Annotated in this window: 49 protein-coding genes (2 of these 49 cut by a window edge); 29 read left to right on the top strand and 20 right to left on the bottom strand. The window is 60.4% G+C overall.

Features of this window, described 5'->3' with window-relative positions; genetic code table 11:
• The 7 genes from J4D99_RS04070 to amaB form a co-directional block, all read left to right on the top strand.
• A protein-coding gene (locus tag J4D99_RS04070) for a hypothetical protein (protein ID WP_208130429.1) crosses the window boundary here: on the top strand, positions 1–416 show its 3' portion. It extends 160 nt beyond the left edge of the window; 416 of the gene's 576 nt are visible here — the last part of the coding sequence; its start codon lies off the left edge, out of view; its stop codon occupies positions 414–416.
• A 139-nt stretch (positions 417–555) separates the two neighbouring features.
• Positions 556–1,731 carry an amidohydrolase gene (locus tag J4D99_RS04065; RefSeq protein WP_208130428.1) on the top strand — a complete coding sequence of 392 codons (1,176 nt, stop codon included), beginning with the start codon at positions 556–558 and terminating at the stop codon, positions 1,729–1,731.
• 39 nt (positions 1,732–1,770) lie between these two features.
• Entirely contained in the window at positions 1,771–2,616 is an 846-nt protein-coding gene (locus J4D99_RS04060; RefSeq protein ID WP_208130427.1) for a hypothetical protein, read from the top strand.
• A gap of 217 nt (positions 2,617–2,833) precedes the next feature.
• Positions 2,834–3,280 (top strand): Hsp20/alpha crystallin family protein, encoded by a 447-nt coding sequence (locus tag J4D99_RS04055; protein ID WP_208130426.1) that lies wholly within the window; start codon positions 2,834–2,836, stop codon positions 3,278–3,280.
• Positions 3,281–3,503: 223 nt separating this feature from the next.
• Positions 3,504–5,018, top strand: coding sequence for a S1C family serine protease (locus J4D99_RS04050; RefSeq protein WP_236018517.1), 1,515 nt, complete (start codon positions 3,504–3,506; stop codon positions 5,016–5,018).
• Between the two features lie 152 nt (positions 5,019–5,170).
• Positions 5,171–5,590, top strand: a complete 420-nt coding sequence (locus tag J4D99_RS04045; RefSeq protein ID WP_208130425.1) for a hypothetical protein — start codon at positions 5,171–5,173, stop codon at positions 5,588–5,590.
• 55 nt (positions 5,591–5,645) lie between these two features.
• On the top strand, positions 5,646–7,247 hold the full coding sequence (gene amaB / locus J4D99_RS04040) for an L-piperidine-6-carboxylate dehydrogenase (RefSeq protein WP_208130424.1): 1,602 nt from the start codon (positions 5,646–5,648) through the stop codon (positions 7,245–7,247).
• A 169-nt stretch (positions 7,248–7,416) separates the two neighbouring features.
• On the opposite strand, the gene J4D99_RS04035 is transcribed toward amaB, so the two are convergent.
• Complete coding sequence (locus J4D99_RS04035) at positions 7,417–7,713, bottom strand: hypothetical protein (protein ID WP_208130423.1); 297 nt, start codon at positions 7,711–7,713, stop codon at positions 7,417–7,419.
• Between the two features lie 139 nt (positions 7,714–7,852).
• Here J4D99_RS04035 and J4D99_RS04030 point away from each other — a divergent pair, with 139 nt between their 5' ends.
• Entirely contained in the window at positions 7,853–9,022 is a 1,170-nt protein-coding gene (locus J4D99_RS04030) for a hypothetical protein (RefSeq protein WP_208130422.1), read from the top strand.
• 3 nt (positions 9,023–9,025) lie between these two features.
• Here J4D99_RS04030 and J4D99_RS04025 read toward each other — a convergent pair whose 3' ends face one another.
• The 5 genes from J4D99_RS04025 to J4D99_RS04005 form a co-directional block, all read right to left on the bottom strand.
• On the bottom strand, positions 9,026–9,760 hold the full coding sequence (locus J4D99_RS04025) for a glycosyltransferase family 2 protein (protein WP_208130421.1): 735 nt from the start codon (positions 9,758–9,760) through the stop codon (positions 9,026–9,028).
• Positions 9,757–10,827, bottom strand: coding sequence for an NAD-dependent epimerase/dehydratase family protein (locus J4D99_RS04020; protein WP_208130420.1), 1,071 nt, complete (start codon positions 10,825–10,827; stop codon positions 9,757–9,759). The genes J4D99_RS04025 and J4D99_RS04020 overlap by 4 nt, the downstream gene beginning before the upstream one ends.
• Positions 10,828–10,897: 70 nt before the next feature.
• Positions 10,898–11,965, bottom strand: coding sequence for an NAD-dependent epimerase/dehydratase family protein (locus tag J4D99_RS04015; protein WP_208130419.1), 1,068 nt, complete (start codon positions 11,963–11,965; stop codon positions 10,898–10,900).
• 135 nt (positions 11,966–12,100) lie between these two features.
• Positions 12,101–12,712 (bottom strand): DUF4252 domain-containing protein, encoded by a 612-nt coding sequence (locus J4D99_RS04010; RefSeq protein WP_208130418.1) that lies wholly within the window; start codon positions 12,710–12,712, stop codon positions 12,101–12,103.
• Between the two features lie 10 nt (positions 12,713–12,722).
• Positions 12,723–12,959: a hypothetical protein gene (locus J4D99_RS04005; RefSeq protein ID WP_208130417.1), complete on the bottom strand. Its 237-nt coding sequence runs from the start codon at positions 12,957–12,959 to the stop codon at positions 12,723–12,725.
• A 136-nt stretch (positions 12,960–13,095) separates the two neighbouring features.
• On the opposite strand from J4D99_RS04005, the gene J4D99_RS04000 reads away from it, so the two are divergent.
• The 8 genes from J4D99_RS04000 (at position 13,096) to prfB (ending at position 21,627) form a co-directional block, all read left to right on the top strand.
• Entirely contained in the window at positions 13,096–13,680 is a 585-nt protein-coding gene (locus J4D99_RS04000; RefSeq protein WP_208130542.1) for an NUDIX domain-containing protein, read from the top strand.
• Between the two features lie 60 nt (positions 13,681–13,740).
• Positions 13,741–14,514, top strand: coding sequence for a lysophospholipid acyltransferase family protein (locus J4D99_RS03995; RefSeq protein ID WP_208130416.1), 774 nt, complete (start codon positions 13,741–13,743; stop codon positions 14,512–14,514).
• A gap of 93 nt (positions 14,515–14,607) precedes the next feature.
• On the top strand, positions 14,608–14,895 hold the full coding sequence (gene gatC / locus J4D99_RS03990) for an Asp-tRNA(Asn)/Glu-tRNA(Gln) amidotransferase subunit GatC (protein ID WP_208130415.1): 288 nt from the start codon (positions 14,608–14,610) through the stop codon (positions 14,893–14,895).
• 153 nt (positions 14,896–15,048) lie between these two features.
• Positions 15,049–17,802: a tetratricopeptide repeat protein gene (locus J4D99_RS03985; RefSeq protein ID WP_208130414.1), complete on the top strand. Its 2,754-nt coding sequence runs from the start codon at positions 15,049–15,051 to the stop codon at positions 17,800–17,802.
• A gap of 23 nt (positions 17,803–17,825) precedes the next feature.
• On the top strand, positions 17,826–18,566 hold the full coding sequence (locus J4D99_RS03980; RefSeq protein WP_208130413.1) for an ABC transporter ATP-binding protein: 741 nt from the start codon (positions 17,826–17,828) through the stop codon (positions 18,564–18,566).
• A 127-nt stretch (positions 18,567–18,693) separates the two neighbouring features.
• Positions 18,694–19,245 (top strand): cob(I)yrinic acid a,c-diamide adenosyltransferase, encoded by a 552-nt coding sequence (locus tag J4D99_RS03975; protein WP_208130412.1) that lies wholly within the window; start codon positions 18,694–18,696, stop codon positions 19,243–19,245.
• A gap of 128 nt (positions 19,246–19,373) precedes the next feature.
• Positions 19,374–20,438 (top strand): branched-chain amino acid aminotransferase, encoded by a 1,065-nt coding sequence (locus J4D99_RS03970; protein WP_208130411.1) that lies wholly within the window; start codon positions 19,374–19,376, stop codon positions 20,436–20,438.
• Between the two features lie 111 nt (positions 20,439–20,549).
• Positions 20,550–21,627 (top strand): peptide chain release factor 2 gene (gene prfB / locus J4D99_RS03965; RefSeq protein WP_208130410.1). Its coding sequence is split into 2 segments (ribosomal slippage): positions 20,550–20,609 and positions 20,611–21,627, totalling 1,077 coding nucleotides; the frame shifts between segments, so codons are not numbered across the junction.
• Between the two features lie 86 nt (positions 21,628–21,713).
• On the opposite strand, the gene J4D99_RS03960 is transcribed toward prfB, so the two are convergent.
• On the bottom strand, positions 21,714–23,282 hold the full coding sequence (locus J4D99_RS03960; RefSeq protein ID WP_208130409.1) for a SusD/RagB family nutrient-binding outer membrane lipoprotein: 1,569 nt from the start codon (positions 23,280–23,282) through the stop codon (positions 21,714–21,716).
• A gap of 10 nt (positions 23,283–23,292) precedes the next feature.
• Positions 23,293–26,625: a SusC/RagA family TonB-linked outer membrane protein gene (locus tag J4D99_RS03955; RefSeq protein ID WP_236018516.1), complete on the bottom strand. Its 3,333-nt coding sequence runs from the start codon at positions 26,623–26,625 to the stop codon at positions 23,293–23,295.
• Positions 26,626–27,027: 402 nt separating this feature from the next.
• Between J4D99_RS03955 and J4D99_RS03950 the strand changes: the two genes are divergently transcribed.
• Together J4D99_RS03950 and J4D99_RS03945 are read left to right on the top strand one after the other, a co-directional pair.
• Entirely contained in the window at positions 27,028–30,243 is a 3,216-nt protein-coding gene (locus J4D99_RS03950; protein WP_309509599.1) for a SusC/RagA family TonB-linked outer membrane protein, read from the top strand.
• Between the two features lie 21 nt (positions 30,244–30,264).
• Positions 30,265–31,638, top strand: coding sequence for a RagB/SusD family nutrient uptake outer membrane protein (locus J4D99_RS03945; protein WP_208130406.1), 1,374 nt, complete (start codon positions 30,265–30,267; stop codon positions 31,636–31,638).
• Between the two features lie 66 nt (positions 31,639–31,704).
• Here J4D99_RS03945 and hslU read toward each other — a convergent pair whose 3' ends face one another.
• From hslU to lon, 3 genes are all read right to left on the bottom strand, one after another.
• Positions 31,705–33,135, bottom strand: a complete 1,431-nt coding sequence (gene hslU, locus J4D99_RS03940) for an ATP-dependent protease ATPase subunit HslU (protein ID WP_208130405.1) — start codon at positions 33,133–33,135, stop codon at positions 31,705–31,707.
• A gap of 186 nt (positions 33,136–33,321) precedes the next feature.
• The gene (porQ, locus tag J4D99_RS03935; RefSeq protein WP_208130404.1) at positions 33,322–34,353 is read right to left on the bottom strand and encodes a type IX secretion system protein PorQ; all 1,032 of its coding nucleotides are present in this window, start codon (positions 34,351–34,353) and stop codon (positions 33,322–33,324) included.
• 120 nt (positions 34,354–34,473) lie between these two features.
• On the bottom strand, positions 34,474–36,981 hold the full coding sequence (gene lon, locus J4D99_RS03930; RefSeq protein ID WP_208130403.1) for an endopeptidase La: 2,508 nt from the start codon (positions 36,979–36,981) through the stop codon (positions 34,474–34,476).
• Between the two features lie 236 nt (positions 36,982–37,217).
• On the opposite strand from lon, the gene J4D99_RS03925 reads away from it, so the two are divergent.
• Both J4D99_RS03925 and J4D99_RS03920 read left to right on the top strand, forming a co-directional pair.
• A complete protein-coding gene (locus J4D99_RS03925) occupies positions 37,218–39,299 on the top strand; it encodes an OmpA family protein (RefSeq protein WP_208130402.1) in 2,082 nt (693 codons plus the stop codon).
• A 33-nt stretch (positions 39,300–39,332) separates the two neighbouring features.
• A complete protein-coding gene (locus tag J4D99_RS03920; protein WP_208130401.1) occupies positions 39,333–40,592 on the top strand; it encodes an acyltransferase family protein in 1,260 nt (419 codons plus the stop codon).
• A gap of 13 nt (positions 40,593–40,605) precedes the next feature.
• Here the strand turns inward: J4D99_RS03920 and J4D99_RS03915 are convergent, their stop codons facing one another.
• Both J4D99_RS03915 and polX read right to left on the bottom strand, forming a co-directional pair.
• Complete coding sequence (locus J4D99_RS03915) at positions 40,606–41,574, bottom strand: glycosyltransferase family 9 protein (protein WP_208130400.1); 969 nt, start codon at positions 41,572–41,574, stop codon at positions 40,606–40,608.
• Positions 41,575–41,695: 121 nt separating this feature from the next.
• Positions 41,696–43,417: a DNA polymerase/3'-5' exonuclease PolX gene (gene polX / locus J4D99_RS03910; protein WP_208130399.1), complete on the bottom strand. Its 1,722-nt coding sequence runs from the start codon at positions 43,415–43,417 to the stop codon at positions 41,696–41,698.
• Positions 43,418–43,576: 159 nt separating this feature from the next.
• Here polX and J4D99_RS03905 point away from each other — a divergent pair, with 159 nt between their 5' ends.
• The 4 genes from J4D99_RS03905 (at position 43,577) to rnhB (ending at position 46,993) form a co-directional block, all read left to right on the top strand.
• Positions 43,577–44,023, top strand: coding sequence for a hypothetical protein (locus tag J4D99_RS03905; RefSeq protein WP_208130398.1), 447 nt, complete (start codon positions 43,577–43,579; stop codon positions 44,021–44,023).
• Between the two features lie 45 nt (positions 44,024–44,068).
• Positions 44,069–44,479 (top strand): EVE domain-containing protein, encoded by a 411-nt coding sequence (locus tag J4D99_RS03900; protein WP_208130397.1) that lies wholly within the window; start codon positions 44,069–44,071, stop codon positions 44,477–44,479.
• Between the two features lie 206 nt (positions 44,480–44,685).
• The gene (locus J4D99_RS03895; protein ID WP_208130396.1) at positions 44,686–46,305 is read left to right on the top strand and encodes a hypothetical protein; all 1,620 of its coding nucleotides are present in this window, start codon (positions 44,686–44,688) and stop codon (positions 46,303–46,305) included.
• A gap of 76 nt (positions 46,306–46,381) precedes the next feature.
• Positions 46,382–46,993 (top strand): ribonuclease HII, encoded by a 612-nt coding sequence (gene rnhB, locus J4D99_RS03890; RefSeq protein ID WP_208130395.1) that lies wholly within the window; start codon positions 46,382–46,384, stop codon positions 46,991–46,993.
• Positions 46,994–47,088: 95 nt separating this feature from the next.
• Here the strand turns inward: rnhB and J4D99_RS03885 are convergent, their stop codons facing one another.
• The 3 genes from J4D99_RS03885 to J4D99_RS03875 form a co-directional block, all read right to left on the bottom strand.
• Positions 47,089–47,547, bottom strand: a complete 459-nt coding sequence (locus tag J4D99_RS03885) for a response regulator (RefSeq protein ID WP_208130394.1) — start codon at positions 47,545–47,547, stop codon at positions 47,089–47,091.
• A gap of 77 nt (positions 47,548–47,624) precedes the next feature.
• Positions 47,625–49,184 (bottom strand): sensor histidine kinase, encoded by a 1,560-nt coding sequence (locus J4D99_RS03880; protein WP_213019497.1) that lies wholly within the window; start codon positions 49,182–49,184, stop codon positions 47,625–47,627.
• A gap of 15 nt (positions 49,185–49,199) precedes the next feature.
• Positions 49,200–49,571: a CZB domain-containing protein gene (locus J4D99_RS03875; protein WP_208130393.1), complete on the bottom strand. Its 372-nt coding sequence runs from the start codon at positions 49,569–49,571 to the stop codon at positions 49,200–49,202.
• 117 nt (positions 49,572–49,688) lie between these two features.
• Here J4D99_RS03875 and gcvT point away from each other — a divergent pair, with 117 nt between their 5' ends.
• Both gcvT and J4D99_RS03865 read left to right on the top strand, forming a co-directional pair.
• A complete protein-coding gene (gcvT, locus tag J4D99_RS03870) occupies positions 49,689–50,801 on the top strand; it encodes a glycine cleavage system aminomethyltransferase GcvT (protein ID WP_208130392.1) in 1,113 nt (370 codons plus the stop codon).
• Between the two features lie 138 nt (positions 50,802–50,939).
• Positions 50,940–51,659 (top strand): 2-phosphosulfolactate phosphatase, encoded by a 720-nt coding sequence (locus tag J4D99_RS03865; protein ID WP_309509598.1) that lies wholly within the window; start codon positions 50,940–50,942, stop codon positions 51,657–51,659.
• Positions 51,660–51,947: 288 nt separating this feature from the next.
• Here J4D99_RS03865 and J4D99_RS03860 read toward each other — a convergent pair whose 3' ends face one another.
• The 3 genes from J4D99_RS03860 to J4D99_RS03850 form a co-directional block, all read right to left on the bottom strand.
• On the bottom strand, positions 51,948–52,433 hold the full coding sequence (locus tag J4D99_RS03860) for a hypothetical protein (RefSeq protein WP_208130391.1): 486 nt from the start codon (positions 52,431–52,433) through the stop codon (positions 51,948–51,950).
• A 20-nt stretch (positions 52,434–52,453) separates the two neighbouring features.
• Positions 52,454–53,827: an MBL fold metallo-hydrolase gene (locus J4D99_RS03855; protein ID WP_213019496.1), complete on the bottom strand. Its 1,374-nt coding sequence runs from the start codon at positions 53,825–53,827 to the stop codon at positions 52,454–52,456.
• A gap of 183 nt (positions 53,828–54,010) precedes the next feature.
• Positions 54,011–54,445 (bottom strand): DUF4890 domain-containing protein, encoded by a 435-nt coding sequence (locus J4D99_RS03850; protein WP_208130390.1) that lies wholly within the window; start codon positions 54,443–54,445, stop codon positions 54,011–54,013.
• Between the two features lie 254 nt (positions 54,446–54,699).
• Between J4D99_RS03850 and J4D99_RS03845 the strand changes: the two genes are divergently transcribed.
• From J4D99_RS03845 to J4D99_RS03835, 3 genes are all read left to right on the top strand, one after another.
• Complete coding sequence (locus J4D99_RS03845; protein WP_208130389.1) at positions 54,700–55,611, top strand: LysR substrate-binding domain-containing protein; 912 nt, start codon at positions 54,700–54,702, stop codon at positions 55,609–55,611.
• A gap of 84 nt (positions 55,612–55,695) precedes the next feature.
• Entirely contained in the window at positions 55,696–56,715 is a 1,020-nt protein-coding gene (locus J4D99_RS03840) for a YeiH family protein (protein ID WP_208130388.1), read from the top strand.
• Between the two features lie 69 nt (positions 56,716–56,784).
• Positions 56,785–57,051 carry a DUF202 domain-containing protein gene (locus tag J4D99_RS03835; protein ID WP_208130387.1) on the top strand — a complete coding sequence of 89 codons (267 nt, stop codon included), beginning with the start codon at positions 56,785–56,787 and terminating at the stop codon, positions 57,049–57,051.
• On the opposite strand, the gene J4D99_RS03830 is transcribed toward J4D99_RS03835, so the two are convergent.
• Positions 57,048–57,182, bottom strand: partial view of a hypothetical protein gene (locus J4D99_RS03830; RefSeq protein ID WP_208130386.1) — the 3' end only. It continues 243 nt past the right edge of the window; 135 of the gene's 378 nt are visible here — the last part of the coding sequence; the start codon falls outside the window, past its right edge; it ends in the stop codon at positions 57,048–57,050. The two genes, J4D99_RS03835 and J4D99_RS03830, sit on opposite strands and share 4 nt — an antisense overlap.

Below are 57,182 nucleotides of genomic sequence, written 5' to 3'. Positions count from 1 at the left end.
CCACTTTCGCCGCGCCCACGGCGGCTAGCCCGGCCATGCCCGCCGCTAGCCCCAAGCCGGCCGCTCCGGCCACCAAGCTGGCGGCGCCTGCGCCCACAGCCCACGTTACGGCGCAGGTAGAGCAGCGCCTGCGCGACCAGGCCTTTACTAACCAGAATGTGAAGTACGCCAGCGGCTTCCGGGTGCGGGCTTACCTGGGGCTGGAGCGCGACCAGGTGATGAACATCCGCCGCCAAATCATCAGCCGCTACCCCGACGAGACGGACTACATCACCTTCAAGCAGCCGGTGTACCGGCTCTACATCGGCGACTATACCAATAAGCTCGACGCCGCCCGGGGCCTGGCCCGGGTGCGGCAGTTTGTGCCCCGCGCCGAGCTCGAGCCTATGCAGGTGCTCCTGAATAAGGTGCCGTAAGTCTGAGCCACGGATTCGACGGATTTTGCGATTGGTCGGATTTCGTGGACGAGGCTTGCTGTCCACTGAGGATGCTGGACCGATTGGCCCTAGTGTCCAGCTACAAAATCCGTAAAATCCGATAAATCCGCCCGAATCCGTGGTTCAGACAATAAAAACCCGCGCCGCCGCGCTAGCCCCCGAGCTATCGGCCATTCGCCGCCACCTGCACGCCCACCCCGAGCTTTCATTCAAAGAAACTGAAACTTCGGCCTTTGTGACCCGGCAGCTGCGAGACCTGGGGCTAGCCCCCTACGCAGTGGCCGGCACCGGCGTGGTGGCGCTTATCGAGGGCCAGCCGGGTGGCCCGGTGGTGGCGTTGCGCGCCGACATGGACGCGCTGCCTATTCAAGAGCTAAGCGACATTGAGTATAAGTCGTTGAACCCCGGCGTGATGCACGCCTGCGGCCACGATGTGCACACCACCTGCCTGCTAGGGGCAGCGCGCCTGCTCACCGAGCAGCGAGCCCACTTCAAAGGCACCGTGAAGCTGATTTTTCAGCCCGGTGAGGAGCTGCTGCCCGGCGGCGCCTCGCTGATGATAAAAGACGGTGTGCTTGAAAATCCCGCCCCGGCTGAAGTGCTGGGCCAGCACGTGTTTCCGCGCCTGCCGGTGGGGCATATTGGCGTGCGCTCGGGCCGCTACATGGCCAGCACCGATGAGCTGTATCTGCGCATCAAGGGCAAAGGCGGCCACGGCGCCATGCCCGAGCTCAACCTCGACCCGGTGCTGGTGGCGGCCCACCTTATCGTGGCCGCCCAGCAGATAGTGAGCCGCCGCGCCAACCCCAAAATGCCTTCGGTGCTGAGCTTTGGTAAGGTTATCGCCAACGGTGCCACCAACGTCATCCCCGACGAAGTCTACATCGAAGGCACCTTCCGCACCCTCGATGAGGCGTGGCGCGACGAGGCGCACCAGCACCTGCGGCAGCTCTGCGAGGGGCTAGCGGCCAGCATGGGCGCGGTGTGCGAGCTCGAAATTCGGCGCGGCTACCCCTGCCTCGACAATAACCCCGCCGTGACAGCCCGCGTGCGCGCCGCCGCCGAGCAGTACCTGGGCGCCGAAAACGTGATTGAGCTCGACCAGTGGCTGGCCGCCGAAGACTTTGCTTACTTCTCGCAGGCCGCACCGGCCTGCTTCTACCGGCTGGGCACCCGGGCCGCCGATGGCCGCTTTGCGGCCTCGGTGCATACGCCCATTTTTGATATCGACGAGCAGGCCCTGAGCATTGGCGCGGGCCTGATGGCCTGGCTCACGCTGCAGGAGCTGGCCTAGTAATTTTATTTACAAGTAACTTATTGTGTCTGACTTATTATGCGAAAAAATATATTGCTAGCTATGCTGCTGGCCGGTGCGGGCCAGGCGGCGGCACAGGGCACAGAGCACCTCCGGCACCCGGTGGCGCTGGCTCCGGAGTTGCAGGCCGCCGTGGTGCTGTCCGAAGGCAACTACGCTTACTTTAGCGTGGGCGGCCGGCGCGAAACCGAAGATTTTGCCGGCCGCCGCCTCGCGCTAGGGCTCGATTATCTGAACCTGACGGTGGGCTATGAGCACAACTGGAATCCTCAATGGAGTTGGGGCGCCACGCTGCGATACGCCCGGGAGCCTGCCACTTTTTACAACCGCAGTGCCGTGGTGCCGGGGCTGCTGCTGCGCCACCGCGCGGCGCTAGGGCCGGTACAGTTTGGCCAGCGGCTAGGGCTGGAATATGCCTTTGGAGACGAGCCTTACAATGCCTCGCCCTTTCCGACCACTTCCGTGTATAGCCGCACGCTGTTGCGCCTGCGCCTCGATGTGGAGAAGGTTATCCGGCTGGGCAGCCAGCCCAATGGTCTTGCGCTGCGCCCGCGCGTAAGCTTCGAGCCGGCGCTGTTCCTGCGCCTGCAAAAAGCCGAGCTTGACGCCGACAAGCGTACGGTGGACTTTACCAGCCTGCGCGGCGAAATAGGGGTGCAGGCCGGCCCGCGGATTACGCTCACGCCCTGGGTGGGCATCCAAACCAACTATAGCAGCCTCGTCGTTCAGCTTGATAAGAATGGCGTGCCCACTTCCAATGGCAAGCTCAATACTAGTACGCCCGTTGTGGGCCTCGACCTGCGCTACACCTTTCTAAGCAACCAACCTTCGGCTGATTGGCAGCAACTGCCGACCCAGAATTAAGGATTTCGGACATTTTGGCGTATTTAGCTAGGGTCTTAAAATCCACTTTTTAAGCTCATAAGTGATTTTTTGGTTTCTAAGTGGGCTGGTGGTTGACGAAGTGCTTAAGGCAATAGTGACTTTTTGGCGCTAAGATACTCCGGCATAAAATTTAAGGAAGAGGGATAGCGCTGCCGGTTTGGCGGCTTGCTGTCAACCTTAACATCTTCCTTTAACCATGTCTGCTCTGTTGTATAACACCCATCCCGCCGTTCGTCCTACCCGCGCTTTCAACTCCATGCTGAGCGAGCTGCTGCGCGATGCCCAGCCGACTACGCCCCAGCCTTCTACTTCCTTCGTGCCCGCCGCCGACATCTTCGAAACGGCGCAAGGCTTTGAACTGCACCTAGCCCTACCGGGCGTGGCCAAAGATGCCGTGAGCATCGATTTTCAGGACAATCAGCTGGTGGTGAAGGGCAACCGCCCGGCCCCGGCTACCGAGGGCGAAGACGCTCCTAAGCTGCGCCGCGTTGAAACCCGCTTCGGCGAGTTTACCCGCAGCTTCCGCCTACCCGAAACGGTGAACGTACGCGCCATCACGGCCGAGCTCACCGACGGCCTGCTGCGCGTGACACTGCCTTTTGACACGGAGAAAGTAACCAAGCAGCACATCGAAGTGCGCTAGGCTACTGGCCAGAAAGGCACCCGGCAAGGGTGCCTTTTTTGGTCTGACCTTCGCGCAAAGTGGCTAGCACGCAACCCTTACGCACTAGCCAGGCTCTTTTTTGCGTTTGAATGGTCAAAAGTTAAACTCTTTGTTATTTTCGCGGGTACTTAAATAGGAGCCGCCCGCTTTGCCTGGCTCCGCTAGCTGTTACTTTCTTCTTTTTCTTTTAAACTTAACCCCAATGCAAGCTAAACAAATGATGCTCGGCCTCTTGACTTCTGCCGTACTCGGTGGGGGCGTGGCCGTGGGGGGATACAAGCTGCTGGAATCCGAGCCGGGCAACGTGGCTCAAGCGACGGTGGCTTCTGACCCCCAGGTGCGGTATACGTCGGCCATGCGCAGCAGCACTTACGCTGCGCCCGAAGGTTTAAACTTCGTGGCAGCGGCTGCCGCTACTACGCCGGCCGTAGTGCACGTAATGACCGAATACAAGGCCGAGCCGGTGAGCCAGCAGAGCCGCATGATGCAGATGGACCCCTTCCTGCGCCAGTTTTTCGGCGACCAGTTTGAGGGCCGCCAGCGCGAGTCGCAGGGTGGGGGCGAAGGCTCCGGCTCGGGCGTAATCATTGCTGCTAATGGTTACATCGTAACCAACAACCACGTAATTGATAAGGCCTCGAAAATCACGGTGGTGCTCGACGACAAGCGTAAGTTTGACGCCGAGCTGGTAGGCGCCGACCCAAGCACCGACCTGGCCGTGCTTAAGGTAAAGGCTGATAACCTGCCGTTTGTGAAATACGGCAACTCCGACGATGTGAAGGTAGGCCAGTGGGTGCTCGCCGTGGGCAACCCCTTCAACCTGAACTCGACCGTGACGGCCGGCATCATCTCGGCTAAGGGCCGCAGCATCGGCATCTTGGCCAAGGAGCAGAATGGCATGGGCGTGGAGTCGTACATCCAGACCGACGCCGTGGTGAACCCCGGTAACTCGGGCGGCGCCCTGGTAAATACCAACGGCGACCTCATCGGCATCAACTCGGCTATCTCGTCACACACCGGCTCGTTTGAGGGCTATGCCTTCGCCGTGCCCAGTTCCATCGTAAGCAAGGTGGTCGATGACCTCCTGAAATACAAGGTGGTGCAGCGCGCCCTGCTAGGGGTACGCATTCAGGAAGTAGACGCCCGCTTGGCCTCAGAGAAGAAGCTGAACACCCTGAATGGCGTGTACATCCAGGGCCTGGGCGAGAAGAGCTCGGCCGCTGCCGCTGGCTTGAAAATCGGCGACATCATCACCGACATCAACGGTGTAGCCGTGAATACGGCCGCGCAGCTGCAAGAGCAAGTGTCGCGCTTCCGCCCCGGCGATAAAATCAAGGTAGGCTACCTGCGCGGCAGCAACAAAGAAGTAGCCAGCGCTACGCTCTTCAATGCTTCCAACACTACGGCTGTGGTGCATGAGTTGCCCGCCGATGCTGGCATCACCTACGAGGGGGCTAAGCTAGCCCCCGTAAGCTCGCGCCTGCAAAACCTGCTCGGTATTGAGGGCGGGGCCCAGATTTCGGGCATCAAAGGCAGCAACTTCAAAGAAACCGGCATGGCCGACGGCTTTATCATCACGCGCATTGATAAGAATGCCGTGCGCAAGCCCGCCGACGTGCAGGCCTACCTCGACCAGGCCAAGGACAACTCGGGCGCCCTCGTAGAGGGGGTATACCCCGACGGCCGCAAGTCGTTCTACCCCATCGGGCGCGAATAAGCCCTAGCGACGCTTTCATACTGAAAAGCCCCTGCCAGCTACTGGCAGGGGCTTTTTGTGTTAGCGAAAAAAGCATTGCCAAAGCCTGGGAAGCAATGGGCTGAAGGCAAACTTGCTAGTTTTGCGACGGTACCTTTCACTATCCGCTGCCTGTGTCTGCACCCGCTACTTCCCCACCCGATAGCTTCACCCTCGACTACCGGCCCGAGCAGCGCCTGCTGATAGGGCGATGGCTGCGGCCCGTCTCGCTCGATGAGATAAAGACCCACTACGCGGCCCTGCTCGACGCGGCCGTGGCTCACGGCAACTGCCGACACTGGTTGCTCGATGTGCGCCGACGCGATATCTACAATGCAGCAGCCATTGCCTGGTTTGCCGACTTTGGCCACCACCTGCCCGAGGTGCTGGGCGGGCCCGTGGCCCTGGCCTACTTTGCGATGGTAGACCAGGCCGGCGCCGCCGCAAATACCGGCCTCGATGCCAACATCCGGCAGGGGGCCGAGCAAGGCAGCTACTACCGCTACTTCAACCACGAGCAGGAAGCCCTGACTTGGCTGCTGGCCCAGCCCTAGCCCGGCCGCGCCGCTACCTTTGGGGCATCCCACCGCTTAGTTACTTTTCCTTGATATGAAGCAGGCCCTCGAAGAAGCGACCACGCCCGACGTAACCGTGCCGCACCCCCACCACGACCCTCACGGCATGCGCGATGTGCTGCGCCAGCTGGGCGTGCAGTCCCAAAATGCCGCCTATAGCACTGGCCGCCAGTGGGGTGGGGCTAGCAACCCCAGCCGCCAGATTGTATCGCCAGCCGATGGCCAGCCCATCGCGGCTGTGGCCCAGGCCAGCGTGGCCGACTATGAAACCGTAGTAAAGGCCGCCGAGGCTGCCTTTCCGGCCTGGCGGCTGATGCCCGCGCCCCAGCGTGGCGACATTGTGCGCCAGATTGGGCTAGCCCTGCGCCATAACAAGGAGGCCCTGGGCAAGCTCGTGAGCTACGAGATGGGTAAAATCCTGCAGGAGGGCCTGGGCGAAGTGCAGGAGATGATTGACATCTGCGACTTTGCCGTGGGCCTGAGCCGGCAGCTGCACGGCTTCACCATGCACTCGGAGCGGCCCGCGCACCGCATGTACGAGCAGTACCACCCGCTAGGCATCGTGGGCATTATCTCAGCCTTCAACTTTCCGGTGGCCGTTTGGAGCTGGAATGCCATGCTAGCGGCCGTGTGCGGCGATGTCTGCATCTGGAAGCCGTCGGAGAAAACGCCGCTGGCGGCCGTGGCGGTGCAGAACATTATCGAGAAAGTGCTGGCCGACAACGATGTGCCCGAAGGCGTGTTCAACCTTGTGCTAGGCCATGCCGATGTGGGCCAAGCCATGAGCGCCGACGAGCGCGTGCCGCTGGTGTCAGCCACCGGCAGCACCTGCATGGGCCGGGCCGTGGGCGCCGCCGTGGGCCAGCGCCTGGGCCGCGCCTTGCTCGAGCTAGGCGGCAACAATGCCATTATCCTGACCCCGCAAGCCGACCTCGATATGGCCATGCGCGCCATCGTGTTTGGGGCGGTGGGCACGGCCGGGCAGCGCTGCACCACCACGCGCCGGCTCATCATCCACGAGTCTATCTACGAAGAAGTTAGCCAGCGCCTGCTGACCGCCTACGCCAAGCTGCCCGTGGGCCACCCGCTGCAAAATGGCACCTTAGTGGGTCCGCTCATTGATGCCGATGCGGTAGGAATCTTTACCCATGCCCTGGAAGCAGTGCAGAAAGAAGGCGGCACGCTGCTCACCGGCGGCCAGGTGCTGAGCAGCGCCGAGCTGCACGGCGGCCATTACGTGCTGCCGGCCCTGGTAGCCGCCGAAAACCACTACCCCACGGTGCAGGCCGAAACCTTTGCGCCTATCCTCTACCTCATCAAGTACAGCGGCGGCGTCGAAAATGCCATTGCTCTGCAAAACGGGGTGCGCCAGGGCCTGTCCTCGGCCATTTTTACCCTGAATCTGCGTGAGGCCGAAGCCTTTCTGGGCCACGCGGGCTCCGACTGCGGCATTGCCAACGTGAATATTGGCACCAGCGGCGCCGAAATCGGTGGAGCCTTTGGCGGCGAGAAGGAAACCGGCGGCGGCCGCGAGTCGGGCTCCGACGCCTGGCGCGTATACATGCGCCGCCAGACCAATACCATCAATTACGGCACCGAGCTGCCCCTAGCGCAGGGTATCAAGTTTGATATTTAATACTTGCTACCCCCTTAAGAAAGAGGGCGCGCTTGCGGTGGCAGGCGCGCCCTCTTTCTTAAGGGGGTAGAGCGAATGTCGCCGTGGCCTTTATAAATCAGGCCCTGGTTGTTATAGAGAAGATAGTAGAGTCGGTACAGCTGCCCCGGGTGTAGGTCCTGGGTGCAAATTACAGCCTGTCCCCGACGCCGAGGTCGGCCACGTAGATATCGGTTTCGGTGTAGCGCTTGGTCACCAGCTGTGCATACACCTGGCAGGGGCAGGGCGCCGCTAAGGTGAGCTTGAAGTGCCACTTGACTTGGCCAGAAAGACTCAACTCCTGCTCATTCCAAGTCGCATCTGAGGTCCAGTCGGTGGGGTCCTGGGTGCAGTAGTAGACCTTGCGCATCACGGTACGTAATACCCGCGCCAGGGCCGAAGTCGCTATCGGGACCGTTGTAATGCGGCTCGTTGCACTGAAAAGCAAACAGTAGCAGCGAGTTACTAGCAACTAAGAATACTGGATGTGACATACGGTGGGGAGGGCAAAGCATTATGTGAGGTAAGAGGCTAAACGGCCGGGCTATGATTGCAGGGCTAGCGGCCGCCCGGCCCATCTTTGTGCCATGCTACATACGATGTTCGAGGCCGGCTTTGCCTGGCTGGCCCGTTTGCTGGCGCACCGGCACTGGCGCTGGGGGCTAGCCGGGCTGTGCTTGCTGGTCGCGGCCACGTTCCAGTTTCCGAAGATTAACCACGCCTACGCACAGCTTTTTGCGCACACCGAAGTGCTGGATGAAAAGCTGCGGCGCATCAGCGAGCAGATAGCAGCGCCTTTTGCTCATCACGCCGATGTTGCCTCTACGCACCTGGCCAAGATGAACTTTCGGCTGGCGGTGCCGCTGCTGGCTAGGGTGTTGCACCTGTCGCTGGCGCAACTGCTGGCGCTGCAAGTGCTGGCCGGCCTAGCCGTGTTTTACCAGGTGGCACGCCTGCTGGCGGCCAGCCTGCACGACCGCGTGGCGGCGGCACTGCTCACGCTAGGGCTGGCCTTCACATATTTCGGCTATGAGTATACCTACGACCTGAGCGGGTATTTCGATGGCCTGGGCTACGCCGCGCTAGTGCTGGCGCTGGGCTCGCAGCGCTGGCCGGTTATTTTCGGGCTGGTGTTGGCGGGGGGCTTTGTCGACGAGCGGGTGCTGGCTGCCTCGCCGCTACTGGTATTCTGGTACGGCGTGCAGCAGTATGCGTGGCAGGTGCCAGGACTGCTTCGGTTTCTACTGACTAGGCCGGCCAAAGCGGTGTACGCAGCCTGGCTAGCCTACGCCGGCCTGCGACTAGCCCTGATGTGGCACTACAGCTTGCCCACCGCGGGCGGCCTGGTAGGCCTGTCGGCCCTGTACCACAGCAGCTGGCATGAGCTGCTGGCGTTAGGCCTCGCCACGGGCCTGTCGGGCTACTGGCTGCCGGTGGTGCTGGCCGGGGCGCTGCTGCTGTATCAGCGGCGCTACATGGCGCTGGCGCTGCTGCTGGGCTGTTTTGCGCCTATTTTCGGTAGCGCATTTGCCGTTACAGATATTACGCGCAGCCTAGCTTTTGGAATGCCGGTAGCCTTTATTAGCCTCGACCTGCTGGGCCGCCATACTACGCTGGCCGAGCGGCGCTACTTGGCGCTGGTAGTGGTGTTTTGTGCTCTGCTGGTTCCCACGTACTTCACCACCGGCTACCTTCAATACGCCGGCCCGGTGTGGCTGGTACTGCTGCGGGTGCTGGCGGGCCAGTCCTATCACTAGCGACTAGCTGCGCTTTCTGAAGTCGCCTTGTGAGAAATACTTCTCAATCAGGCAATAGACCAGGATAAAAAAGTAGCGGCTACCCATCTCCTTGATTTTGAGCTTCGACTCGCCATACTTGCGGTTGGTCCAGGAGTTGGGCAGCACGGTGTAGGTGTAGCCCCGCACAATAGCCTTGAGCGGCAGCTCAAGCGTGAGGTTGAAGTGTGGGGATAGGAAGGGCTTGAGCCCGTCCATGGTGCTGCGCCGGTAAAGCTTGAAGGCGTTGGTGCAATCGTTGTAGCGCAGTCGAAACACCAGGCGCACAATGGTATTGGCCACCCGGTTGAGGGTTTTTTTGTGGGCGGGATAGTCCAGCACGCGCCCCCCCTTTATCCAGCGCGAGCCAAATACGCAGTCGTAGCCCTCTTGCAGCTTGTGGTAAAAGCGCACGAGGTCGGCCGGGTCGTCCGAGAGGTCGGCCATCATTACGGCCACGCAGTCGCCCTGGTAGCGCTCCAGGCCATAGCGCACGGCATAGCCGAAGCCGTTGGGGCCGGGATTGGTGTAGTAGGTAAGCGTCGGTATTTCCTGCGCCAGGGCCGTCAGGCGGACTAGGGTGCCATCCTTGGAGTTGTCATTGGTAACCACGATTTCGTGGCTTATCTGCGCCTGCACCAGCGAGGCGTACAGCGTGCGCAGCGTTTCCCCAATGCTTTCCTCTTCATTGTAGGCCGGAATGACGACGCTCAGCTTCATGCAGGTTGGCGCGTGCGCAGTTCGTTGAAAATTTGCGTCAACGTGCTCACTAGGTCATACTGAGGTTGCCACGCGGGGTACTGCCGCTGAAAGTGCCCGACGTCGCTCACGTACCAGATATGGTCGCCCACCCGGTTCTGGTCCGAGTACGTGTAATTCATCTTGTTGCCGCTGATAGTCTCGCACAGCGCAATGGCTTCCTGCATCGAGCAGTTGGCAAAGCGCCCGCCGCCCGCATTATACACCTGCCCACCCGCGCGCGGCGCCTTATAAAAGTGCCAGAACATGCTTACCAAGTCGTGGGCGTGGATATTGTCGCGCACCTGCTTGCCTTTGTAGCCAAACACCGTGTAGGGCTGGCCCGTGATGGCGCACTTCATGAGGTACGATAAAAAGCCGTGGAGCTGCGCCCCCGCGTGGCGCGGCCCCGTGAGGCAGCCACCCCGAAACACGGCCGTGTGCAGCCCAAAGTAGCGGCCATATTCCTGTACCAGCACATCGGCCGCCACCTTAGAGGCACCAAAAACCGAATGCGTGGTGTGGTCGATGCTCATCTGCTCATCAATGCCAAACTCGAAGTAAGCGTGGCGCGGGTCAATTTCCCAGCGGGTTTCCAGCTCTACCAACGGCAGCAGGTTAGGGTTATCGCCGTAAACTTTATTGGTAGAAGTAAAGATAAATACTGCCGATGGGCAGTGCTGGCGGGTCATTTCCAGCAGATTGAGCGTGCCGGTGGCGTTGATGCTAAAGTCGGTAAACGGCTCGCGGGCGGCCCAGTCGTGGCTAGGCTGCGCGGCGGTGTGCACCACCAGGGCAATGTCGTGGCCGTACTCCTCGAAAATGGCCTGTAGCGCCGCCACGTCGCGGATGTCAGCGGCGTAGTGGCGGTAGTTGGCGTAGTCGGCTTGTAGGCGCTGGCGGTTCCAATCGGTTGAGGCCGCTTCGCCAAAAAAATAGCGCCGCATATCGTTATCGACGCCGACTACCAGGTCAAACTTCTCGCTGAAAAACGCCACGGCCTCCGAGCCAATCAGCCCGCCAGCGCCGGTAATGAGGGCAACTTTCATTCAAAAAACTAAAATGCCCACAAAGGTAACCGCAACGCCAGCCGGGCAGACATAAAGCAGAAGCTTCGCGCTACTGCCCCAAAATAGGCTTTAGCTCCGCTTCGTGGGCGCGTAGCCATTGGTACACATCTTCGACCAGCGTGCGCACCGAGCGGCGCGGGGCCCAGCCGGTGGCGGCCGTCACGCGGGCATTGTCGGTGAGATAGAGGGCGATATCGGCCGGGCGGGTTTCAGCCTCGGCGTGGATGGGTACCTGGTGGCCGGTTATTTCCTGGCACAGGACCGTAAGCTCTTGCAAAGACACGCTGCCAGCGTGGCCGCCGCCCACGTTGTAGGTCTGGCCGCTGTGGCTGGCCAGGTTGGCCAGCTGTATTTCGAGCAGGTCGTATAAATCGTCGACGTGCAGTACGTCGCGCACCTGCTTGCCGGTGCCACCAAAGCCAATGTAGCCCAGTTCCTGCTGCCAGAAGTGCCGCGCCGCCCACAGCACCACCACGCCCTGGTCAACCTTGCCCATCTGCCAAGGGCCGGCCAGCACCCCGCAGCGGTTGATGACAGTGCGCAGGCCATAGAAATGATGATACTCCTGAATGAGGTATTCGGAGCACAGCTTGGTGGCGCCATAAAGCGAGCGGTAGCCCTCTAATGGGAAGCTTTCGGCCAAGCCGGCTGCACTTATGCCGGGCATGGATTGCTCAGGCGCTATCTCAAAGCGCGTCGGCCCCTCGGTGAGCGCGATGCGCTCAATCTGATTGATGGGGTAAACCCGGCTCGTGGAGAGAAAAATAAACGCCGCGCCGTGACGCCGGGTGTAGTTGAGGCAGTTGATGGTGCCTAGCAGGTTGGTGTTTACCAAATAGTCGGGCGCCGAGGTCACGCCTGCCAGCACTGAGGGCTCGGCCGAGGCTTCAATTACTACCTCCACAGGTGGCAGGGCATCAAAATCTTCTTGATTACGGATGTCGCCGTGCACAAACTCGACGCCAGCCTGACGCAGGCGTGGCAAATTCAACTCCGAGCCTCGCCGCTTCAAATTGTCGAGGGCAATAACGCGGGCCTCGGGGTGCGCCGCCTTAAAGCGCAGCGCCAGTGTGGCGCCTACAAACCCGGCCCCGCCCGTAATTAAAAAAGAAGTCAAGAAAGCCAGTCATTAGGTAACACGAAGTGCAAAGGTGCATCTGCTAGGGCAGACAACTGCCCACAACCGACCTCGGGCCGGCCGCCAAACGAAGTGCTTGGTAGCCGGCCCGAGGTCGGTTGTGGGGTCAGTTAGCTACTTCGTTGTTTGTTGCACGGCTTCGGGCAGCACTTTGCTCAGCGCCTCGGCCTGGGCGCGGGTAAAGTTGCCTTGCACCTGCACCAGCACAAAGGAGCCTAGCGCATCGGGCATGGTGCCGGTGGCCACCAGCTCACTTACCTGGTCGCCGTTGGCTTTCACTACGTAGTGGTAATCGGTGGCACCGGCGTTGGACGTGACGAGTGAGGTGTAGCGCTCGGCCTGCAGCAGGCCATTCACCTCGTTGTTGAGGCCTTGGTCTACAAGATTGCGGGCGCTGCCGCTGGTGGGTGTAAACGTCATCACCCGCGCCGTGCGAATGCCGGTGATGGCGTTGGTCAGGTCGTTGCCGCCGAGCAGCTTGCCCACGCGCACCAGGGCTAGCCGCTGCAGCAGGTCGGCCGACCACTCGGTGGTGCGGAAGCCCGAGCGGTCGCGGTACTTGGCAAAAAAAGATGCTACCGTGCGGGCCGGCGTGTCGGGGCCGCCCCGGCTGGCCTGGCAGCCACCCAGCACCAGCAGGGCTAGCAAGAGCGCCAGCACCTGCAGCGCCAGGCGGCTGCCCAGTGGCCGGTGGGCAGGGGCAGCGCTACAATCGATAAAATGCATGGCGTGGGACCTAGCTGTGCGTGCCGGCCGCGTCGCCCTTCACGAGGTCATCGTTTTCGCCGCGGCGCTGGCCCTGGCTATCGCGCGGGCCTTCGGCCTGGGTTATCTCATCGTCCTCATCTGAGGTAACGTATTCGTTGGTAGTGGGGCCGAGGCCGCCGGTTTTCTGGGTCAGGTCGGCTTCAGCCTGGGCAAACTTGAGGTTGAGCAGGGAGTCGTCGGCAGGTTGTTGATTCTTATCAGCCATGAGAAGCAAGCCGGGCGGCCGGAAGGTGAGCGGTGCCTGGCTGGCAGTAGTACGCGGGCACTCGGCGCGGGGTTGGGGCGGCGCGGCGGCGGCGCAGCGGCTATTTTTGCCCCCACTCACTTTCGCCACTGCTGCTATGCCCTACGAACATCCGCACCACGACCTCGACGAAACGCACAATCCCTGGCAGACGCTGAGCTCGGAAATCCGGTACCAGAACCCCTGGATTCGGGTGCGCCAGGACGAGATACTCAACCCCAGCGGCAAGCCCGGCGTGTACGGCGTGGTGTCGATGAAGAATAAGGCTATCGGTATCGTGCCTATTGATAATGAGGGCAATACCTGGCTGGTGGGCCAGTACCGCTACACCCTGAACGAATACAGCTGGGAAATTCCGATGGGCGGCGGTCCCGTGGAGCTCGACGTGCTGGAGTCGGCCCAGCGCGAGCTGCGCGAGGAAACCGGCCTCGTGGCCGCCCGCTGGACGCGCATTGCCCGCCTGCACACCTCCAACTCCGTTACCGACGAAGAAGGCTTCGTATTCCTGGCCGAAGACCTGACCCAGGGCGAGTGGGAGCCCGAAGAAACCGAAGACCTGCGCCTCTGGAAGCTGCCGCTAGCCCACGCCGTGGCCCTGTGCATGAGCGACCGCATCACCGACGCTATCAGCGTGGCGGGCCTGCTCAAGGCCGAGAAAGTGCTGGCCGAGCGGCGCGGCTAGCCCACAACAGTTCTGCGCCACTGGCCCGTTGCTGGCCGCACTCATCGTAAATTTGCCCGTATGAAGCTCTTGCGCTACTTAGGCCAGCGCCTGTATACCACCTGGGCCACCATCATGTTCGTGCTGCCGTTTGTCGTCACGTACCCGGCGCAGCGACTATTCGTGCGCAAGCCGGAGTGGCGGCGCTACGTGCATGCCATCAACCGCTACTGGGCCAAGTTTTCGACCCGCATGTGGCTGGTGCCGCTCGAAATCGTGAATGAGGGCCCGCCGCTGCGCGACCAGCCCTGCATCTACATGGCCAACCACACCTCGTTTGTGGATATCCTGCTGCTGTTTCGCGATATTCCGGGGTATATCAACATCATGGGCAAAGACTCGCTCACGAAGTTTCCGCTCTGGGGCACCATTTTCGGCCAAACCTATATTCCCATCAACCGCAAAACGGCCGTGGGCCGGGGCCGCGCCACGGCCCAGGCCCGCCAAAGCCTGCGCGAGGGCCGCCCGCTCATCCTCTTCCCCGAAGGCACCATCGGCCCCAAGCCCGGCGAGGAGCTGCAGCCCTTTATGGACGGCGCTTTTCAGCTAGCCATCTCGCTGGGGGTGCCCATCATTCCGGTGAGCTTGCCCCTGACCCACAAGTTTATGCCCTCGGTGGCGGGCCTGCGGGTGCGCCACGCCAAGCTGCGCGCCGTGTACCACCGGCCTATCGAAACCAAAGGCCTCACCGATGCCGATATTCCGGCCCTTAAAGCCCAGGTAATGGCCCAGATAGCCGACGATTTTCTGCCCGAAGGCCGCGGCATTCCGGAGGCAACCCGCCCCTTTTCTTAACGCTTCTTACCGAGGCAGTTGTAGTGAAAGGCTGCAGGCTATTTGCCGCCCAGCCACTCGCTCATTCGCTAGTCATAAAGCCCCCTTACGTACATGAAAGCTGACCTAGAAACCATCCGCGGCCTGGCCCACCTGGCCCGCCTCGAATTTGACCCCGCCCGCGAAGACCAGATGCTGAAGGACCTGAACGGCATTCTCGACTGGGTGGCCCAGCTCGAGCAAGTTGATACGGAGGGCGTGGAGCCGCTGGTGCACCTCTCGCACGAGCTAAACGTGCTGCGCGACGACGAGGCGCGCAACACCGTGAGCCACCAGGAAGGCCTGCGCAACGCCCCGCGCAAGGACTCGGACTACTTCCGTGTGCCCAAAGTGCTCGACTAGGGCGCTGTTGCTCATTGTTAAAAAAGAACGTCATGCTGAGCCTGTCGAAGCATCTCTACCGCGCCGCTAGGATGTCGTTTGGGAGAGATGCTTCGACAGGCTCAGCATGACGTTCTTGCATAATTCTTCATCCGTACTGCTCAGGTTCCTTCCTTGCCCGCCATTTCCCTTCTGCGCCGCTTGCCGGGGTTGCCCGCGCTGCTGGCGGGGCTAGCCCTGCTGGGCGCCAGCTACTTCTACTTCGCCGGCGAAAGCGCCACGCTGCCCGTGCAGCTGGTGCCGCACCTGGCCCCCGTGCCCCTCACGCTCGACTCGGTGATGGTGGGCCCGGCGCGGCTGCCGCTGCCAGTGAGCGGCTTCATTACCACCCTTACCCACGACGTGGGCGGGCCCTATACCCAGCCGCTGGCGGCCGGGCTGTGGCTAGGGGTGCTGGCGCTGGCGCTGGCCGGCTGGCTGGCCGTGGTGAGCATGCTGGCGCGGCCGGCTTTTCTGGCTGGCACGGTGCCGGTGGTTTTTCTCTTGATGTCGCTCAACGCCGACGGGCTAGGCATTTTCGACGAAACCAAGCAGTATTTTCTGTACCTGAGCCTGGCGCTGCTAGGCACCGCTGCGCTGGGCCTCCAAGCCTTTGGCGACCGAGTGCGGGCGGTGTGGCGAGTCCTTGTTTTCTTGCTGCTGATAGGGGGGCTAGCGGCCTTGTTGCTGGCCCGCACCAAGCTGCCGCTGCCCGAAACGGCTCTGCACCTGGCCGCCTACGGCACACCGGCCGGGGCGGGGCTGGTGGCCGCGCTGGTGCTGTGGGTAGGGGTGGAGAATATTCGCGGCCTGCTTTGGTTCAACACCCAGGCCGAGCGGCCCGAGGGGCGGTTTGGCCTGCTGCCGTTTGTGCTGGCCAGCCTGCTGTACCTGGGTGCGCTAGGGCTCTATTTCTGGAATAACGGCGTGCTGGCGCTGGGGGGCGGCCTGCACCTCGACCCGCTGGTGCTGCTGCTGCCGGCCGCATTGGTAGGCGAGCTGGGCCTGCGCGAGCGGGCCCCCAGCTACGCCGGCTGGCTGCCCTATGCTGCCGGCCGCACCTTATACTGGCTGCTGGTGGCAGCGGCAGCGGCAGCGCTGGGCTACGCCCTGGCCACGGCCAATGCCCCGCTGCTCACGGCGGCCCGCGCCTTTAGCGGGCGGGCACTAGGGCTATTAGGCGCGGCGTTTTTGCTGTACGTGCTGGTCAATTTTGGCTCGCTTATTCGGCAGCGATTGGCAGTGCACCGGGTGGTATTTGAGCCGCGCCGGCTGCCGTTTTATACCGTCTATATCCTGGGGGTGGCGGGCTTGTTCTTATACGAGCTGCGCAACAACTGGCCACTGCTCGACCTGGTGCAGGCCGGCCAGTACAATCAGCTCGGCGACCTCACTCGCCAGCAAAGCGAACGCCGGCCCGACGACCTGCCACTAGCCTTGCTCTCGGAGCGCTACTATGCCGAAAGCGGCGACGTGCTCGACCGCTTTAACCGCACGGCGCAGCTGGGGCGAGCGGCCCTCTACCGCTTTCGCGACCAGCGCCAGAACGAGCTCAATGCCCTGCGCCGCGCCCTCAAGCGCCAGCCCGACGAAAAAATCAGCCTCAAGCTCAACGCCTTGCTCACCGAGCCGGCCGACTTCTTTGATGCGTTGGAAGTAATGCGCCAGGCCCGCCGCGCCGCGCCCGGCAGCTTTGCGCTAGCCTCCGATATGGCCCAGCTATTTACCCGCTCGGCCCTCACCGATTCGGTGGCGTTTTATTTAGATAAAGCCGAGCGCCTGAAGCCGAATAGCTACGTGAGCCGCACCAACCAGCTAGGCTTCCTGCTGAGCCAAAACCTCGTGCCGGCCGCCCAAAAGCTGGCCGCCGACTCGAAAGCTACTGCTACCGCGCCCGGCTTGTTGGCTAATAAGGAATTGCTGCAACTGGCGACCGGCGCGGCTATGGCGCCGGCCGCGGCCCCCGGCCCCGACCTCGATGGCGCTGATTTTGCCCAGGAGTACCACGCCGCGCTGCTGACGGCGCGGGCCGCCCGGCCTACCGATTGCCTCCGCCTGGTGACTACGCTGGCCCGCCTGGCCGAGCGCCCGGCCAATGAGCCTTATTACGAGCAAATTCTTTTCCTGCAAGCCTTGCTGCGCCACGCCGCCGGCCATGAGCTAGCCGCCCGCCAAACGCTAGCCCCGCTCACGGCGGGCACCACGCCCACGGCCGGCTATTACCAGTATGTGCTGGGGCTGTGGCAGTTGCAGCAGCAGCAATACGCCACGGCAGCCAGCCAGCTAGCCCTCGCTGCCGACCACGGCGCCACCGATGCGCGGCTGCCGCGTGCCTGGGCGCTGGCGCTGGCCGGGCAAGCCGACTCGGCCCGCGCGGCTTACGGCCGGCTGGCAGTGGCTAGCCCCACCCAGCCAGCGGTAGTGCGGCTAGGCCAGGCACTACGCTCGCCGGGCTTGCCGCAAGGCCAAACCCAAGTAGTACTTATTGGAAATAAAGAGCTAGCCGCTGCCCAGGCCGCCGACGCGGCGGGCAAGCAGCCCGAGGCCGCGCGCCGCTACCAGACCCTGGTGCAGCAGGTGCCCTTCAACGAAGCGGCCGTGCTGGCTGCCGCGCGCTATTTCACCGCCCAAAAAGCTTACACCGACGCCTACGATGCGCTCAACAAGGGGCTAGCCGAAAACCCCGATTCGACGCCGCTGCTGCGAGCCTACGCGCTGGCCGCCGCCGATGCCGGGCTGGCCGACCTCGGCCAGTCGGTGCTGGAGCGGCTGCGGGCGCGCCTCAGCCCCCCCGAGTACGCTAACTTGCTGGCGCAATTTGCGGCGCACCGGGCAGCCCATGCGGCCGCCAGCGCTGCCTTCGACCAGCCCCCGCTGCCCCCGCGCTGATTTCACTCTTCTCGCCGCGCCTTATGTCTGCCACTGACCGCACACCTTACGTCATTCAAACCACCGACATCGCCAAGGAATACGTGATGGGCACTGAGCACATTCACGCCCTGCGCTCGGTTAGCATCGATATCAAGCGCGGAGAGTACGTGGCCTTTATGGGGCCGTCGGGCTCAGGCAAAAGCACGCTCATGAACATTGTGGGCTGCCTCGATACCCCTAGCCACGGCCAGTATATCCTCAACGGCCAGGACGTGAGCCGCATGAGCGACAACCAGCTGGCCGAGGTGCGCAACAAGGAAATCGGCTTTGTTTTTCAGACCTTTAACCTGCTGCCCCGCTCTACTTCGCTCGAAAACGTGGCCCTGCCGCTCATCTACGCCGGCCTCAGCAAGCGCGAGCGCACCGAGCGCGCCCTCGAAGCCCTACGCTCGGTGGGCCTGGCCGACCGCGCCGGGCACCGCCCCAACGAGCTCTCGGGCGGCCAGCGCCAGCGCGTGGCCATTGCCCGCGCCCTCGTGAACACCCCTAGCGTGCTGCTGGCCGACGAGCCTACCGGCGCCCTCGACTCGAAAACCAGCTACGAGATTATGGCCCTCTTCGAAGCCCTTTATGCCAAGGGCAATACCATTATTATGGTGACGCACGAAGAAGACATCGCCCACTATGCCCACCGCATTGTGCGCCTGCGCGATGGCCTCATCGAAACCGACGAACCCAACCACAACGTAACGCAGCCCGCCGTTAGCTCCCTGGCCGTCTAAGGCCCGCAGTAGCCCCCAAGAAAGCACCGCCAACTCACCCCGCATAGCCCGCCCGCCGCAGGCGGGCGTATCTGCGAACCGAAGGACAGCGAAGCGAAATCCGTTAAATCCGTTTGAATCTGCGGTCATGAAAATCTACACCAAAACCGGCGATAAAGGCCTCACTTCGCTCATTGGCGGCACGCGGGTGCCCAAGTCGAGCCTGCGCATTGATTGCTACGGCACTGTCGATGAGCTGAACTCGTACATTGGCCTGCTGCGCGACCAGGAGGTGAACGCCCCGCGCCGCGATATTCTCAAGGAAATTCAGGACCGGCTCTTTACCATCGGCGCCCACCTGGCCACCGACCCCGACAAGGACGTGCGCCAGCGCATCCCTGACCTGCACGCCACAGACGTAGCCCTGCTCGAAACCGAGATGGACCGCCTGAACGAAGTGCTGGCCCCCTTGCGCGAGTTTGTGCTGCCCGGCGGGCACCCGGCGGTGTCGTTTGGGCACGTGGCGCGCTGCGTGTGCCGCCGCGCCGAGCGCCTGGTCATCCACCTGCGCGAAGAGTCGCCGGTCGAAGACCTGGTGGTAATGTACCTTAACCGCTTGTCCGACTACCTGTTTGTGCTCAGCCGCGCCATGGCCCACGACCTGGGCGTGGCCGAAGTGACCTGGAAGCCGCGCGTATAAAGCTGCCCTGGGCTGCGCGCTGCTGCAACATTTAGCCGCCTCACTTGTCCCTGTTTTTACCGTTCTCACCCCAGCACTACTCCCTAGCGGAGCCGCCTTTTCACCCGACTCATCCCTGCCGTTTTCTTATGCTTGACACGCTCGCTATCGACATCCAGCCCACGACTGCTTCCCGGCTCACCCAGCTGGACCCCGCCAACATGGAGTTTGGCAAGCTCTTCGCCGACCACATGCTCAGCGTGGAATACACGGGTGGCGAATGGCAGCAGCCGCGCATCGTGCCCTACGGCCCCCTCAGCATCAGCCCCGCCAACTCGGCCATTCACTACGGCCAGGCCATTTTTGAGGGCATGAAGGCCTACCGGCAGGCCGACGGCAGTGTGGCCCTGTTTCGGCCATCGGCCAACTGGCAGCGCCTCAACGCTTCGGCCGAGCGCATGGCCATGCCTACCATCCCCGAGGATGTTTTTCTGCACGGCCTGCGCGAGCTGGTGAAGCTCGACGCCGCCTGGGTGCCCAATGTGGCGGGCAGCTCGCTCTACATCCGGCCCTTCATGTTTGCCACCGATGGCGCGCTAGGGGTGCGCCCCTCCGATACCTATCACTTTGGCATTATCACCTGCCCGGTGGCGGCCTTCTTCAATAAGCCGGTGCGCGTGCGCTTTGAGCAGAAATACGTACGTGCTGCCGCCGGCGGGGCCGGCTATGCCAAAAACGCCGGCAATTACGGCGCCGCCATGCTACCCAGCAAGCTGGCTCAGCAGGACGGCTACCACCAGCTCATCTGGACCGATGCCTCGGAGCACCAGTACGTAGAGGAGTCGGGCGCCATGAACGTGATGTTTGTTATCGACGGCAAGGTGGTAACGCCCGCACTCTCCACCTCTATCCTGGACGGTATCACCCGCCGCTCGGTGTTGGAGCTGGCCCGTGGCTGGGGCCTGACCGTGGAAGAGCGCCGGGTATCGAGCCGCGAAATCATTGAGGCCCTACAGGCGGGCCGCCTCACCGAAGCCTTTGGGGTGGGCACGGCCGCTACCATTGCCCCCATCGCCACCATGGGCTACGAGGGGCAAGACCATGACCTGCCCGCCCTGAGCGATACGTCGTTCGCGCGCCGGGTAGGGGCGGCCCTCGATGCCATCCGGACCGGGCAAGCCGCTGACCCCCACGGTTGGATGGTGGCCGTATAGCCTGTTCCTTGTCAAGCAAAAAGCCGCCCGCACCCCGGGCGGCTTTTTTTATGCCGACCTTTGCCCCCCTGGCTAGGGTAGTTGCCCGGCCATTCATCTACTTATTCACCCATGACCCAAGACCAGATAAAGGACTTGAAGGGCCGCGCCGAGGCTCTGAGGAGGTATCTTTGACTACGATACCCGCAAAGAACAGGTAATCAAGGCGGAAGCCGAAACCCTGGCCCCCGATTTTTGGGACGACTCCAAGGCTGCGGAGGCCAAGCTCAAGGAAATCAAAGGTATCAAAACCTGGACCGACGACTACGAAGCCGTGCAGCAGGCCGTAGCCGACACCGAGGTGCTCTACGACTTCTATAAGGAAGGGGAGGCTAGCGAAGCCGAAATCCAAACCGAGTTCGACGCCACCCAGGCCAAAGTTGAAGCCCTGGAATTCAAGCGCATGCTCTCTGATGAGGAAGACCAGCTGTCGGCCATCATCGACATCAATCCCGGCGCCGGCGGCACCGAAAGCCAGGACTGGGCCGAGATGCTCATGCGCATGTACATCATGTGGGGCGAAAGTAAAGGCTTCACCGTGAAGCAGCTCAGCTACCAGCCCGGCGAAGGAGCAGGTATCAAGTCGGCTTCACTGGAAATTGATGGCCCCTTTGCCTACGGCTACCTCAAAAGCGAAATCGGCGTGCACCGGCTCGTGCGCATCTCGCCCTTCGACAGCAGCGGGCGGCGGCACACGTCGTTTGCCTCCGTGTTTGCCTACCCGGTGGTCGATGATACAATTAATATCGAAATCAACCCCGCCGACATCTCCTGGGATACCTTCCGGGCTGGCGGCGCGGGCGGCCAGAACGTGAACAAGGTCGAGACGGCCGTGCGCCTCACGCACGCCCCTAGCGGCATCATCATTGCGGTGCAGATAGAGCGCTCGCAGCTCATGAACAAGGAGCATGCCCTGCGCATGCTCAAGTCGCGCCTCTACCAGCAGGAGATGGATAAGCGCAACGCCGAGCGCGATAAAGTAGAGGCTAGCAAAAAACGTATTGACTTTGGCTCGCAGATTCGCAACTACGTGCTGCACCCCTACAAGCTCATCAAGGACCTGCGCACCAGCATCGAGCGTACCGACGTGCAAAACGTGCTCGATGGCGACTTGGATGAGTATATCAAAGGGTACCTGATGCAGAATTAAACGGCATTATCCGATGCTAGCTGGTAACCGCCCACAAAAAAGGCTGTCCAATTGGACAGCCTTTTTTGTGGAGTGATATAAAGCGCCTACTGCTGCGCCCAGAATATCTTGGTGTATTGCGTAACGCCGGTTGGAACATTAGCGGCATTGGTGTTCAACTCGCTCTGTGGATAGAACAAACGAGACGGGAACTTGCCGCTGGATGCCTCAAGCGAAATCGGAATGATGGGGAAGCCGGTGCGCCGGAAGTCATCCCACGCTTCAATCGAGCCCCATACTGCTTCTGCTATCCACTTCTGCGTAATAATTTTCTCCAGCGTGCTCACCGTGCGTGTACCCGACGTAATGTTGCCATAGGCATCGGTCTGCGGGGTCGTGGTGGCTGCCCAGTCTACGAGGCCATTTCCTACGTTAGCTGCCAGGTAAGCCTCCGACTGCGGAGTCGGAGCCACGGGAGCGGCACTGCTCGAAGTAGTAGAAGTGCGGTAGGTAGTTTGGAAGGAGGCACGGATGCCGTCTGTATAGTCGGCCTGGGCATCGCCCGACAGCAGGCCGCGGTACTCAGCTTCGGACTTCGAAAATAGGTGCTCGGCCAGTAGCATGAGCGGAGTAGGCTGGTTAGCACCCCGCAAAAAATCTCCGCCAACCAGCAGCGTCGAGCCTGAAGTGGCTGAGAGGACAGGGGAGGGCGGCGACTTCTCACCTAAGTTAGTGCCAACATAAGCGCCGCTTTTGTTAGCCATATACTGTTGCGTAACACGCGGGTCGCTCAGATTCTGGTTCAGGTTGATGAAATACTTCGTGGGCAGCGTGAACTTGTAAGTCGACGTGGTATTAGTAGTACCCACTGCAAAGCCGTACGTGTTGTAGAACGGATTCTGCTGACCGCTATTCGCAGCGTAGCCGGGCTGCACCAGCACGTCGGTGGTGATAAAACCTCCGTCGGGCGAGTTCAACAGCGCCATTTCCGTCTTCACATAAGCGTTTAGCGTAGCATCGTTGGTAGAAGACTCGCGCAGCAGGATACGTAAACGCAAGCTGTTGGCAAACGCCTTCCACTTGTTCATGTTCCCCCTGAATATTACATCCTCCGTGCTCGGCATGGCGGCCGATGTAGCGGCATTAATATCAGTGACGGCTCCCTTCAGCTGCACAACCAGGTCTTTATAGATATCCTGCTGCTTGTCGAAGGTAGGCTGGGTGTTGCCCAGGCCCTGCACGGCAGTCGTGTACGGGATATCACCATACTCATCTACCAGCAGCAGGAAGTTATAGGCTTCCATGATGCGGGCGATGGCTACATGGTTCGGGTAAGAGCTAGCCATCGCATTGGTGCGAATCAGGCGGTAGTCCTCAATGTTGTCGAAGGTATTGCTCCACAAGCCCTGGTAATAAGTGCTTGAGTAGTTGTAGGTACGCTCTTCGTTGTAGCCGCTCACCGCGTTCGACTTACCCCAGTAGCCAGCAGCGAAGCTGCCGTAGGCATTATACGAAGTGTAGTTGGCCGCCGTCACCGTTTCGGCGTTGGCCAGTAGCTGCGCCGGGGTTACGGCTGTAGCAGAGTTCGGGTTGGTATTGACGTCAAGAAACGACTTACAGCTGCTTGCCGCCGTAGTAAGCGTTGCCGCCAATAATACTTTAGAAAATGTATTCATATAGCTAAGATTAGAGCGTTACGTTGAGGCTAGCACCGTAGAACTTGGTGGGCGGCGTTTGCAGGAAGGTGTTGATGCCAATAGCGTTGCTGCCAGCGGAGGTACCGCTAAACTCGGGGTCGGTGTAGATATTCTCTTTCGGCACCCAGGTGAAGATATTGCGCCCGAACACTTCGATAGAAGCACCTTTAATCAAACCAACTTTCGAAGCAAGCGCAGTCGGGATAGCGTACGATAGCTGAACCTGACGGATTTTGAAGAAGGTTCCCGAAGTCACGTAGTTCTCCGTAATACCTCGGTTCCAGGTAGTAGTGTTAGCCCAGAACTCCGAGCCGCCGGGCGTGAGCACGCCGCCGGTGCGGGGGGTATAGCTGCTGATGTGGCCGTTGGTGAGCACTGGGTCAGCGCCAGCATTGGGAGTGTAGCCGGTTACATTGCCGCTGGCATCAGTTACCGGAATAGCCGAGTTAGGGTAGGGGAAGTCGGCGCGGCCATACTGGGCGCTGCGGACACCACCACCCGTAAAGTCGAGGTCAGAGCCGATGGCATTGTACACTACGTAGCCGGTGCGCAATTCGGCCTGGGCCGACAGCGTGATGCCCTTAAAGGAGATATTGGTGTTGAAGCCATACTTATACTTCGGCTGCGTGTTGCCAAACAGCTTCAGGCCGGGGTCTTTCAGCGGCACATAGCGCACGAGGGTAGGGTCGTTGGGGTCGGTCACCTTCGTCATCTTAATCATGCCATTGGCCGGGCTGGTCGGGTCATTCACGCGCTGGTAGAAGGTACCCTGAATTTGGGGGTAGGACATGCCGGGCACGGCAACCAGCGAGGTTGCATCGGTGCTACCCGAGCCGCCTAAGGTCAGAATGCCACCCGAAGCAGCGGGCAGCGAAACTACCTCGTTGTTGTTGTAGTTGAAGTTGGCGCCCACCGTAACGGTCAGGCCATTCTGCGCACGGATAGGAGTCAGATTCAAGTCTACTTCGTAGCCCGTATTTTTCACCTCCCCAGCATTGAGCAGCAGGGTCTGGAAGCCGGTCGAGTAGGGGATAGTAGTTGGGATGGTCTGGTTAGTAGAGCGCTGGTTGTAATAGGTTGCGCTGATGCCCACTGCCCGCTTCAGGAAGCTTAGTTCGATACCTGCTTCCGTCGAACGGGTTTCTTCGGGCACTAGGTTCTGCTGTACTAGGCCGCCATTGGCCGTGAACGAGGGTACTGAGCCAAAGGGGAAACCTCCGCCATTGCTATAGGTTGAAGCCAACGAGTAAGCTCCTCCCGTTTCAACTACGCCGATGCCGGTTGCACTGGGAAGGTTAATCTGGCTCACCTTCGCGATACCACCGCGAATCTTGCCATAGTCTAAGAACGAAGCATCGCGCAGCGCCGGAATTACATTGCTGAACACCAGTGAAGCGTCTACACTGGGATAAACGAACGAGTTGTTGCCAACTGCCAGCACCGAAACGTTGTCGTTACGGGCCGAGCCGTGGAGGAAGAAGAAGTCCTTATAGCCTAACGTCAGGTCAGCGTAGAAGGCGTACAAGCGCGTCTGAAAGCGCTGGCTAGCGCCGTCGAGGTTACCAATGCGGTTGCTGAGGTTAATCAGCTCCGTAGCAGCGGGCACAGCCAAGGCCGTCGAGGCAGTGTAGGTATAACCGCTTTGAAGTGTTTGTATGTTGTTACCCAGGATAGCCTTGATGTTGAAGTCGCCGAAAGTTTTATCAGCACTTAGGAACAAGTCAGAGTTTATGCGCGTGAGGTTGGAGCTGAGGTCACGGTAGAAGCCGGGATAGGGTGAAATCTGCTTCAAGCTATTGCTGGCCAGCGTAAACTTATTCTGCGTGGTATAGCTCTGCTGATTAGTAGAGGTCGTGCCCAGGCGGTATTGTAGACGCAACCAATCGCGCACCCGGAACGAGGCGTTGACATCGCCCTGCAACGTACTACGCTTGTCGCGTAGGCGGTTGTAGTCGATAATGAAATAGGGGTTGTAGTAATAAGCGTTGTAGTAGCCGTAGTCCGACGTAGCGTAAGGATTATTAACATAATCCTTATAGGACGTGAGCGGCGCCATTACCGAAGTGTTGAACACGTTCCAGTACACCGAAGAGCTTTGGTCGAGGTTCGAGGTAACATCGGACTTGCGGGTGATGTACGACACGTTGAAGCCTACCGTGAGGCGGCCTATCTCGCGCGAAGCATTGAAGCGGAAGCTGTTGCGGTCGAACACATCCTTGGGTACGATGCCGTTGTTGTGTACATTCTGGTACGAAGCGAAAAACTTGGTTTTTTCATCGCCACCCGAGAATGTAACACCGTTTTGCATTTGGTAACCCGTATTGAAAAAGTTCTTTTTCTCATTAGGGCGTGCCTCGTAGCTCAGCTTCTGCACCGAGCCATCGGGTAGCTTGTAGCCGAAAGGCTGTATCGATCCGTCAAAACGGGGGCCATATTGCTGGTTTTCAAAACCTTGGTACTGGTAGTTGTAGTCGTTGTCCGGGTTGCCGCTGGGGTCGAAGAAGATTCCTTGCTTGGCCTGAGCCGAGTTGGTGTACCAGTCGGGCGAGCCGGGACCAAATTCCGTCTGGAACTTGGGCAGGAACGAAATAGACTCGAACTGCGAGGTGTGCGAGAACGTCACTTGCGACGAACCAGCCTGGCCTTTCTTGGTAGTGATGATAAGTGCACCGTTAGAAGCCTGCGAGCCGTAAAGAGCAGCGGCGTTAGCACCCTTCAGCACAGTGGTAGAAGCAATGTCGTCGGGGTTGAGGGCACCTAGTACTTCGTTAGTAGTGATAACCCCGTCGATTACGATAAGCGCTTCGTTGTTACCCAGCAGCGAGCGGGTACCGCGCAGCGTTACGCGGGGGGTGGAATTCACCCCGTTGTTGAGGGTCTGAATCTGCAAACCCGATACTTTGCCAGCCAGACCGCTCACGAAGTTGGTCGGGCGGGCTTGGGTTACTTCCTTATTATCAAGGGTAGCCGTAGCGTAGCCTATTTCGCGCTCTTGGCGCTGCAGGCCGAGTGCACCCGTTACGACTACCTCACCGAGCTGCTTGGAATCAGTCGCTAGGGCTACATTGATATTAGTGCCGCTGCCAATAGGTTGTTCTAGTGTCGTATAGCCAATAAAGCTAAAGGTCAACGTTGTAACAGAAGCTGGAACGCTTAGCGCAAAAGCCCCGTCAGAGTTAGTAGAGGTACCAATGGTGGTGCCCTTTGCCAATACTGTTACCCCCGGTAGGCCTTGGCCAGTAGAGCGGTCCGTCACACGGCCCGAGAGATTGCGGTCTTGTGCGGATGCTTGATGCCACAAGCAACTGAGCAGAAAGACCATTAGTAAAGAAAAATGCTTCATACTATAAGGTTTGGGAAAAGTGAAAATAGACCACCCCATGCAACGGAATGAGATAAATCCGCTGCCAAGTTATTACTTTTTCACCAAATCCTGTTGCCAGAGTTTGATGATAACGGTCGTGGCTTTGTGTGAAATGCAAAATTAGGCACACGAAAAAACCAGCTTGGCGCAAATTTAACATTGAATATGTTTAATGTTAAATTTTATTTTAAATAGCAAATATTAAAGTTTAGATAAGATTACGATAAGATGAAAAAAAAATAAAGAAATGATTAATAAGCCACGATTATGTCTAGGGAGGTGAATTATCTTGCAGCTTCAACAAGCGCTACTGCTAATAAATAGTAGCCTTAAGCACTTTTTTACCTTCCTAATTTTTAAATGAAAAGAACACTATTGATGAGCCTTGTGCTCATGCTTACTTTGCTCCAAGCGGTGCTAGCCCAGACGCGCACCGTATCGGGACGAGTAATTGACCAAACAAGCGGTGAAGGCCTGCCGGGGGCAACCGTATTGCTGAAAGGCACGACGACCGGTATTTCAACTAATGCTGACGGCCGGTTCTCCCTGAATGTACCGGAAAGTGGTGGAACTCTCACCATCAGCTCAGTAGGCCTAGTGACGCAAGAAGTAGCATTAGGTAATCGTACTACTGTAGAAGTAGCGCTAGCATCTGATAATAAGCAATTGAGCGAGGTTGTAGTAACGGGTTATGGCCAGCAGCAAGAGCGTCGCGAGTTGACTGGTGCAGTTGCCACGGTTAATTCGTCTCAGTATAAAGACCAACCGATAGTTGGGGTCGACCAGGCGCTGCAAGGCCGGGCTGCTGGTGTTCAGGTATCTCAAAACTCGGGTACACCAGGCTCAGGGGTATCTGTACGTGTGCGGGGCGCGGCTTCTATTTCGGCTAGTAATGAGCCGCTATATGTTGTTGATGGCTTGCCGATTAATACGGGTAATACCTCTCAGTTAAGTGCAGGTAACCAATCTACGAACGGCTTGAACGACCTGAATCCTAACGATATCGCAACTATTGAGGTATTAAAGGATGCCTCTGCTGCTGCTATCTATGGTTCGCGCGCTTCCAATGGAGTAGTACTGATTACGACCAAGCGTGGTAAGGCCGGCAAAGCCAATATTGACCTTGATTATTATAGAGGTGTACAGTCGGCTTGGAAGCGGCCCACCTCACTCACCGGTCCTCAGCAAACGCAGCTTTTCCTCGACGAAATTGCTAACCGCTATGGTGTTGCTGGTGATGGCTCAGTAGCCGGCTACCGCAGTCTTGCAGAAGCAACTGCTTATGTATTCCGGGCATCAGCGGGCACGCGTACCGTTGGCAGTAATGGCCTGTACAATTATGTAAACAACGGCCCGGTACGCCCGCTAAGCCAGTTTCAAGACCCCTCTACTGCTCCTACTACCAATTGGAGTGACTTAGTGCTCCGTAATGCTCCAGTGAGCAACTATGGCGTGACATTCTCTGGCGGCAGTGACCAAAGCCGCTACCGCTTGTCGTTGAACTATTTCGACCAGCAAGGCACACTAGTTGGCTCAGGCTATAACCGTGGTAGTGTGCGCTATACCATGGATAATAAGCTATCGGAAAAGGTACGCATGGGTACATCTATTGGCATTAGCCGTAGCGTAAACAACCGTATTAACAACGATAACAGCATTTATGGGGTGCTAATTACGGCTCGCCTCACGGCGAGCGACCTGCCGGTATATAACCCCGATGGTACTTACCTGAAATACGGGTCTCTGGAAAACCCGGTAGCCGCCGCTAACGAGCCGTTTATCCAGAGCGTTAATAACCGCCTAATTGGTAGCCAGTACACAGAGTTCGAGCTTATTAAGAATTTAAAGTACCGGGCTACGTTCGGCCTTGACTTTACTTATGGCCGTGATGACCGCTTTTACTCAACGCTCACTAATGCTGGTGCTTCGGTAAATGGTTCGGCTACGCAGGCTACGCTGCAAGATGCGAACTTCAACCACATCAGCTCGCTTAACTACAGCAAGGCGTTTGGAACGGACCATACACTGAATGCACTTTTTGTAGCGGAGTACCAGCGCGATGCTGAAAGCGACAACTTCGCTACCGTTACGGGCTTCCCGAGCAATGCTATCCGGGAGCTAGCCGCCGGGGCTACCAAGTCAGCTATTACCTCTTCTTCGACCTCTAATACCTTATTTGGTTTGTTGGTAAAGGCTGACTATGCTTTTAAAGGCCGCTACCTGCTGTCTGCTTCGGTACGCCGCGATAACTCTTCGCGCTTCGGTCAAAATAACCGAGTAGGCTACTTTCCTGCTGTTTCGGCAGGCTGGCGTGTAATCGACGAGCCTTTCCTGAAAGACCAGACCGCTATCAGTGAGCTTAAAATCCGGGGCAGCTATGGCCAGACCGGCAACCAGCCGGTATCCAATTTTGGCGCTCGCGGCCTGATTGGGGTAGGCTATAACTACCTCGACCAAGGAGGCCTAGCGCTTGTGCAGCTAGCTAACCCCGACTTGCGGTGGGAGCGTACCAGCGCTACCGATGTAGGCATGGATTTAGGCTTTATTCAAAACCGCCTCTACGCCTCGGTCGACCTGTACTATCGCCACACTACTGACTTGCTGCTGCCCCAAAGCATCGTGTATGACACCGGCTTCTCTAGCTACAGCGCTAACGTAGGTAGCCTCGAAAACAAAGGTCTTGAAGTTGCCCTAACGTCAATTAACGTACGTGGTGAAGGCACTGCTTTCAACTGGGAAACGAACTTCAACATCAGCTTCAACCGCAACAAGGTGCTGGACATTGCTAACCCCAGCCCGACTGGCCTGGCTCAAGGTTTTGCCAGCCGCCTCGCTGCCGGCCAGCCTCTGGGTGCTTTCTACGGCTACCGGGTAGACCATATCTTCCAAACGCAGGATGAAATCAATGCATTGGATGCAGCGGCTAAAACGGCGACCGGCAACCAGTCAGCTACCTATCAGACTACTGCTACTAAGCCTGGCGATATCAAGTTCAAAGACTTGAATGGCGACGGTGTAATCACTGCTGCCGACCAGGAAATTATGGGCAGCGCGCAGCCGAAATACTACGGTGGCATGACCAACACGTTCCGTTACATGGGTCTCGACTTGAGCATCTTCTTCCAGTACAACGTCGGGAACCAGATTTATAACTCTCCCAAGAGCTATGTGCAGGGCATGAGCACGTCATATGCTGGCGACGCCAGCACCCTGAACCGCTGGACGACCAGCAACACCAATACTGACGTGCCCCGCGCTGTATACGGTGACCCGAATAACAACAGCCGCACTTCAGACCGCTTCTTGGAAGATGGCTCGTTTGCGCGCTTGAAAAGCGTAACACTGGGCTACACCCTGCCTATTTCCTTGTTGTCGCGTGCACACGTGCGCACAGCTCGTATCTACGTGCAGGCCCAAAACCTGGCAACTTTCACCAAGTACTCGGGTCTGGACCCCGAAGTGAGCACCTTTAGCTCGGGCTCGGGCGCTACTACCGCCAATGCGGCACTAGGCACGGACTTCTTTACGTATCCGCAGGCCCGCACCATCACGGGTGGCGTTTCGCTAGGCTTCTAATTCTTGTCAACTACTTATTATATGCAAATTTCCTTTTTACGTCAGCTAGCTACCCGCTCTGCTCTATTACTGAGCTTGGGCCTGGGATTAGGAGCTTGCGATAAGGCTCTCAACGTAGAGCCTCAAGTCAATATCAGTTCTGATAAAGGCTATAGCACTAAAGAAGATGCGGCGGCGGGCCTGCTAGGCTGCTATGATGGCCTGCAGAACACAAACTACTACGGAGCATCTTTTCCCTCCGATGTAGATATGGTGTCTAACAACATCATCGAGGTGGGTACCTACAATACTACTTACGGTCTGATTGCGCAAAATCAGATTTCGGCTGACAACGTAGAAATAGGTACCCTCTGGAGCAGCATGTACGATACTGTTAACCGGTGCAACTACCTGCTGGAAGAAACCGACAAAATCACCGACCCGGCTTTTTCGAAGCTCACCACGCAGGGTGAGGCGCGGGTGATACGGGCTATTACTTATATGAACCTGCTAGGGCTGTGGGGAGGCACTTCGCAAGGCTACGGCTATTCAGGAGGCTTGGGCGTCCCGCTTCGCCTGACTCCTACCACGGCTATTGGCGCTCAAACGCAGCCTCTGGCACGCGCTTCGGAAGCAGATGTCGCCGCTGCGATTCGAGCCGACCTCGATTTTGCAATTGCTAATCTGCCCGCCTTATCGGCCAGCTCGGGCTTCCGGGCCACGAAAAATGCTGCCTTAGCTCTGCGCGCCCGCTTCGAGCTGCGCATGCGCAACTACGCTGACGCGCTGAAATACGCTCAGCAAGTGCCGGCTGCAACGATGACTACCCTGGCATCGACTACTACTCCCGATGCTATCTGGCAGCTATATTTTTCGGCCACCGACACCAACCTGTATGCTTTCTACTGGTATTTAGCTCCGGGCGGCCGCAATGAGTTTGACCCTAGCCCGAGCCTGATTGCTGCGCATCCAGCCGGCGACTTGCGTCTACCCATCAACGCAACTTCGATTGGCACTACGTTGAAGTATACGCATACGACCACACGCGATGACTATTACAACATGATTCGCTACACGGAAGTAGTGCTTACCATTGCCGAATCAGCTGCTCAAACCGGTGATTTAGTTACAGCTACCACGCAGTTGAACATCATCCGCAAGCGTGCCGGCCTAGCTAACACGACGGCTATAACAGCTGCGGACCTTATCGCCGACATCTTGTTGCAGCGCCGCTTAGAGTTGGCGCACGAAGGCCACTACTGGTTTGACCTGCGCCGTACCAACACGGTGCAGTCGGCTTTGGGCTCGACTACTACAGCCAACGCCTATAACCAGACCTTCCGTAATCTCTTCCCGCTGCCCCTGCGCGACGTTAACCTGTCGAATGGTGTACTGGTACAAAACACAGGCTTTTAAAGCTCATGTAATACCAAAAAAGCCCCGGCCAACTCGGCCGGGGCTTTTTTTATGTTCAGGATTGCCTCACAAGATATACTGGCTCAGGTCACGGTTTTTCACCATGTCGCGCAGGCGCTCCTCTACGAGCTGGGGCGTGATGGCTAGGGCCGAGCCGGCGGGCAGCTGGTCGGGCACGTCGAAGAGCAGTTCGTTGAGCAGGCGGCTCATGACGGTGTGCAGGCGGCGGGCGCCGATATTTTCGACTTCGCTGTTGACCTCGGCGGCAATGTCGGCTAGCTTGAGCAGGGCCTCGTCCTCGAAGGTGAGCTGCACGTCTTCGGCGGCTAGCAGGGCCTGGTACTGCTTGGTGAGGGCGTTTTTGGGGTCTTTGAGGATGCGGTAGAAGTCATCTTTGGTCAGGCTCTGAAGCTCGACGCGGATGGGGAATCGGCCTTGCAGCTCGGGGATGAGGTCGCTGGGCTTGCTGACGTGGAAGGCGCCGGCGGCGATAAACAGAATATGGTCGGTGTTGACGATGCCGTACTTGGTGTTCACGGCCGAGCCCTCTACGATGGGCAGTAGGTCGCGCTGCACGCCCTGGCGGCTCACGTCGGGGCCACCGCTTTTGCCGCTGCCGCTGGTGGCTACCTTGTCAATTTCATCGATGAAGATGATGCCCGAGTTTTCGGCTTGGCGGATGGCTTCCTCCTTCACTTCGTCCATGTCGACGAGCTTGGCGGCTTCCTCATCCAGCAGGATTTTGCGAGCCTCGGCCACTGATACCTTACGCTTGCGCGACTTCTTGGGCAGCATGTTGCCGAGCATGTCTTGCAGGCCCGACATCGTGGCCTCATCCATCATACCTGGCGCCCCCATGATTCCCACGCTAGGGGCTCCCTGGGCCACATTTATCTCGATGCGGCGGTCTTCAAGCTCGCCGTTGCGAATCTTCTGCCGAAAGCGCTCGCGGGTGCGCTCGTTGAGCTCCTGGTCGGAGCCCGGAATGGCCTCGGCTGCCGGGCTCTCGCCGCCGCTAAGGCCGAAGCCCAGCCCGGTGCGGCCGGTACCATTCTCTTTGGCCGGGGCCTTAAGGGGCGGAATGAGGGCATCCAGAATGATGTCTTCCACAGCCTGAGCGGCCTGGGCTTTTACTTCTTCCTGGCGGCGCTGGCGCAGCCGGCTCACGGCTTGCTCAGCCAGGTCGCGCACCATGCTTTCGACGTCGCGCCCCACGTAGCCGACTTCGGTAAACTTACTAGCCTCGACTTTCACAAAGGGTGCGTCGGCCAGGATGGCGAGCCGGCGGGCAATCTCGGTTTTGCCCACGCCGGTGGCACCTATCATCAGGATATTATTGGGAACAATCTCTTTTTGCATCTCGGCCGGGGCGTGCAGGCGGCGCCAGCGGTTGCGCAACGCGATGGCCACATGGCGCTTGGCCTCGTGCTGGCCAATGATGTATTTATCGAGTTCGGCCACAATCTGGGCCGGGGTGAGGAAGCTGGTATCTAGCATGTGGGTAAAAGGAAAGAATAGCCTTTCAAAGAAACCGTCATGCTCTGCTGGCGTCCGCTCGTCGGAGCATCCTGCTCGCATCGTTGGAGTATAGCCTGTAGCGGCGCCAGCGGGCGACTTCGGCAAGCGGATGCCAGACGAGTATGACGGTCTTTTTTAACAGGTCACTCCGGTGCAATAGTTTAGTTACTCTTTCTTCAAAAAGCTACCTAGGCTGCGGCTCAGGGTGAAATAATTACTGCTGCCGGCGGCTTGCAAGGTGGCATACGTGTAATCGAGCTGAAACTGCGATATTTTAATCATCGCCCCAAAGCTGAAGCCGGCGCCCCCGCCCACGTTGTCGAGGCGCAACTCGCGGCCTTGCAGGTGGTTGTAGCCCATACGCAGGCTTAGCCCTTTGCCCAGCAATAGCTCGGCGGCGGCCGTGAAGTGCCGGGCCAGGTTATCGCCCCAGTTAAAGCTAGGCTTCACTTCCACGTTGTTGGCGTCGAGGGTGCCGCGGGCGTTGGGGTCGAGGTATTGAATATTCCACTGGTGCAGGTGGTGGGCCGTGAAGGTGAAGCGCAGCGGCATGTGCTCGGGCTTTATGGTAGTACCCAGTTGCACATCGAGGGGTAGAGGCTCGCGGGCAGCGGCCGTGTAGGGCTTCAACATGTAGCCCGCATTTTTTACCACCAGGCCCACTGTGAAGTCCTGGTCGGCGTGCGGCTTGAAGAGCACACCGGCATCGCTGGCAAGTCCCACGGCGCGGTTGCCGGCAATGCCCGACACGGCTAGCTTGGCCGTGAGGCCAACGGTAAACTTCCCCTTGGTGTACGAGTCGGCCGCCGCTAGGGCATACTCATTCACCGAGAAAGTGCCAAGCGCGTTGCCGGCCGCGTCGTAGCTTTCCAGGCTGCCGTAGTTCAGGTAAGTAAGCCCTAGCCCGAAGCGGCCGCGCTTTTCGGTATTGAAGGCGTAGGCAGCGGTGCTCTGCTTTATGTCGCTTACGTAGCTCACGTAGCTGAGGGCCGCCGCGTGGTCCATGTCGGCATTGAGCAGGGCGGGGCTAGCAAAGAACTGTGTAGGGTCGCTGCTGCGGGCCGAAGCCGTGAGGCCGCCCAGCGCTGCCACTTGTGCCGAAGGTGGCAGCGCTAAAAACGGAAACGCCGCGCGTCCGCCAATTTGTGCACGAGCAGCCAGGGGCAACAGCAGTAAGCAGGCGGCGAGGTACTTCATCGTTCTAAGGTAACGCGTGCGCGGGTCGGCAAGCAGAAACGAGGGTTGGCAAGGGGTAAGCAACCCGAAAAAGTCATTCTTACCCTTGCCAACCCTCGCTTCTGCTTGCCAACCCCTACGCTATTGCACTTCCACGCTCGGGCCGGCCGGCGCGGGGGCCTCGTCGCGCACGGGCAGGGCCTGGGGCCTGGCCACCAGCTCGGGCAGCAGCGCCTCGGCCAGCACATCGTCAACCCGCTCGGCGTAGTGAATGCGCACGCCCTTGAGGTACTCGGCCGGGATTTCCTCCACGTCCTTGCGGTTTTTGGGCGAGAGGATAATCAGGTTGATGCCGGCGCGGCGGGCGGCCAGCAGCTTTTCCTTGATGCCACCCACCGGCAGCACCCGGCCGCGCAGGGTGATTTCGCCGGTCATGGCCATATGCGGCCGAATTTTGCGCTGGGTATAAGCCGAGGCGATACTCGTAAAAATGGCAATGCCCGCGCTAGGCCCATCTTTTGGAATACCGCCCTCGGGGAAGTGAATGTGCAGGTCGTACTGCTCAAACAGGCGGTAGTCGATGCCCAGCTCATCGGCCCGCGAGCGCAGGTAGGAGAGGGCCGTAATGGCCGACTCTTTCATCACGTCGCCGAGCTGGCCCGAGAGGGTCAGCTTGCCGCGGCCCCGGCTCAATAGGCTCTCTACGAACAAGATGTCGCCGCCCACGCTGGTCCAGGCCAGGCCCGTTACGACACCGGCCGTGTCGTGGTCCTGGTCTTTGTCGCGGTCGAAGCGCGGTGACCCCAGGATTTTCTGCACATCGCTAGGGTCGAGTTGGGCGGGCAGGGTCTCCTTGCTGGCCTTGCGGCGCGCCAGGTTGCGAGTGAGGGCGGCTAGCTGGCGCTCGAGGCTGCGCACGCCGCTTTCGCGCGTGTAGTCGTCGGCCACGCGGTGCAGCGCGGCATCGTTGATTTTAACCTCGCCCTCACCCAAGCCATGCTCGCGCAATTGCTTGGGCCAGAGGTGTTTCTTGGCAATCTGGACTTTCTCCTCTTGGGTATAGCCCGTGAGGTCGATAATCTCCATGCGGTCGCGCAGGGCGGGCTGAATGGTTTCGAGCGAGTTGGCGGTGGCGATGAAGAGCACCTTGCTCAGGTCATATTCCACCTCCAGGTAGTTGTCGATAAAGGTGGAGTTCTGCTCGGGGTCAAGCACTTCGAGCAGGGCCGAGCTGGGGTCGCCCCGGAAGTCGCTGCTCACCTTATCTATCTCGTCGAGAATAATGACCGGGTTGCTCACGCCGGCCTTCTTTATCTGCGAGATAATGCGGCCGGGCATGGCGCCCACGTAGGTTTTGCGGTGGCCCCGAATCTCGGCCTCGTCGCGCACGCCGCCTAGGCTCAGGCGCACATATTTGCGGCCTAGCGCGGTGGCAATGCTGCGGCCGAGCGAGGTTTTGCCCACGCCGGGCGGGCCATAGAGGCACAAAATCGGCGCCTTAAGGTCCTGCTTCAGCTTGAGCACGGCCAGGTATTCTAAGATGCGCTCCTTCACTTTTTCAAGCCCAAAGTGGTCGGCATCCAGGATTTTCTTGGTCGTCTTCAGGTTAAACTTGTCCTTGGTGGTTTCGTTCCAGGGCAGGTCGAGCAAAAACTCCACGTAGTTGAGCGTCACCGGGTAGTCGGGCGACATCTGGTTGATGCGGCCCAGCTTGGCAACTTCCTTATCGAAGTGCTTAGCCACTGCTTCGGGCCACTTCTTGCCCACGGCGCGGGCGCGCAGAGCGGCTACATCGCCTTCGGCGCTGCCTTCGCCTTGGCCCAGCTCGTCTTGCAGGGTCTTGAGCTGCTTGCGCAGGAAATACTCGCGCTGCTCGGCGTCGATGCCGGTGTGCACCTTGGTGCGAATGTCATTTTTAATCTCGAGCAGCTCTATCTGGCGCAACAGCGCTTCGAGCAGCTGGCGCCCCTGTGCCTCGGGGTCGGCCAGTTCCAACAGCTGCTGCTTGGCGGGCAGCTCGAGTTGCACATTGGAAGAGAGGAAGTGGATGAGGAAGGCCGCCGACTGAATGCCGTCGAGCATGGTGCGCGCTTCAATCGGGATTTCGGGCGTCAGCTCCAGCACTTTGCCGGCAGCTTCGCGCAGGCTTTGCAGCAGTACCAGCTCGCCATCTACCTCGGCATCGAGGGCGCGCTCGTTGAAGTACGAAACCCGGGCCGTGAGCTGAGGCGAGTACGTGAGCTGCTCGCCTACGTGAAAGCGCACCTGCCCCTGCAAAATGATGGTAACGGTATCGTCGGGCTGGTCGATAAGCTTGAGAATGCGCGCTAGGGTGCCTACCGGGTGCAGGTCGTCGGTGCTGGGCTCGTCGGCGTCGGGGTGGCGCTGGGCCACCACGCCCACCAGCTTCTCATTTTTGGCGGCGAGCTTGCGCACCAGCCGGATACTCTTTTTGCGCGTCACCGTCACGGGCAGCACCACGCCGGGGAAGAGCACGGTATTGCGCACTGGCAGCAGGGCCAGCACTTCGGGCGCCTCGGCGGCGGGCAGCAGGTGGTCGGGGTCAGCGGCCATAATGGCGATGGCTTCGGAAGGCGAATCGGGGCCCGCCGCCAGCAGGCGGCCAGGGCCAGATATATCAAAGGGCATGAGCAAAGCAAAAAGAAGCCGGCCGGTGCGGAAGAAAACCAACCGGCTGCCAGAGTGGCAGCCGGTTTCCGCTAGGCTAAGGTACAAAAAGGCCAGTCGGCAACCGGGGCAAGGGCCGTGCCAGCCCGCCAGGGGCCGCCAAACCGGCGCCCGGCCGCCCGGCCCGGCATAGCAATTTGCTAATAGTGGCTGTTGTGTAAGAACTTGCAGCCCCGTTTCTTTCTATTACTCATTAAATGCGCTTCCCGCTGCTTTTTTGTTTCTTGTGCTGGTGGGTGGTGCTGGCAGCCGCGCCGCCCGGGCTAGCCCAGCGCGCGCCGCGCGCCGCGCCAAAACCCGCCAAAGCAGCCCCCCTGCTCACCCCGCCCCGCCCGGCTAGCCCCCCCCGCCCCGCCTACCAGCAGCGCGCCCTCAAGGGCCGGGTGGCGCGCCGCCTGCGCCTGCACGCCGATGGCACGCCCTATTTTCCAAATGTCAACAGAATTGCCTTTTTCGAGGATAAAAAAGCGCTCAAGGCTATTCAGCGGGCCGAGCGCCGCCACCGCTATGCCGAGGCCCGCGCGCTGCTGATGCGCTACGTCGGTCAGTTTGGCATTGAGAATTTTTACCGCAATACCGACCTGCTCTGGCACCTAGGCCAGCTTTTGCAGCGCGACAGCACCCAGCAGGAGCTGGCCAAGGCCTATTTTCGGCTAGCCCTCAAGCACCACCGCACCGATATTCGGCGTGTGCAGCTTTACTACGACTCGCTGGAGGAAAAGGCAGCCATCCTCTACGTGCCGCTGCAGGTGTACTACAACGTGGTGGAGTACCGCAAGAGCGTCAACACCTTTCACCCGCCCAAAAACGTGTACACAAACATGGGCGACGCCGTTAACTCGAAATATCCTGATTACGGCCCGGCGCTGGGCGCAGCCGATACCGTGCTGCTTTTCAGCTCGAAGCGGCCGCAGGGCAAGGGGGTGCGCACCCGTGAGCAGGAAGACTTATATAGCTCGCACCAGGAAGGGGACAATGTGTGGTCGGAGGCCCAGCCGCTGCCCAAGCCTATCAACTCGCAGTATAATGAGGGCTCGGCGTGCTTCTCACACGATGGGCGCACCATCTTTTTTGCCCGCTGCGAGTGCCCCACCTGCCACGGCAACTGCGACCTCTACACCGCCAGCCTCGGCAAGGATGGCAAGTGGAGCACCCCCAAGAGCCTCGGCCCACTCGTCAACTCCGTGGCCTGGGATTCGCAGCCCACGCTCTCGCCCAAGGAAGACACGCTCTATTTCGCTTCCGACCGGCTAGGGGGCTTCGGCCTCAGCGATATCTACTACACCGTGAAGGGCAAAAACGGCCAGTGGGGCAAAGCCATGAACCTGGGCCCGGTGGTGAACACCCGCGAGAGCGAGGTGAGCCCTTTTTTCCATCCGCTTTACCAGGTGCTGTACTTCAGCTCGCGGGGCCAGCTGCTCAATTTTGGCGACTTCGACATCTACAAAACCTACCGGTTAAAAGGCCGCTGGCAGGAGCCGCGCAACATCGGCCCTCTGGTAAACGGCAAAGGGTCAGAATATTACTTTACGATTGATAGCCAAAGCAAAAACCTCTACTATGCCCGCTCGGAGGAGAAAGACTTGAACAACCTCGACCTCTATTCCTTTCCGCTGCCCATGGAGGCGCAGCCGCTAGCCACCACCCAGGTAGCCGGCACGCTGCTCGACTCGGTAAGCAACCGCCCCCTGAAGGGCATGGTCAGCATCATCGACCTCGATAACGGCATTGAGGTGGCTAGCAAGTACTTGCGGGCCGATGGCTCGTTTGACTTTGAGCTGATAGAAGGCTCGCACTACGCCATGCTTATCCAAAGCCCGGATGCCTTTTCGGTCGAAAAAAAGTTCGAGCTTAAGGGCGATACCGTGATGACGATGCTCACGAATAGCATCGACTACAAGCTGCCGCTCATTTTCAAGAATATTGAGTTTGAAGCCAATAAGTCGAGTATACTGCCCAGTATGCACCCCACGCTCGACCGAATCACGCTCTTTCTGGTCGACCACCCCACGTATAAGCTCAGCATTGCGGGCCACACCGACGGCCGCGGCGACCCCGAAGTAAACGAAAAGCTCTCGCAAGACCGCGCCGAGGAAATCAGGCGCTACATCGAGCGCAAGGGCAAGCTAGGCCTCAACCGCATCGAAAGCTTCGGCTATGGCTCCAGCCGGCCGCTCAAAGACGAGCTTACCGCCGCCGACGCCCGCATCAATAGAAGGGTAGAGTTCCGGTTGATAAAGCCGGAAGGAGAGAAGGGCGGCGGAGCCGACTGGAAATAGCCCCGTGCCCGGTGTGCATACCAGTATGGCCTTATGACAACGCAAGCCACGCACTCAGCTGATATCCGCCCGGTGGTTTTCTACGACCATCCGCTGGAGGCGCTCCGCGGAGTGGCGGCGCTGCTGGTGGCGCTAGGGCATGCAATAGCCGCCGGCCCGGTCTTCGACCCGCACTTTCGGCCTAGCGGAGTGTGGCAATACGCCCCGCCCGGCCATTTGGCAGTTCTCGTATTTTTTCTGCTTTCGGGCTACGTTATTGGCCTGACTAACCCAGCGCCGCTAGCCACGGGGGAGGCGCGGCGGCGTTACCTGCGCAAGCGCATAGTGCGGCTCTATCCGCTGTATATACTGGCGCTGGGCGCTACAGGTATCCTCGCAGCTGCGTACCACAAGCCCTTCAGCGTCAGCGAGTGGGAAGGATACCTGGTGTTTTTGCAGGGCCTTGCCGTGGCCGTCCCATCTTACAACCAGCCGATATGGTCGCTGCCCTATGAAATGGCTTATTATCTGCTGTTTATGCTGGTATCGGCGCGGGCCTGGCCGGCCTGGCGCGTGGCGGCGGGCTGCGTGGGCGTTGGTGTGCTAGGTACACTGCTACACGTGCAGCCCTTGGTGCTGATAGCCCTGGCCTACGGAGGCGCCTTCTGGTTTACGGGGCTAGCCCTGAGCACCGTAGCGCGGCGGCAGGCCCCGCCGCGCTACGGTGCCATGTTGGCATGGCTGCTGCTGTTGCTTGCGTATCAGCGTCTTAACCTGGTGTCTGCTGGGCTGCACACGTTGGGTCTGGACTTGGATGAGAACGTTGTGCCGTTTTTCGAACGTCCTATCAATTTTGCCGACTTATCCTATCTCCTGCTAGGGGTGCCGCTACTGCTGTGCTTTTCTAACCGCATGGTGCCGGGATTGCTGTGGCTAGAGCGGGCGGCGTTTGCGAGCCCGGCGCTATACCTGCTGGCCTACGGGCTCACGGGGCGGCTCTTTGGTACGACCAACCTTTCGGTTTGTCTGCCGGCCGGGGCCTACGTGGTGGCGGGGGTAGTCTACCTGCTGCGTGGGCAATGGGCTGCCGCGGCTGCTAGGGTAGTGCAGCGGCTGCAGCCGCTGGGCAGCATTTCTTATGGGGTGTACATCATCCACTATCCGTTGTTATGGCTGGTGCATGAGGTGCCTTTTTTCAGCGGCAGCGTCGGTACATGGCTGGGGCGGCTGGTGGGCTACTTTGCCCTAGTACTGGGGCTGAGCTGGGTGCTGGAACGGCGCTTGCAGCCGTGGCTGAAGCGCCGCTTGGCTTAAGCGGGCCGCTAGGCTAGGACGGCCAGTCGCGCGCCAAATTCTGCTCGCGCATACACTTGAAATGGCCCTGGGGGCACTTGGCAAAGCCGATTTTGGAGCACGGCCGGCAGGGCAGGCCTAGCACTTCGAGCGCCTCAAACTTGGTGCGGTAGGGGTACATGCCAAACTGCGGCACGGTGTTGCCCCACACGCTGTAAATCTCCTTTTTGAAGGCCGAGGCAATGTGCATGAGCCCGGTATCGTGGCTCACCACAAATTGCGCCTGCCGCAGCAGTGAGGCCGACTGATGCAAAGTGAATTGTCCGCAGCCATTGAAGATGAGTGAATTGGCGGCCAGCTGAATGACATGCCCGGTGCTTTCATCTTCGGGGCCCCCTAGCAGCACCACTGGCCGCGGCGCCAGCCGCTGCATCAGCTCGATGAGCTTCTCTACAGGCAGGCGCTTGGTAGCGTGCTGCGCGCCGATGGCTACGGCCACATATTCCCAGGGCCGAAAGCCTACCGGAAGCTCGGTGGCTAGGTCGACTTCCTGGCCTTCTGGGATGAAATAATCCAATCCCGCGCCGTCGTCGCGGATGCCGAGCGGCGCGGCGGCCGCCCGGTAGCGGTCCACGATGTGTACTGGCGGCAACTGATTGATTTTGAAGCGCACGAGTAGGTATTTCTGCCAGTTGAGCTTGTCGAAAGCTCGGCTCGGTACGCCTGCTAGCTGTAGTCGGATAAGGCTGGTACGCAGATTATTATGCAAATCGACGATGAAGTCGAAGCGCTCGGCGCGCAGCTCGCGCACCAACTCGCCCAGGCTGCCGCTCAGCAGGTGCAGCTTATCGATGTAGGGGCTAGCCTCAAAAAGCTTGGCAAACGCCGGCTTGGTGGCGAAGTGCACCTGTGCGCCCGGCACCTGCGTTTTCAACTGCCGCACTACCGGCGTAGTCAGCACAATATCGCCGATGGAAGAGAAGCGCAGAACCAGGATTTTCATGTGGAATAAAAAAGAACGTCATACTGACGTACGAGGCTTCTCGCTCGAATCGGTGGATTATCGACCCTGGCAGCACGGGCGAGAAGCTTCCTGCATCAGCATGACGTTCTTTTAACTAAAGCTAATTTTTATACTTCGCCTTGCGCGCCGCGAAATAGGCTGCCGCTTCATCCACCGATTTGGTGTTGAACGTCATCGCTTTGGTTAGCATGCCTTTGCGGCCAGCTAGCACGCCGTAGCGCATGTCGGCATAGCCGTCGGTGTGGTGGGCATCGGGGTTAATGCTGAGCTGCACACCCTGGCTGATGGCGTAGCGTACCCAACGCCAGTCGAGGTCGAGGCGCCAGGGGTTGGCGTTGATTTCGATGATGACCTGGTGCTCAGCGCAGGCATCAATAACCTTTTTAAAATCAATAGGATAGCCAGCCCGACGCAGCAGCAGCCGGCCGGTGGGGTGGCCGAGCATGGTGGTGTGCGGGTTGGCAATGGCGGCCAGCAGGCGCTCAGTAGCACGCTGCTCATCCATCTTCAGGTTGGAGTGGATGGAGGCCACAATAAAGTCGAACGAGTCGCGCAGGGCTTCGTCGTAATCCAGGCTCCCATCGCCCAGAATATCGGCCTCAATGCCCTTGAAGATTCGGAAGGGGGCTAGCTCCTGGTTCAGCTCATCAATCTCGCGCTGCTGCTGGCGCACGCGCTCGGGGCCGAGGCCATTGGCATAGTGCGCGGCCTGCGAGTGGTCGCAGATGCCGAGGTACTCGTAGCCCGCATCGCGCAGGAAAGTAGCCATCTGGCGCAGCGAGTGGCTGCCATCGGAATACGTGCTGTGGTTGTGCAGTGAGCCGAGCAAGTCGCTGTCTTGCAGCAACTCGGGAATCTTGTGTTCGGCGGCCAGCTCTATTTCGCCCAGGCCCTCGCGCAGCTCGGGCACTACGTATTGCAAGCCGGCTTTCTCATACAGCGCCTCCTCGCTGGCAAAGCGCTCGCGCTTGGCCCACTGGCGCAGGCTAGCGGGCTGGCCGGGGCCCGCCTTGGGCAGTACTGCCGCCAGGTGCGCCTCGTTGCCGGTGCTCACAAAGAGCTGATTCACAAACTCATCGGCTGCCACTACGCGCACGGCTACGCTCACCCCCGAGTCGGCTACGGTGCCGCGCCAGGCAAAGGGGCCCGAGCGCAGCGCGTCGTGCCGCAGGCCGGGCGCCGCATTGAGTAGCGCGTGAATGGGCCCTGGGTTGGAGCTAGCCACCAGCAGCTCAATAGTTTCCACAATTTCGAGCGCGCGGCGTACTTCGCCAGTAGGGGCTACTTCGCTCACACCGGGCAGCTGGCGCAGGCGCTCAGCTAGGTCGCCGGCGAGCTGCTCGGCCTGCGAGAACAGCAGTTTGCCGGCGCTTTGGTCGGTGAAGGCCAGCGCGGCCAGCAGGCTTTCCTGCGTCTTGGCCCCAAAGCCCTTGAGCTTGGCTACCTGGCCGGCCTCGGCAGCTTCGCGCAGCTGCTCGGGGCTCTCGATGCCTGCCTCGCGCCACAGCGCCCGTACTTTTTTAGGGCCGATGCCTTTAATATTCAATAGCTCTACCACGCCGGGCGGCGTTTTGTCGAGCAGCTCTTGCAGTTCTTTGAAGGTGCCGGTATCGAGCAGCTCGGCCACCTTGGCGGCCTGGGTTTTGCTCAGGCCGGTGCGGTCGGGCAGGCCCGGGCGCTCTACCTCGGCTACCGGAAATTCCAGCTGCTCCAGGGCCGTGGCCGTGCCCTCGTAGGCCCTGATTTTGAAGGCGTTTTCGTCGTGCAGCTCCAAGAGCTGAGCCGTGAGCCGGAAGGCTTTAATAAGGGCGCGGTTGTCCATTGCGGGGTGATTGCGAGAGGCTACTTGTTGCTAAGGGAGCCGTATAAGCCGCCTCATTCGCTGGGTAGCAGTCAACCACCAGCCACCAACAGGTAACTCCCAAAAGTACGGCTCAAGGCATAGGCGGGATGCTTCTATTTCACGTACTATTGCCTTATCATGGTTTCCGCTAGACGTATGGGTGGGCTAGCCGGCATTTTGCTGCTGGCCGCTGCCTGCCACCCCAACCACCCTGCCGGGCTGCCCGCCGGCCAGCTAGCTGCCCTGCACGGCACCTGGCTGCTGCTGCCCGAGGCCAGCCGCGCCGACACGCTGGCTTATCGGCGCAATACGTATCGCTTTCGCTACCGGCCTGGCGGCCGGCCCGGCTTCCGGCTAGGGCCGTCTGGCCGCTTTGTGCGCTACGATGTGCCGCCCGGCGGCGGGCTGGTGGCCCAGGAAGGCAGCTGGACCGAAACTACTACCGGCCGCCTGCTCATTCACTTGCCCGAGCTGGAGCCCGCCGAGCCCGACTACGAGCTCGAATTGCTTGATTATAAGCAGGGCGTGCTACGCCTGCGCCGCCTCAACGAGCGCCCCGCCGTCGAGATTATCCGCAACCCTTAAGTGCTCGGCTAGGGCATTGGGGCCTAGCAGCCGAACTTTGCGGGTATGAACCACTGGCTCGTTAAATCTGAACCCGAAGCCTATTCCTGGGCCGACTTTGTGCGCGAGGGCGGCACCGATTGGACCGGCGTGCGCAACTACCAGGCCCGCAATAATCTGCAAGCCATGCAGCCCGGCGACCTGGCGCTGTTTTACCACAGCGTGAGCGAAAAGGCGGTAGTAGGCGTGGCCATTGTGCACGCCGCCCATGCCCCCGATGCCACCGCCGAGGCCGGCAGCCCCTGGGTGGCGGTGCACCTGCGGCCCCACGCACCGCTAGGCCGCCCGGTATCGCTAGCTGCCCTAAAGGCCGACGAGCGGCTGGCGCAGCTTGGCTTATTGCGGCAGTCGCGCCTGTCGGTCACGCCCGTGCGGCCCGAAGAGTTCGACCTTATTTTGGCCCTGGCCGAAGGGTAAGCCGCAGGGTTACGGTGGCGCGCGGCATTGCCCGGCAGTAGCGCGCTACCTGCCTACGATTAGGCAGCTAATCAGCGCCAGCAAATGCCGCCCAGCGTACGTTTGAACTGCCCTGCCGGCCGGGCTTGCCAAAGCTGTGAAAAAAGGTTATCTTCGTACACAACGCTCCCAACCATTCGGGCCGGGGCTGCGTTGCGAGGCTAGCTATGAAACACTTCTTCGCTTTTTGGTGCTGCCTGCTGCCGCTAGGGCTGTGGGCGCAGCGCACTCCTCCGCCGCCCCCGGCCGATGCGCCGGTGCAGGCGGCCCGCACTGAACTACTGCTTGACCCCAGCACCGACGACGTGCAGGTGCAGGCCCTGCCCGCCGATACGGCTGTGGTGCTGCTCATCCGGCACGAGAGCGGCGGGCTGCGCAATAAGCCCCACTACGTGCTGCAGCAGTACGGCGCCAACCTGCACCTGCGCCGCGAGGTGAAGGTGGATATTCCGCCCGAATATGAGGTGCAGCGCCTGTGCGCCGAGCCGGGCATTGTGTACGCGCTGTTTCGGGCGCCCGACATTACGGGCAAGCTGCTAGCCCTCGCCTATGATGCCCGTGGTGGCGAGGTGCGCCTGCAGCCCTTCGATACCAAGCTGTGCCGCCAGGTGGTAGGGCTCAAAGCGATGGCCGGCCGGCTGCTGGCCAACGTGACCCTCACCGACCAGCAGCACCAGACCGTGCTGCTGCTCGACGTGGCCACCGGGCAATTTCAGTTTCTGCCGTCGCTCTACGAGCCGCTCGATACCGAGCTCACCAGCGTGGCCGACCGCCCCGCCGGCCACGCCGAGTTTGTGCTCAGCCAAAGCAACGGCCGCAAGCAGCGCCTGCAGCTCAAGCGGCTCTCGGCCGAGCACGGCCAGCTTTTGAGCTCCGAGTTTGTGCAAACCGAGAGCGAGCGCAGCCTGCTCACCGCCCAGCTCAGCCCCCCCGAAGACACCACCACCCGCCTGCTAGCTGGCACCTATGGCCTGCGCGACGTGCACTACGCCCAAGGGCTGTTTGCCACCGACCTCACGGCTAAAGCTACCAGTGCTGCCAGCGGCCGGCCAGCGCTGCGCTTCTACGATTTTAAGCGCCTGCGGCACTTCTTCGACTACCTCAACCCCACCCGCGAAGCGCGCCTGCGCGACCGCACCGCCCGGCGCGAGGCCCGCGAGGCGAGCCCCGTGCACTGGCACTTTCACCTGCTGCTGCACGAGCTGCTGCCTCAGCCTGGCGGTGGCTACACGCTGGTGGCCGAGGTTTACGCCCCCCAGTATAACTACTCTTCGTACGGGAGCGGAGCAGGGCTCGGCCCGTATAACAGCCTGTCCGGTCGCAATGCCTACAATGCGCTTACGAGCGGCTACCTGCCCCATACTACCTATACCAATGGTGGGGCCCTCGTCGGTTTCCGGACTTCGCACGTACTGGTTTGTGGCTTCGACAAGCGCGGCAATCTGCTCTGGGACAATACCTTCGTGGTGGGGCCGGGCCTCGTGCGCTCGGGCCTCGAAGAAGCCGTGCAGCCCCTGGTGCTGGCCGATGGCCACTTGGTGCTAGCCTACCTGCTCGATAACGAGCTGCACTACAAGCGCATTCGGCAAGGTGAGCCTAGCCCCAATGATACCAAGGTGGAGCTACTCACCAGTGCCAATAGCAAGACCGAAAAAGTGCTTGATGTGCAGCAGCCCGAGCTGCTGCCCTGGGGCGGTAATAGGTTTATAGCCAGTGGCTTCCAGCGCATCAAGGCAGACCGTGGCGCCGAACGGCAGGTATTTTTCCTGCAGGCCCTGCATTTCTAGAGCTAGCGGGAGCGTGGTGCCGCCCGACCTTTGTGGGCGCTAGGGCCGGCTAGCAGTAGCCGGCTCTTCGTTGCTTATGCCCTCTGTTAAAATCAAAACCCCGCCGCTGCCCCTGCTGGCCAGCCACACCGGCCACCCGCACGAGGCTGGCCTCGACGAAGCCGGGCGCGGCTGCCTGGCCGGGCCAGTGTTTGCGGCGGCCGTCATCTTGCCGCCCGATTTCAACCCGCCTTTTCTCAACGACTCCAAGCAGCTCACGGCTCGTCGGCGCGAAGCACTGCGCGCCCTCATCTGCGCCGAGGCGGTGGCCTGGGCAGTAGGGGAGGCCTCTACGACCGAAATTACCAGCCTCAACATTGCGCAGGCCAGCTACCTGGCCATGCACCGGGCCGTAGCAGGGCTAGCCGTACCGGCCACTCACTTGCTGGTCGATGGCAACCGGTTTCGCCCCTATCCGGAGCTGCCGCATACCTGCGTCGTGGGTGGCGACGGCCGCTACCGCCACATCGCAGCGGCTTCTATTCTGGCCAAAACGTTTCGCGACGAGCACATGCTGGCCCTCGCCCAGGAATACCCGCAGTATGGCTGGGCCCAAAATGCGGGCTACCCTACGGCCGCTCACCGAGCTGCCCTGCGCGCGCACGGGCCTAGCCCGCACCATCGCCCCACCTTTCGGCTGGAATATTAAGACACTGGTTAAGTGAATAATGGTCAATGGTTAATGCCGTTCTGGATTACTGAACGGCATTAACCATTGACCATTATTCACTTAACCAGTAAAAATTAGCCGTTGTCTTTTAGCTTTAGCAGGTCTAGAAAGAGGCTGAAGCCATCGACGGTGCCGCCGCCTTCGCCGCCAAACGAATCGAAGGTGAGGGGCTTGATAATGTAGCCGCTCACGCCGAGGCTGCTAGCCCCTGTGCGGTCGGTGTCGAGGTCCGACGTGGTCATAATGAACACGTTGAGGTCATTAAACTCAGGGTCGTTGCGCAGTATTTTGAGGAGCTCCAGGCCGTTGAGGCGCGGCATGTTCAGGTCGAGCATGACCAGGCTAGGGCGCGCAATCTTGGTTTCGCCGTTTTCGCCGCGCAGCAGGTTGAGGGCTTCGCGGCCATTTTTGGCGTGTATTAGCGGAACGGTGATGTGTTGCTTACGAAGTTCCCGCTGCACATTCATGACATCCATCTGGTCGTCTTCGACGAGCAGGATGCTAGGTGAGGCGGACGAGGAAAGGGGGGACATGGGGCAAAGAAAACAGACGGAGCCAGTATAGGCAGGTTATGCTAACGATACAAAAAAAGGAAAGGATACGCGGGCGCTCATCTGACCGCCGCCGCTAGCTGGGCAGCCGGCACCGCCTGTACCCCGGCCGTAGCGGGCTTGGCAGCCGGCTTTTTGGGCCAGGTGAAAAAGAAGGTAGCGCCTTGGCCCTCAGCCGACTCGACCCAGATGCGGCCGCCTTGGCGCTCTACTATCTTCTTCACGATGGCCAGGCCCACGCCGGTGCTTTCGAGGGCGTCGCGCTCTACCAGGGTCTGGAAAATAATGAAGATGCGCTCATGGTATTCGGGCGCGATGCCGGGGCCATCGTCTTGCACCGAGAAACGGTAGAAGTTGTCGTTCAGGTCCTCGCAGCCGATGCGAATGGTGCCGGTGCTCGGGTGGTCGTGGTACTTGATGGCGTTGGAAATCAGGTTGGTAAATACCTGCTGGAGCTGGGTGCGGTTGGTGGGCAGCGTGGGCAGGAAAAAGGGCAGCTCCATCTGCATACCCTCGGGCAGGCCCACCGTGTCGGTGATTTCGCGCAGCAGCTGGCGCACAAATACCGCCTCGTTGGCTTCGGCCACTTTGCCGACCCTAGCCAGGGCCAGAATGCCGGTAATGAGGTTTTCCATGCGGTGTACCCGCTGGCGCATCAGGCTCAGAAACTCGCGGATGTGCGGCGGCAGCGAGTCTTTGCCCATGTCTTCCTCAATCCAGCGCGAGGCGCTTTCGATGCCCCGCAGCGGCGCCTTCAGGTCGTGAGACACCACGTAGGCAAACTGGTCGAGTTCCTGATTGCGGCCCTCCAGTTGGCTGATATTCTGGTCGATGGTGCGGGCCATTGTATTCAGGGCCGTGGTAAGCTCGGTTACTTCGTCGTGCTCAGTATCTACAAGCTGCGTTTTGTAGTCGCCATCGGCCAGGCGGCGGGCCATTTCTATCATGTTGCGCAGGCGCCGGGCCAGCAGCCGCACAATGTACAAGGCCCAGAACAGGCCAAAAGCCAGGGCTAGCCCCGTTATCAACCCCGAGAGCTTCTGCGCACGCGAAATACTGTCGGCGAGGCGCTGGCGCTGGGCCTGGCGGTTGGCGGTTTCGGCGGTGTCGAAGCGGGCCATCTGGTAGCGGATGGCATCCATCACCTGCTTGCCAGCCAGGCCCTCGGTCAGGTTGGCGTGGGCCATGCCACTGAGGCCCGTTTGCTGCGGGTCGCGAATGCGGGCGGCACGCTTCTCACTTATCATGAGGTGCGTATAAGTCGACCACTGCCGGTAGTAGTGCTGGGTGGTGTCGAGGCGCTGGCGCTGCTCGGGCTCGTCGGCCAGCTCGTCGCGCAGCGCATTAAAGCGGTTCAGCAAATCGCGCTCGCCCGAGTAGTAGGGCTGCAATACTTGCTCGTTGCCCAGCAGCAGGTAGCCCCGAAATCCAGTTTCCATGTCAATAATGCTGCGCAGCAGCGTGGCCCCATCGGCCGAGGTATGCTGCGAGGCTTCCACGCGCTGCGAATTGCGTAGCACCTGGCCAGCGAGGCGATAGTTGACCACCACCACGGCGGCAAATAAGCCCAGCAGCAGTAAGAAGCCGGCAAATAGTTTAGTAGTAAGGTTAATTTTCATGGTAGCCCGGCGCCGTCACGCTTGCGCAGTACGCAATTTGGCCTCCATAGTTTGCAGCAGCCCTTGGATACTGTCGGCCAGCACCTGCACTTCACCAAAGCCGGCTAGGGCTTCTTCGCGGTGGCCGGCCACGTGCAAATCCATGAGCCGGTTGGCCTGCTCATGAATGAGGCGGTGCAGCCGGTCGAGCTCACGCATTTCGGACAGGTGGCTGTAGGTACCCCTGCGGCGCTCGGCTATCCACTGGCCCATGCCGCACTGATTGGGGTCGCGCAAGGGGCCCTGCTCGTTTCCATTGCCATGCAAAAAGGAGCGTAGCCGAGCCTTAAAGGAAAAGTGTTTGACGATAGCAGACTCAAAATCCTGCTTAATAGCTTCAGGGCTCATACGTAATAAAGGTAGGCTATAGTACGGGCGCCTGCCGGGCACGTTGCCGGGGCGCGAAGTAGCTTTGTGGCTGCCTGGCCCCGCCGGCCCGTCACCACGTCCATCTCCTCGTTTCTCATGGAAGCTACCCCGCTCAAAACCGTTGCCCTGCACGATACCCACCAGCAGCTAGGCGCCAAAATTGTTCCGTTTGCTGGCTATGCCATGCCCGTGCGCTATTCCTCCGACCTGGAGGAGCACCACACGGTGCGCCGCGCGGTGGGCATCTTCGACGTGTCGCACATGGGTGAGTTTCGGGTGCGAGGCCCGCAGGCGCTAGCCCTCATTCAGCGCACTACCAGCAACGACGCTAGCAAGCTCCAGCCCGGCAAGGCGCAGTACTCGTGCTTCCCCAACGCCACCGGCGGCATCGTAGATGACCTACTCGTGTATATGCTGGCCGAGGAAGACTACTTCCTGGTAGTCAACGCTTCCAATATCGAAAAAGACTGGAACTGGCTACAGCAACACAACACCGACGGCGCCGACATGGAGAACGTGTCGGACCAGCTGAGCCTCTTCGCGGTGCAGGGCCCCAAGGCCGCCGCCGCGCTAGCCTCGCTCACCGACGTAGACCTGACCAGCATTCCGTACTACAGCTTTGTGCAGGGCACCTTCGCCGGTGCGCCCAATGTCATCATCTCGGCCACCGGCTACACCGGGGCGGGCGGCTTTGAGTTGTACATTCCGAATGAGCACGCCGCCGACGTATGGAATAAAATTATGGCCGCCGGTAAGCCCTTCGGCCTCAAGCCCATTGGCCTGGGCGCCCGCGACACCCTGCGCCTCGAAATGGGCTACTGCCTCTACGGCAACGACATCGACGATACCACCTCACCCCTCGAAGCCGGCCTGGGCTGGATTACCAAATTCACCAAAGACTTCACCAACAGCGAAGCCCTGAAGGCCCAAAAGGCCGCTGGCGTGCAGCGCAAGCTGGTGGGCTTCGTGATGGACGGTCCCGGCGGCCTGCCCCGCAGCCACTACCCGCTGGTCGATGCCGCGGGCAACGCCATTGGCGAGGTCACCAGCGGCGGCCAGTCGCCGAGCCTCAGCAAGGGCATCGGCCTGGGCTACGTCAAAACCGAGCTGGCTAGCCCCGGCACGCAGATTTTTGTGCAGGTGCGCGGCAAAAACCTGCCCGCCACCGTGGCCAAGCTGCCGCTGGTGCCCGGCACTGAGGAGGCGTAAGCTAAAATTCTTTTTAAGAACGTCATGCTGAGCCTGCCGAAGCATCTCTCCCGCGCCGCTAGGGTGTCGTTCGGGAGAGATGCTTCGACAGGCTCAGCATGACGTTCTTTCTTATTTGTTTGTTAAGTCACTAGTATTGTGAAACTAGACGTTTGCTTTTCGCCCGAGCTGCTGCCGCTCTACGACCTGCGCGGCCGGGTCGCCGTTATTGTAGACGTGCTGCGCGCCACCAGCACCATTGTCACGGCCCTGGCGGCGGGCGTCACGGATGTTTTCCCCACAGCCACGCTGGAAGAGTGCGCCGCGCTCGGCCGTGAGCAGGGCTGCATCACGGCGGCCGAGCGCGACGGCATTGCCGCGGCGGGCTTCGATTTGGGCAATTCACCTTTCGGCTTTCTCGATGGCAAACTCGCGGTGCAGGGCCGGGCGCTGGCCATCAGCACCACCAATGGCACCATGGCGCTACACCGCTCGCTCACGGCCGAGGCCATTGTGTGCGGCTCCTTTCTGAACCTGAGTGCGGTGGCCGATTTTGCGGTGGCGCAAGGGCGCGATGTGCTGGTGGTATGCGCCGGCTGGAAAGGTAGCTTCTGCCTCGAAGACAGCATCTTTGGCGGCGCGCTGGCCGAGCGCCTAGCCCCGCGTGGCTTCGATATTGCCTCCTCCGATGCCGCGCTGGCGGCCCTGCACCTGTGGCAGCACGCCAAGCCCACTTGGCCCGACTACCTGCTGCAATCGGCCGCCGTGCGCCGACTCAATTCCTTGGAAGCGCACGACGACTTTACGTTCTGCATGCAGGTTGATACGCACCCTAATATTCTGCCCATCTGGCGCACCGACCGCCTGGTGCGCGGCTAGGCCTTACTGCGCCGAAAACCGGTAGGTCGCCGGCGTTTGCCCGGTTTTGTTCTTCTCATGCCGATGATGCCGCCGGTCATGCCCATGCAGCCCAGTCCTTCTACCGATACGTGCAGGCCCTGGCTGCCCGGCGGTACTTTCTTGATGGTGCTCGTACTAGGGTGTTTAGAGAGGTTTTTGAATGAAGATTCAACCTCACAAAGGTCCCAATATCAGCTGGGGCAGGCAGATACAAACCCGCGCTTCTGCAATACAAAACGCGGCTGTGGCTTCGAGCCACAACCAGCGTTACCAGGCTTTCGTGGCAGCTAGTAGTTGCTCATGAAACGATTCTATAATGGACCGTGGGGAGGCGCCTTCCGGTGTCAATAAACTTTCTAACGAATAATCGCCGCCATTATCGAAAGAAAAATAATTATAGTCAAAATCAAAAAACCGATAACTTAAGCCCGTATTATCTGAAGTAAGTCTGAGTTGAAAACAAAGACTAAAGTGCTCTTCGTCTCGGTTCATGATACTAAGCCGGTAGCAGCTCTCCGCAGGAATTTGACTGTAAGTAGTCCCACTTTCTTGGACAAAACGCCGAATCATTTCCGGCTGGTCATTCGTCAGCTTCCGCCGATACCAGCGTCGCACCAGCAACTGCCGCTGCGCTTCGGTACGGACGCTATCGGGCCACGGCAGGCGGCCAGTAAACTCAATCTTGCCGGTCGCCGCATTGCGCGGCCACGGCCGGGCAGCCTGTGCAAAGGCCGCCCGGCTAGTCAGTACCAAACAGAAGAATAGCAGCAGTCTCACGCCGACACCGGCGCAAACTCTGTCACGGCCTCACTCAAATCCAGCACCTCCGCATGTGGCAGTGCAGCCTGAATGATGCTAGCCCCGGCCGCCGAGCGGTAGCCGCCCGCGCAGTGCACGAGCACCGGCTTGTCGGTCGGAATCTCCTTGACGCGCTCGCGCAGCTCGGGCAGCGGGATAAGCAAGGCGTGGGCAAACAGCGGGTCGTGGGCCTCGGTGCGGTTGCGAATATCCACAATGGTAAACTGCTCGGGGTGCTGGCGCACGGCGGCCACGTCTACGGCCGGGCTGGTGGCGGGCTGGGTGGTGGGGGCCAGCAGGGCACCCTTGATGTTGCCTTCGTAGCCAATTTTGGCGGTTTTGCGAATCACCGCGTCGAGCTGAATCTGGGTGTCGGCGAGTAAGTAAAATTTCTCCTGCGGGCCTACTACCGAGCCCAGCCAGGTTTCAAACTTGCCACCATCCTGCAGGTTGATGGCGCCGGGCAGGTGGCCGGCGCGGAACTTGGCGGCCGGCCGGGTGTCGATAACGAGTACGCCGGGGGCTAGCGCGGCGCCCCCATGCACGCGCGGCACTGCCCGGATGCTGTCCTCAAAATTGGGTGCGCCCTGCTTGTTGAGCTGCACATCGTGCCCGAAGTACTTGGGCATGAAAGGCTGGTCTTCGAGCAGCACCCGCACAAACTCGGGCTCCGACATGGGCTGCAGGGCGTAGTTGGTGGCTAGCTCCTTCGCGATGGTGCTGTCGAGGTCGGGGCTAGTGGTTTTGCCGCAGAGCGAGCCGGGGCCGTGGGCCGGGTACACGCGCGTGGTGGGCGGCAGGGCCATCAGCTTCTGGCGCAGGCTGGTGTAGAGCTGGGCGGCGAGCTCCTCGCGGGCGTGGCCGCCAGCAGCCTCGGCCTCGCGCAGGTCGGGCCGGCCCACATCGCCCACAAAAAGCGTGTCGCCGGTAAAGACGGCGCGGGTCTGGGCGGCCTCATCCATGAGCAGCACACTGATGCTGTCGGGCGAGTGGCCGGGAGTATTCAGGGCATGCAGCTCGACGTTGCCGAGCTTGAGCCGGTCGCCGTCATCAAAATTCTTGTGGGGGTAGCGGGCGCCGGTGAGCTTGCTGCAATAGATGGTGGCATCCGTTTCCTGGGCTATTTCCAGGTGGCTGCTCACGAAGTCGGCGTGGGGGTGCGTCTCAATCACGGCCACTATCTGGGCGTCGTGCTCGTCGGCAAAGTCGTAATAGGGCTGCGGGTCGCGGCCGGGGTCGATAACGGCCACCTGCCGGCCCGCCCGAATAGCGTAGGAAGCGTGGGCTAAGCCTTTATCGTAAAACTGCTGAATTTGCACCGCGGGGGTGCTACTACTGGGTAAGGGCATTGGGGATGGTGGCAGCCGTTGAGCTAACCGCTTGATAATCGGGCTGCCGGGGTAGGTGATAGGGTCAAATATAACGAGCCGCTTCAACATCACGCTAGCCCCCTCGGTTCATCGCCCTGGGCCAGGCAGCAAAAAGCCCCGGCCGTGGGGCCGGGGCTTCGAAGCAAACAGCAGGCGCTACAGCTAGCTCTTTTCTTTTTGCTTGTCGCCGTGCTCACCGCGATGGTGATGCTCTTTTTGCATGGCGGCGAGCTTGCCGTACTGGTCAGCCGTGAGCACGCCTTGCAGCTGGGCCTGGTACTTGGCGTGGCCGGCCTTCATTTCCTGGTGAAGGGCCTGGCGCTGCTCCTTTGCCGGGTATTTGGCTTTTAGGGCCTGGCCTTCCTGAGTCTGGGCTAGCATGATTTGCTGCACCTTGGCTTGCTGGTCGGCACTGAGGCTCAGCTTTTTGGTGAGCATAGCCGTGCGGTGCTCGGCCCGCTGCTCGGGCGTTTTGTGCTCGCCTTTGCCCATGCGGTGCACACGGTGGGTGGGCAGTTGCGTGGTGGTAGGCGTAGTTTGAGCGAAGCTGGCAGTGGCGAAGGCCATAGCGGCCAGCAGAAGCAGGGACTTTTTCATAAACAGGATAAGGAGCTGAAAGGCAGAAAAAAGAGGAGAAAAGCAGGAAGCGCGGCCGCGCTGACTCCGGATGCTGACGTAAACACAAGGAGCGGGCCAAAGCCGCGCCGCGCCTCGGCCATCGCCTGCTATGCCGATAAAGGCGGCTTTTTTGCCGACGAAGCAGGCTAGGGTATGGATACACGTAGAGCCGCCTCCTTGCGTCTCGGCGTGCGATAGCCGGCCGCGCTGCCCCGCGCCCGACCTTTGCCGGTATGTCTGATTTTCGCCTGCGCGTATTTGCCGCCGTGGCCCGGCACCTGAGCTTCACCAAGGCCGGGCAAGAGCTGTTTGTGAGCCAGCCGGCCGTCACCAAGCACATCCGCGAGCTCGAAGCCCAGTATGGCCAGCGCCTGCTAGCGCGGCGCGGCAACCGCGTGAGTCTCACCGAAGCGGGCCGCCTGCTGCTGGCGCATGCCGAGGCCGTAGCCGCCGCCACTCAGCAGCTCGAAGAGCAGCTGCTAGCCCTGCGCGACCCCGAAGAAGCCGCCGGGCGCCTGCGCCTGGGCGCCAGCACCACGCTCAGCCAATACGTGCTGCCGGCCTGGCTGCCCGCCTTTCAGGCGCGCTACCCGCAGGTGCAGCTCAGCTTGCTAGGAGCTAACTCTGAGCGTATTGCCGAGGCGCTGCTGCGCGGCGAGCTCGACCTGGGCTTCGTAGAAGGCCGCACCAAAAACCGTGATTTGCACTACGAATTGTTGCTGCCCGACGAGCTGGTAGCCGTGCGCCGGGCCACGCCCGCCGGCCCGCCGGCCCAGCCCCTGCCGCTGGCCGAGGCGCTGGCTAGCCCGCTAGTATTGCGCGAGCGCGGCTCAGGCACCCTCGAAGTGCTGGAGCTGGCCCTGCGCGAGCGCAAAATCAAGCTGAGCGAGTTGCAAGTGGCGTGTTATCTCAATAGTACTGAGGCCATCAAAACCTACCTGGAGGCAGCCCCCGCGGCGCTGGGCTTTGTGTCGCGGCAGGCGCTGGGGCGCGAGCTGGCTGCGGGCGTGCTCGAAATAGTGCCCCTGCAGGGGCTAGCCCTGCGCCGACAGTTTGAGGCGGTGTGGGTGCAGGGCCAGCCTCTGGCGCGGGTAGCGCAGCGGTTTCTCAGCTTCGGGCAGCAACAAGCCCTCACTTTGGTATAACTTTTGGTTATTGGCAATAACAGTTTTCAATTACCTGTGGAGTAGGTAATTGCGTAATTTTGGGGCGGTTAAGCCATTTGCCCCATGTCTGTTGTTTTGAAGCCTGCCTCGCCTGCTGCTACCCCGGCGCCCACTGGTGTTTTTCGTCATTTTTACACACCGCACCAGGTGCTAGGGTTCACCCTTACGCTGCGGCAGGTGGTATTTGGGCTGCTGCTGGTGTTTTGCCTCACGCCCTGGGCCTCGCCGCCTTTGGCGCTGGCACTAGGGCTGGCGCTGGCCCAAACGGTGGGCAATCCATTTGTGGCGCGCACCAAGGTGGTCACCTCCAAGTTATTGCAATTCTCGGTAATCGGCCTGGGCTTTGGCATGAATGCGCACGCGGCGGTGCGGGCCGGGCAGGAGGGCCTGCTATTTACGATAGTTTCTATTGCGGGCACGCTACTGCTAGGCTACCTGGTGGGGCGGTGGCTGGGGCTGGAACGGCGGGTGGTGCACCTTATCTCGTGCGGCACGGCCATTTGCGGGGGCTCGGCCATTGCGGCCGTGGGGCCGGTGCTGGGCGCCAAAGACGAGGAGATGTCGGTAGCGCTCGGCACGGTGTTCGTACTCAATGCGCTGGCCCTGTTTGCCTTCCCGCCCATTGGCCACGCCCTGCACCTGAGCCAGCACCAGTTTGGGCTGTGGTGCGCCATTGCCATTCACGACACCAGCTCGGTGGTGGGCGCGGCGGCGGCCTATGGCAACGAGGCGCTCGAAATAGCCACCACCGTGAAGCTGGCACGCGCCCTCTGGATTATTCCGGTGGCGCTCGGCACTGCCTTGGTATTCAAGCAGAAAGGCGTGAAAATTACTATCCCTTACTTCATCTTGGGCTTTGTGCTGGCCATGCTGGTCAATACCTATGTGCCGGCCGCCAAGCCCCTAGGCCCCCTGCTGGTGAGCCTGGCCAAGACGGGGCTCACGGCCACGCTGTTCTTTATCGGCGCCGGGCTGTCAAACAGCGTGCTGCGCATAGTGGGCCTCAAGCCCTACGTACTAGGCATAGTGCTGTGGCTGAGCATTGCCAGCGCCTCGCTCTACGTGATTGAGCACCTGGCATAGGCAATAGCCCGGCACCGGGCTGGCGCTTTGCGTTAAAGCACGCTATACCTCCGCCTCTGTCTTCGCCCCATGCCTTCGCCCGTCTCCAGTAGCCCGCTTTCCTTATCCGACCGGCTAGCCCTGCAACGCACCCGCCTGGCCAATGAGCGCACGTTACTTACCTACGTGCGCACGAGCCTGGCCCTGGTAGGCTTTGGGCTGGCGCTGCTGCAGTTTCATCCCGAGCGAGGCGGGCGGCTGGGCTACTCGGCGCTGGTAGTGGCCGTGGTAGTGCTGGGGGTGGGGCTCGCGCGCTTTCGGGTGCACGGGCGGCGCCTGGTGGGTTACCAGGCCTAGCGCCCTACCTGGCTGGTGCTGTGCAGCTGCCCGATGCGCGCAGCCTTAAACTGCTGATAGCGCACGTACTGGGCCGGCGTGAGCACGCCCCGAATAAGCTCGTCCGATTTGGCCCGGTCGAAGGCCATGGC

It is taken from the genome of Hymenobacter sp. BT559, assembly GCF_017571525.1.
Lineage (GTDB): Bacteria > Bacteroidota > Bacteroidia > Cytophagales > Hymenobacteraceae > Hymenobacter > Hymenobacter ginsengisoli.
The sequence above is the reverse complement of the archived record's forward strand: the minus strand, read 5'-3'. Positions and strand labels throughout refer to the sequence as shown.

What these genes read in the sequence shown, in the direction of transcription:
- J4D99_RS04030 (WP_208130422.1), top strand. Translation starts at nt 7,853, where the DNA reads ATGCTACATACGATGTTCGAGGCCGGCTTTGCCTGGCTGGCCCGTTTG.
- J4D99_RS03960 (WP_208130409.1), bottom strand. Translation starts at nt 23,282, where the DNA reads ATGAATACATTTTCTAAAGTATTATTGGCGGCAACGCTTACTACGGCG.
- amaB (WP_208130424.1), top strand. Translation starts at nt 5,646, where the DNA reads ATGAAGCAGGCCCTCGAAGAAGCGACCACGCCCGACGTAACCGTGCCG.
- J4D99_RS03905 (WP_208130398.1), top strand. Translation starts at nt 43,577, where the DNA reads ATGGTTTCCGCTAGACGTATGGGTGGGCTAGCCGGCATTTTGCTGCTG.
- J4D99_RS03920 (WP_208130401.1), top strand. Translation starts at nt 39,333, where the DNA reads ATGACAACGCAAGCCACGCACTCAGCTGATATCCGCCCGGTGGTTTTC.
- J4D99_RS03945 (WP_208130406.1), top strand. Translation starts at nt 30,265, where the DNA reads ATGCAAATTTCCTTTTTACGTCAGCTAGCTACCCGCTCTGCTCTATTA.
- J4D99_RS03955 (WP_236018516.1), bottom strand. Translation starts at nt 26,625, where the DNA reads ATGGTCTTTCTGCTCAGTTGCTTGTGGCATCAAGCATCCGCACAAGAC.
- J4D99_RS04010 (WP_208130418.1), bottom strand. Translation starts at nt 12,712, where the DNA reads ATGCATTTTATCGATTGTAGCGCTGCCCCTGCCCACCGGCCACTGGGC.
- J4D99_RS03855 (WP_213019496.1), bottom strand. Translation starts at nt 53,827, where the DNA reads ATGCCCTTACCCAGTAGTAGCACCCCCGCGGTGCAAATTCAGCAGTTT.
- J4D99_RS03900 (WP_208130397.1), top strand. Translation starts at nt 44,069, where the DNA reads ATGAACCACTGGCTCGTTAAATCTGAACCCGAAGCCTATTCCTGGGCC.
- J4D99_RS03915 (WP_208130400.1), bottom strand. Translation starts at nt 41,574, where the DNA reads ATGAAAATCCTGGTTCTGCGCTTCTCTTCCATCGGCGATATTGTGCTG.
- gatC (WP_208130415.1), top strand. Translation starts at nt 14,608, where the DNA reads ATGAAAGCTGACCTAGAAACCATCCGCGGCCTGGCCCACCTGGCCCGC.
- gcvT (WP_208130392.1), top strand. Translation starts at nt 49,689, where the DNA reads ATGGAAGCTACCCCGCTCAAAACCGTTGCCCTGCACGATACCCACCAG.
- J4D99_RS04005 (WP_208130417.1), bottom strand. Translation starts at nt 12,959, where the DNA reads ATGGCTGATAAGAATCAACAACCTGCCGACGACTCCCTGCTCAACCTC.
- J4D99_RS03835 (WP_208130387.1), top strand. Translation starts at nt 56,785, where the DNA reads ATGCCTTCGCCCGTCTCCAGTAGCCCGCTTTCCTTATCCGACCGGCTA.
- J4D99_RS03850 (WP_208130390.1), bottom strand. Translation starts at nt 54,445, where the DNA reads ATGAAAAAGTCCCTGCTTCTGCTGGCCGCTATGGCCTTCGCCACTGCC.
- J4D99_RS04060 (WP_208130427.1), top strand. Translation starts at nt 1,771, where the DNA reads ATGCGAAAAAATATATTGCTAGCTATGCTGCTGGCCGGTGCGGGCCAG.
- J4D99_RS03970 (WP_208130411.1), top strand. Translation starts at nt 19,374, where the DNA reads ATGCTTGACACGCTCGCTATCGACATCCAGCCCACGACTGCTTCCCGG.
- lon (WP_208130403.1), bottom strand. Translation starts at nt 36,981, where the DNA reads ATGCCCTTTGATATATCTGGCCCTGGCCGCCTGCTGGCGGCGGGCCCC.
- J4D99_RS03875 (WP_208130393.1), bottom strand. Translation starts at nt 49,571, where the DNA reads ATGAGCCCTGAAGCTATTAAGCAGGATTTTGAGTCTGCTATCGTCAAA.
- J4D99_RS03925 (WP_208130402.1), top strand. Translation starts at nt 37,218, where the DNA reads ATGCGCTTCCCGCTGCTTTTTTGTTTCTTGTGCTGGTGGGTGGTGCTG.
- J4D99_RS03975 (WP_208130412.1), top strand. Translation starts at nt 18,694, where the DNA reads ATGAAAATCTACACCAAAACCGGCGATAAAGGCCTCACTTCGCTCATT.
- J4D99_RS04025 (WP_208130421.1), bottom strand. Translation starts at nt 9,760, where the DNA reads ATGAAGCTGAGCGTCGTCATTCCGGCCTACAATGAAGAGGAAAGCATT.
- J4D99_RS04000 (WP_208130542.1), top strand. Translation starts at nt 13,096, where the DNA reads ATGCCCTACGAACATCCGCACCACGACCTCGACGAAACGCACAATCCC.
- rnhB (WP_208130395.1), top strand. Translation starts at nt 46,382, where the DNA reads ATGCCCTCTGTTAAAATCAAAACCCCGCCGCTGCCCCTGCTGGCCAGC.
- J4D99_RS04055 (WP_208130426.1), top strand. Translation starts at nt 2,834, where the DNA reads ATGTCTGCTCTGTTGTATAACACCCATCCCGCCGTTCGTCCTACCCGC.
- polX (WP_208130399.1), bottom strand. Translation starts at nt 43,417, where the DNA reads ATGGACAACCGCGCCCTTATTAAAGCCTTCCGGCTCACGGCTCAGCTC.
- J4D99_RS03885 (WP_208130394.1), bottom strand. Translation starts at nt 47,547, where the DNA reads ATGTCCCCCCTTTCCTCGTCCGCCTCACCTAGCATCCTGCTCGTCGAA.
- J4D99_RS03880 (WP_213019497.1), bottom strand. Translation starts at nt 49,184, where the DNA reads ATGAAAATTAACCTTACTACTAAACTATTTGCCGGCTTCTTACTGCTG.
- J4D99_RS04050 (WP_236018517.1), top strand. Translation starts at nt 3,504, where the DNA reads ATGCAAGCTAAACAAATGATGCTCGGCCTCTTGACTTCTGCCGTACTC.
- porQ (WP_208130404.1), bottom strand. Translation starts at nt 34,353, where the DNA reads ATGAAGTACCTCGCCGCCTGCTTACTGCTGTTGCCCCTGGCTGCTCGT.
- hslU (WP_208130405.1), bottom strand. Translation starts at nt 33,135, where the DNA reads ATGCTAGATACCAGCTTCCTCACCCCGGCCCAGATTGTGGCCGAACTC.
- J4D99_RS03845 (WP_208130389.1), top strand. Translation starts at nt 54,700, where the DNA reads ATGTCTGATTTTCGCCTGCGCGTATTTGCCGCCGTGGCCCGGCACCTG.
- J4D99_RS03980 (WP_208130413.1), top strand. Translation starts at nt 17,826, where the DNA reads ATGTCTGCCACTGACCGCACACCTTACGTCATTCAAACCACCGACATC.
- J4D99_RS03995 (WP_208130416.1), top strand. Translation starts at nt 13,741, where the DNA reads ATGAAGCTCTTGCGCTACTTAGGCCAGCGCCTGTATACCACCTGGGCC.
- J4D99_RS03895 (WP_208130396.1), top strand. Translation starts at nt 44,686, where the DNA reads ATGAAACACTTCTTCGCTTTTTGGTGCTGCCTGCTGCCGCTAGGGCTG.
- J4D99_RS04020 (WP_208130420.1), bottom strand. Translation starts at nt 10,827, where the DNA reads ATGAAAGTTGCCCTCATTACCGGCGCTGGCGGGCTGATTGGCTCGGAG.
- J4D99_RS03840 (WP_208130388.1), top strand. Translation starts at nt 55,696, where the DNA reads ATGTCTGTTGTTTTGAAGCCTGCCTCGCCTGCTGCTACCCCGGCGCCC.
- J4D99_RS03950 (WP_309509599.1), top strand. Translation starts at nt 27,028, where the DNA reads ATGAAAAGAACACTATTGATGAGCCTTGTGCTCATGCTTACTTTGCTC.